Here is a 55,471-nt window from a genome sequence, read left to right as displayed (position 1 = left end):
TTGTTTGCCTTTTGCGCAGACCGGCGGAGAAGGGTGCGTATTATGCACACCGACCTTCAATTTGGGTAGAGTACGGGGCAACATTCTAGCATCCGTAATAACCGCCGGTCGGCCACAGACTAGCAGGCCTCTGTGACCGTGCTGTGAGAACCTGTTGCATGCCGGTTCAGGCAGTGTCGCGTATCTCATGGCTGTGAGTGATGGCAACGCCCGCCTTTTCCAGCATGATGGACGCAGAGCAGTATTTCTCGGCCGACAGGCTGACGGCGCGCTTGACCAGATTTTCCTTGAGGTTGTTTCCGGTGACCACGAAATGCAGATGGATACGGGTGAAGACTGCGGGAACGGCGTCGGCCCGCTCCGCTTCGAGTTCGGCATGGCAGGCGGTCACGTCCTGACGGCTTTTCTGCAGAATGCTCATGACGTCAAAGGACGAGCATCCCCCCAGCCCCATCAGCATCATTTCCATGGGGCGTGGCCCCAGATCCTTGCCGCCATGGTCGGGTGGCCCGTCCATTTGAACCGAGTGGCCGCTGCCGCTGGTTGCCCGGAAGCTGGCGTCGCCGGTCCAGTCAATGGTTGCTTTCATCTGATTTCGCGCTCCGAGTGGTATATAACGTAAGATTGGCAGCGATGCTAGCATATTCCCGTTGGCACCAGCAGCCCGCTAAAAAGTGGCTCCTTTAATGTGGTCTATACTGTTTCAGGTTGCCGAAACCGGGCCATCTTGTTATAAGTTGCGCTCATAATGAATAAACCCGCAGGGAAAGCAGGGTGAATAAAAACATTGGGATCCCGCCAGTACAAAGGAGGCATGACTCGCACTATGGCCACTATCGTCAAGCCGGTTGAGCAGAAAACCAAGCATCTGGATTATTTTCTTTCGCAATGCCATCGCCGGCGTTACCCTGCCAAAAGCACCATTATTTATGCAGGGGACAAAAGTGATTCCCTGTTTTACATCGTCAAGGGCTCCGTGACCGTCATTATTGAGGACGACGATGGCCGCGAGATGATCATGGCTTACCTGAACGCTGGGGACTTCTTCGGTGAGATGGGGCTGTTCGACAACATGGATTCGCGCAGCGCCTGGGTAAAAGCCAAGACTGAGTGCGAAGTTGCCGAGATCAGCTATACCAAGTTTCGTGAAATCGCCCAGCAAGACCCAAGGGTTCTGTACTTTATCGGCGAGCAGATGGCTTCGCGCCTGCGCCAGACCACCCGTAAGGTGGGCGATCTGGCCTTCCTTGATGTGACTGGACGGGTTGCCCGCACACTGCTGGATCTGTGCAAGGAACCGGACGCCATGACGCATCCTGATGGCATGCAGATCAAGATCACCCGTCAGGAGATCGGTCGGATCGTTGGTTGCTCCCGGGAGATGGTCGGGCGGGTTCTGAAAACCCTCGAAGATCAGGGCCTGGTGCGAGTCAAGGGCAAGACCATGGTGGTGTACGGTACCCGCTGAGCGCGGTTGCCATCATCCCTTGAAAGGCCGCTGGAACCAGCGGCCTTTTTCGTTATAGGGGACAGCTTAGGGATGTGCGGCCACGAACGTGTGAACGGCACGAGATACAGCTTCGGGTTCCGTCAGTGGCGCCCAATGGGTTGTGTCCAGTTCTTTCAGGGTTAGTTTCCCGGTCCAACGAATCAGGTGCTCGTGCAGTTGAGGGCGTACATAGGCGTCTCTGGTCGGGATGATTACCTGGATCGGGCAACGCGCCATACGGGACTGCGGTCGCAGCAATCTGGTCAGGAAATTAGCCCTGTAGAGCTTGACCCCGTATAGACCGTCGGATTTCTGAGATGCACTGAACCTAGCATCGGCAATGTGCTCATGATGCTTCAGGTACCCTGGCCAGAGCCTGTCAAGACCGGCTTTCCAGACCATTTCCGGGATCACAGGCACCTGGAACAGAAATACGTACCAGGAACTTGTGAGTTGCTGGAGTACTTTCGCCGCTCCTGCCAACCCGGGTGTTTCCAGTTGTTTCCGGAGCCAGAAGCCGACGTGATCCAGGCAGGGGCCGGAAATGGAGGTGTAGGAGCGAATACGATCCCGCAAGGGCTCACCGGTGACGGATTCCCAACTCTGGATCGACCCCCAGTCATGTGCGATCAGGTGGAACTCGCGTCCAGGGATCAGGGTGTCGACCACCGCTTGGAGGTCGTCGGCCAGCAAGGCGAGGCGGTAATCCCGGGTTTTTCGGGGCTTGTCGGACTCGCCGGCACCGCGGACATCGTAACGGATCACCAGATACTCCTGGCTCAAGGCGGCGCTGACCTTGTCCCAGACCCGAAGATTGTCCGGGTAACCATGGACCAACACCAGCGGCGTGGAGTCGGGATGGCCTTCGGTAACGGCATGGATAGCGAGCCCGCCGCTTCTGACCCAGTGTGTTCGATGGTTGCCCACGATGAATACCTGCCCGGTGGTTGAGAATCAGGTAAGGGTAACCATCCTGGCCCCGCCGCCGGATGGCAAGGCGGGCCAAATACCGGGCCAGAAGTGTCAGTCCACAAGCGCCACGGATTTTATTTGCATCCAAACGTTCTTGCCGGGTGCAAGGGCGAGCTGGTCTACGGCCCGGGTGGTCAGTCTCGATAACAGCGGTGTTGGGCCTGCCAGCAACCTTACAAGGCTGACGCCCGGCGCCACATCCGGATCGACCTGATCGATGATGGCCGGAACCAGATTCTGGATGCTCTGGTCGGAATGCTCGGCGAGTGCGAGACTGATATCCCGCGCCAGGACCTGCACTCGAACCCTGTCTCCGGGGGTCAGCCGGTCATCCTGACGTAACCACAGTTGGCCGCCGTCGAACTGGAACAGCGCCAGATGCCAGCGCGGGTCCAGATGGTCGATCCGCCCTTCCAGCAGAACCCCGGCGTCGTCTTCCAGTCGAAAGGGGTTGTTGGTGCGAGCGAGCGTTTCCTGCAGCGGCCCCTGCGCTATCACCCGGCCATCCTCCATCATCACGATGTGGTCAGCCAGGCGGGCGACCTCTGGCGTGGAGTGGGATACGTAGATGATGGGAATCGCGAGGGTGTCCCGCAGCCGTTCCAGGTAGGGCAGGATGTCCTGTTTGCTGGCGCGGTCCAGAGCGGACAGCGGCTCATCCATGAGCAACAGCCGTGGGCTGGTCAGCAGCGCCCGCGCAATCGCGACCCGCTGGCGCTCCCCGCCGGACAATCCGGCAGGCATACGGGCCAGGTGAGATTCCAGGCCAAGCCAGCGAACGGCATCGTCGAATTCGACCTGACGTTCGCTGGCGGGAATGCGACGGTAGCCGAATTCCAGGTTCTTGCGTACGTTCAGGTGGGGGAAAAGCTGGGTTTCCTGGAAAACGTAGGCCAGGGGGCGCTTGTGTACCGGCCGGACGAACTCTTCAGTCTGCCAGGGTTCGCCCAGAACGGTCATGGTTCCGGGAGCGTTCTGAAGGCCTGCCATGCAGCGAAGCAGCGTGGTCTTGCCGCAACCGGAATGCCCGAACAGGGCGGTAATGCCAGTACTCGGGAGGGTCAGGTCTACGTCCAGATCGAACCCCGGAAATGCACAGCGGAAGCGGGCATGGATGGTGGTGGTCATCTGAGAGCTCCCGCGCGGGCTTTGCCATTAAGCGCGTAGAGGGTCACCAGAACCACAAAGGAGAACACCACCATGCCGGCGGACAGCCAGTGGGCCTGAGCGTACTCAAGGGATTCCACGTGGTCGTAGATGGCAACCGACAACACCTTGGTTTCACCCGGAATGTTGCCACCGATCATCAGGATCACGCCGAACTCACCGATGGTGTGGGCGAAGGTCAGTACGGACGCGGTCAGGAATCCGTTTCTTGCCAGGGGGACAGCGATAAACAGGAAACGCTCCCACGGAGCGGCACGAAGGGTTGAGGCGGCTTCCATGAACCCTTCGCCCACGGCCTCAAAGGCATTTTGCAAAGGTTGAACGGTGAATGGAAGGGAGTATATGACCGACGCCACCACCAGGCCCTCAAAGGTAAATGGCAACAGGCCAATGCCCAGGGACTGTGTCATCTGGCCAACCCAGCCATCGGGCCCCATCACCAACAACAGGTAGAAACCGAGAACGGTCGGTGGCAGCACCAGGGGCAAGGCGACGATCGCTGCAACCGGCTGACGCAGCCAGCGCCGGGAGCGGGCCAGCCACCAGGCGATGGGCGTGCCTATGAGCAGCAGCAACAATGTGGTCGTCGTAGCCAGCCTGAGCGTCAGCCAGACCGGGTCCCAGTAGGTTTCAAGCATCAGTCAGCCGTGTCGTAAGCGGGGTCATAACCATTGCCCCGGATGATGGTGATGGCCGTGTTCGATTTCAGGAAGTCCATCCAGGCCAGGGCTGCCTCATTGCTGATTCCCCGGTTCAAAAGGATAGCCTGTTGGTCAATGGGTTGGTAATAGTCCTGGGGCACGTTCCATAAGGTGCCTTCCTTGTCGTCCCAGGATGTTACCTGAGACAGGGCCATAAAGCCGGCCTGGGCGTTGCGGCTGACCACAAACTGAAAGGCCTGGGCGATGGAGTCTCCACGAACGAGCTTCGCCTGCAGTGCCTGCCAATGGCCCAATTGTTCCAGAACCTGCTGTGCTGCAAGGCCGTAGGGCGCGGTCTTCGGGTTTGCCATGGCCAGCCTTGAGAATGCCTGTTGGGCCAGGTAGCTCTCAGCGTCCCCGAAAGCGTCCGGGGTCGGGCTCCAGAGCACCAGCTTGCCTCGGGCATAGGTGAAGCGGGTATTGGGGGCGCCGGCCTGGGCCTTCTCAATAAGCGCCGGCCTGCGCGCATCTGCGGCCATGAACACGTCGAAGGGTGCACCGTTTCTGATTTGGGCGTACAGCTTGCCGGTGGACCCGAAGCTGGCTGAAACCGTGTGGCCGGTCTCGGCTTCGAACTGTTTGGCCAGTTCGTGGGTGGTATCGGTGAAATTAGCGGCAACGCCGAGGCTGACTTCACCGGCCAGGGCCGGGAGGCTGGCTATTGAGAAAAACAGCAGCGTGGCAATGTGTAAGAGACAGGCTCTTGGCTGATGATCCGCTGACGTGGGTTCGTACATAACCGTTTTCAGTGACTCCAGGTTCAGTTCTGCTTGCGCGCCAACTTAAACATCATCTCGGGAGCGACACGCTTGACCCAAAGCGCTGCCATTTCCTTGCCGAAGGCAGACCCATCGGCTGCCAGGGCCTCACCAATGCCTGACGAGGCGCCGGTGATCCACACGACTCTGTTGGTAAACATGGGCCTACTCCGATTAGTTGGATGGCATTGATCTTAGCGCCCCGGGCTGGTCGGCGTCATGTTTTTACACGCCGGAGTCTGTCTCGGTACGCAGGCAGTCGAGGATGTGATGCCAGACCTCGTCCGCATTGGTTTCATTGACCAGTTCGTGGCGGGCGCCGGGAAACAGGCGGTCGGAGGCAACGAGCAGACCGACGCCACGAAGGTCGGCAACATGCCGGTTGAAACCGCGTCCCATCTCGCCAACCGGGTCGCTGTCGCCGGCCATCAGGTGGATCGGGAGGTCTTTGCGCCATGATTTCGGGTTGATGGTCAGCATGCCGCTGATGAAGTCGGACCATAGGCCGGCTGTGCAGGGGAAGCCGCAGAGAGGGTCTCTCAGGTAGCGGTCCACCTGTTGCGTGTCGCGGCTAAGCCAGTCATGGCTGGTGCGATTGGGGGAGAACGCCTTGTTGAAGGCACCGAAGGTCATATTGTCGATCAGGCGGCTGTGGTGGCGTTTCCCGCGCAAGGCCCGGATAGAGCGGACCAGTGCCAGGGAGGTCCGCAACTTTGGCTTGTCGATACGATTGGTCGCGCAGAGGATCAGCCTGTCGATCTGGTCGCCATACTGCTGGGTGAAGGCCTGGGCGATGAACGAACCCATGCTGTGGCCGAACAGCGTTAGCGGGAGGTCGGGGTGTTGCTTTCTGGCGTGGACAACCACTTGCTGCAGGTCGTCCACCACTTTCTGCCAGCCCTTCTGGTTGGCGTAGTGGCCAAGATCGGTCTCGGTGCAATGTGGGCCATGGCCTCGATGCTGGATCGCAATCACCGATACCCCGTGCTGGTTTAGCCAGAGCGCCAGAGGCTGGTAGCGGGCTGCATGCTCCGCCATGCCGTGGGCAATCACCAACACGGCCGACGGGGTCTCCGCCGCCCACGACAGCAACGGGATTCGATGGTGATCGGGGCTGTTGATGAAACTTTCCTGCAGATCCATGTTGGTCGATTCCGGGCGGGTTGTTGGCGTAAACGGGAGTCTAGCCGGAAATCGAGCCTCAATGTGAGACAAAGCCGGAAAATCTGCTTGCTGTGGCGCTAGTCGGCATCCCGGTCCCATTCAGGTGGTTTCCACAGGTGCTTCAGGCGGGATAGCAGGCCGCCTGGTCGGGCCATGGCCCGGAACAGGTCCACGTATTCGTGGGTCCACAGTACCAGCAGGTTCCTGGAGTGTACCGGTCGGGTAATGCCGTACTCCGGTGGTGCCTGTTCGTCCTCGGCGACAAAGGTGCCGAACAATCGGTCCCAGACAATCAGGGTGCCACCGTAGTTGCGGTCGATATAGCCGGGATTGCGGCCATGGTGAACCCGGTGATGGCTGGGGGTGTTGAACACGGTTTCCACCCACCCTGGCAATTTGCCAACCAGCGTGGTGTGAATAAAAAACTGGTACACCAGTGACAGGGCATACGCCACGCCGATCCATACCGGATTGAAACCGATCAACGCCAGGGGCACATAGAACAGCCACATGCCGTTGAAGATATTGGTGGCGTTTTGGCGCATGGCGGTGGAGAAGTTCATGCGCTCGGAGGAATGGTGAACCACATGGGCGGCCCAGAACCAGCGTATGCGGTGGCTGGAACGGTGCATCCAGTAAAAACAGAAATCGACGCCGAGAAACGTCAAAAGGCCCGTTGCCCAGTTAAGTTCCAGGTCCAGCAGGCGATGGTGGTAGAGAAACGCGTATACGGGAAAGGCGATCAGGCCCGCGAACAGCAACTCCGTCAGTTGGTAGCCTGCACCCAGGGCAAAGTTCCGTAGGGCTTCCGGTACATTCATACGCGCAGGGTCGTGGCGAATCCGCAGGTATTCCCACACGGTGACGGCAATGAACACCGGCGTTGCCACGACGAATATCAACTGACGTTCGTCCAGTGCCAGCCAGGGGGCGAGGGCGTTCCAGAGGGGCAGCAACCCGCTCTCCTCGAGAACCGCCATCATCATGTCCATCAATGCCATGGTGTAACCGTATTGTGATGGTAGGTGTGACTGTATTTTGCGCCGATGGTGACGTCATAAATTGACAATATACGCCACAAAATTGATGATTAATGCCAAAAATGAATGACGCAGCGCTTGGAGGGCCGTGAACCATGGCCAAGGTAATGCGGGTAACCGGTGCCTGGACGGGACTGCTTTCAGACTGGCTTGACCAGGAGGGACTGGATCGAGACGGACTGGAGAACGCCCCGGTCAGGATCGCGCTGGCGCGCTGGGCGTCGGAGGACAACGTACCGGTGCCGGTGTGGCGTGATCTGCTGGCGCAAGGACTGGCTCTGGCGCCTCAGCATGCCGCCCCCGAGCTGAAGGTGGGGGCCTGTGTACGACCGGCCCATGTGGGAGTGCTCGGCTATCTGGTGCTGGCATCCGACACTCTTGGCGAGGCCATGCTGGCCTACCAGCGCTACGAAACGCTGTTTTATGGCGCCAGCCTGGCGGAAGTCGAGGTCGTCGGCGATCAGGCGGAAATGCGCTGGCCGCCCTCGGAGAATGAGCTCGGCCAGCAGGCGGACGGCGCTGCAATTGCCGCATTGGTGACCTTTATGCGTCGCCAGATTGATCAGCCACCTCCGCCCTCGTTAGTGAGTTTTCTGGGTGATGTCAGTGCCGAGACGGCCAGGGAATACGAACGGTTTTTTGGCTGCCCGGTTACCTGGAACGACAGCCATGTGCGGGTTCGTTTTTCGCTGCATTACCTCAGCCTGCCCATGCCCAGGCGAGACCCGACACTTCGGGAGTTGCTGGACCGGCAGGCCCGTGCCCTGCTGCGGGCGTTGCCGGAGGCGTCACAGTCGGGCTCAGGCATAGACCGCCAGCTACAGCAGGTACTGCTGAAACTGCTGTCCGATGGCGAGCCCACCCTGGTGCGTGCTGCCCATGCCATGCATATGTCACCGCGTACGCTGCAGCGGCGCCTGGCCCGGCATCAGTTAAGCTGGCAGCAGTGGCTCGATCAGAACCGGGAACAGCTGGCGCGACAGTACCTGGATGATACCTCCCTGACGCTGACCGACATTGCTCTGCTATTGGGCTTCTCCGAGCAAAGTGCCTTTACCCGGGCCTACCGCCGCTGGACCGGCAATTCGCCCGGCCGAGAACGCCGTCAGTGGCTCAGCGATTAGCAGCGTAGATCTTTTCCAGCGTGTGGATCTGTGGCTGCCATTGATCCAGCCAGGCCTGGATGTCTTTGGGGATTTTGGCCGGTTTGGGCCAGGGCACTGGGTATTGGCCGGGCTGAAACATGGGTGCGAACAAGGCTGCCGCGGAGAGGTCGGCGCGGGAGAAACTGTCGCCAGCCAGGTAGGGCTTCTCCTGGTACGCGTCGGCCAGCTCGGTCAGGTAGCGCTCCATGGTTTCCCGCGACTGCGCGGCGGTTTTCTCATTGATCTTCATCCATTTGCGCATAACCTCGTCCACCCGGCTGAAGGCCAGCCTCAGTAGAATCCGATTGTAGAAGGGGGTGCCGGCAGCCAGCATGGGAACGACCACTTTGGGACGCTGCAGGAAGTGGTGGTAGGAGTAACAGCGCACGCTGGGGCCGGCTTCGTCGTCCAGCCGCTGCTCCCAGGACAGGGCGGCTTCGCGGGCCTGCGGGTCTGCCGGCGTCAGCGGGTTTTCGGGAAACGTGTCGTCCAGATAGTCGATGATGGCCTTCGATCCCTGAACCCGGTGACCGTCATGGTCCAGTACCGGTACCGATGAATCAGCGCCCGTCAGTTTGCGGATGGTGTTGATGTGCTGGCCAGGCAGAAGGCTGATGGCTTCGTAGCTCAGCCCTTTGTGATCCAGGGCCCAGCGAACCTTTTCGCAGTAGTGTGAAATAGCAAACTGGTAGAGTTTTATCGCCATGACGTGGAATGCTCCCGGGTGCTTTGATGGCCTAAGCGTAATGCTTTAAGGCAGGAAATGGTAACGGCTCTGCTTTAAAATCGGCAGCCATCATGGATAATTTGCAACCGTTACAAACACATGGAATGAGGAATAACCAATGAAAGGAATCGCCGTATCTTTGCCGGCTTTGGTCAGCATCCTGCTGGTCGCGGGCTGTGCATCCAGCGAGAATCAACGCCGTGGTGAAGGCCTTGCCGTTAATGCCATGACTTGCGGCCAGGCCGATATAGGGCTCGACTACCACGAAGACCACAGTGGTCTGACGATAACGTTCGGCAGCGACAAAATGGTGCTGAAGCAGAAGGAAAGTGCCTCCGGTGCGCGCTTTGTGGACCCCGACAACGATGACACCCAGTTCTGGAATAAGGGTGACACTGCCACATTGACAATAGACGGGCAGGCGTTGCCGCTATGCCTGGTTCCGGGCGCTGTCGAGAAGCCGTTTGTCGCCCGGGGGAACGAGCCGTTCTGGCGGGCGGTTCTGGAGCCAGGGCAACTGGTGGTGGAGAAAATGGGCAAGGAGCCACTTGCACTGCGATACGAGGTTGTTGAAAGTGGTGCCACGGGGCGTACTTTCGAGGCCGAAGGTGATGGCGTTCGGGTATCGCTGAAGACTGCAAACCAGCTGTGTCGAGACTCCATGACCGGCATGCCCTATCCCCAACAGGTGCGGCTGGCCATAAACGGAGAGGAACGCGATGGCTGCGGAGGGGATCCTGAGCGGCTGCTTCGGGGAACCGAATGGGTCGTTGAAGACATTGGTGGCCGTGGCATTATTGACAGTTCCCGGGTGACCCTGAACTTCCTGGCGGAGCAGCGTGTGGCGGGGCGTGCGTCCTGCAACCAATTCAGTGGAGGATGGAAGCTGACTGGTGAGGAGCTCGGTTTTACCCGGATGGCGTCAACCAGGAAAGCCTGTGCGCCCGCATTGATGAACCAGGAGGACCGGTTCCTGTCGCTGTTGAACGAGGTGCGACGCTTCGATATCGGCCGCCACGGTGAGTTGCTGTTGGTGACCGGAGATGGGCGTCTGATCAGGGCGTTTCAGTCCACAGACTGAGCCCATATTGGTCCAGGATCTGCTGTATTCGGCCGCTGGCCAGCAGTCGCCGGGTGCCGTTTGCAAGCAGTTCCGCCAGTTCCCTCGCATCTTCCCGCGCGGGGGAAAACGCGACGAAGGCTTCGATTTCGGCGATCACTCCGGCCTGCCGGGGCGCGGGGATGGTTTCCTTGTTGTTCCTTTCCCACCAGGCCATCACGTAGATATCCTCCGCAAAAATGTCGGTACGGTGTTGGTCCAGCAGGTAGATGGCCCGCTCAAGAGGGGACGGCCCCGCGATCACCCAGATTCTGTCCGGATTGGCGTGATGCTCCTCAATGTACCGGTCCAGCTCATTGGAGTATGAGTACCCATTGATGACCAACAGTTTCTGGTTATGGAGCGACGCCGGCCCGTCGTATATCCAGCGGTTGTCAGGGTGGGTAAACAGCGCAATGGCTGAGCGTCCCTGGGGGGTGTCTGGAAACACGAAATCCGGGGCATCGGTCATGAAGGCGCCGACCACCGCGTCCAGTTGACCTTCCCGCGTCAACTGCAGCGCCCTTGCCCAGCTGACGTTGACGTACTCTACGGTATAGCCGGCTTCGCCAAGGACCTCGCGGGCAATGTCCACCATATAGCCCTCGCGATCGCTGCCCGCTTCGCAGTTGTGGGGGCACCAGGGATCGGATGCAATAACGATCGTCCGGGGCCGGGGTGTTGTATTGGAAAGGGCAGCGGACAGGGCCTCATTGGTTGACGTCTGCGTGTCGACGTCTGAAGAAAGGCTCTCTTCGTCAGGAGGGGGTGAGCAGCCGTACAACAGGAATACGGCTAGTAGAGCCACTGCCAGTCTGTGCATGGTCGTTGTCTGGGGCACCGCGAAGCTACGGCGACCTATTTATCATAGCCCGTCTGTCACGATGCTGTCATCCGGGTGCCCACCTCCACCGGGATGACTTCCGATCAGTAACGGCTGCGATTGTCTCCTTCCGAAGCATCGACCGGCACCAGTGCCTTGACCAGTTCTTTCATCTCGAGAATGCCTACCTGATTGCCTTTTTTGACCACCCGATAGACAAGGTCGGTATCGCCCTCGGACCTGGCGATTACTGACTCCAGGTTGTCCCGATCGGAAATGTCGCCGGCACAGTCAGCGGGTGGCTCCGTGGTTTTTGCCATCACGGAACGCACTCTCAGAACCCGTGCGCGATTGATGTCGCTGATGAAATCCGTGATGTACGGATCGTTGGGGTGCATGAGAATTTCTTGGGGTTCGCCCTGCTGGACGATGTGTCCGTCCTTGAGGATCACCAGGTGGTCCGCCAGCTTTAGCGCTTCGTCCAGGTCGTGGGTGATGAACACCACGGTTTTCTTCAGTTCCTCCTGCAACTCCAGCAGCAGGTCCTGCATGTCGGAGCGAATCAGCGGGTCCAGGGCAGAGAAGGCCTCGTCCATCAGCATCACGGGCGAGTTGGATGCCAGTGCCCGGGCAATGCCCACGCGCTGCTGCATACCGCCGGATAGCTGGTGAGGGTACTGGTTCTCGTTCCCTTCCAGTCCCACGCGGGCGAGCCATTTCTTGGCTTCGTCCTCGAAGTCCCGCACCGTATGGCCCCTTACCAGAAGCGCCATGCCAGCATTTTCCAACACGGTTTTGTGTGGAAGCAGGGCGAATTTCTGGAAAACCATCGACATCTGTTCACGTCGAAGTTTCCGCAATCCGTCCTCGTCGAAGTTGAGTACGTTCTTGCCATCCACCTCGATTTCGCCGGCAGTGGGTTCAATCAGCCGGTTGAGATGGCGTATCAGCGTGGACTTGCCTGACCCCGACAGACCCATGATGACGGTGATCTCGCCTTCACGCATATCCACGTTGATATCCTGCAGGCCCAGTACGTGGTTGTGCTTTTCCAGCAGTTCGGCCTTTCCCATACCCCGGCGCACATACGCCAGGGCCACATCAGGAATGGGGCCGAAAATCTTGTAGAGGTTCCGGATGGAAATCTTGATATCCCGGTCCACGATTCGCTCCCTTACTGTTTCTGTGAGGCGTTGATGCGCGCCAGTGAGGCTTTGGTTACCCGGTCAAGGATCACCGCCAGAATAACGATGCCAAGACCGGCAACCAGCCCGACACCCAGCTCCAGGTTGCGAATGCCCTGAAGCACCAACACCCCGAGCCCCGGTGCCGACACCAGGGAAGCGATAACCACCATGGCCAGGCTCATCATAATGGTCTGGTTTACACCCGCCATGATGTTGGGCAGCGCCAGTGGAATCTGGACCTTGAAGAGTTTTTGCTGGCTGGTCATGCCGAAAGCGTCCGCGGCTTCGATCACGTCCTTGTCCACCAGGCGGATACCCAGGTTGGTGAGACGGATGACCGGCACAATGGCGTACAGGATGATGGCAATGCCGTAGAGCTTGGATTCGGTCACGCTGAACAGGAAAATCAGCGGAATCAGGTACACAAAGGGCGGCAGTGTCTGCAGCATGTCGAGCACGGGAATGGTCAGGCGCTGCATCATGTCGCTTCGGGACATGGCAATGCCGATGGGCACGCCCAGCAGCACACACAGAAACGCGCAGACAAAGATGATCGACAGCGTCTCCATTGCGTACTGGTAGTAGTCAATAAAGGCCAGCAGAACCAGGCTGCCCGCCACGAACCCCACCAGCTTCCAGGATTTGGTAACGACAAACACCACGGCCAGCAGCGCTGGTATCACGATCCACCAGGGCGTGTTCAGCATGCCGTAGAGTGTCCCGTCCAGAAACCAGCTCAGTGGTTGGGTCAAAGGGTCCAGAACAACACTCAGACTGTCCTTGATGGACAGGAAGCCCTCTTCAAGACCTTTTGTCAGTTCCCTGGATTTGGGAAAGGCCGCGCAGGACTCGTTAAGCGCGTCCATGGATGGAAAAGGCAGGTCCCATAGTGACTCTGCTTCGGCGTCCGTTCCTTTGGTTTTTTGCAGCAACGCCGCCATTGACATGGGGGCATCACTTTGGCCGTCTGAGCACCAGTCTTCCAGTCCCAGTGATGAAAACACGAAATCGTAGGTCGCCATTTGCGGTCAGTTCCCAGAAGCATTCAGGTATAAATGGGTAATGTAAGTTCGCCTGTTCGGTTTGACAGGGCCGGGGGACGGCCCTGTCAGGGTAGGTGGAGAGATTATTCTCCCAGAACCGAAGCCAGGCGTTTCTTGGCCGAATCGTTCAGCCAGCTTGACCACTCGTCGCTGTTGTTGCTCAGGAAATACACGGCTGCCTCTTCCGCAGACGCGTTGTTGGAATCCATCCACGCTAACAGTGCGCTCATGGTGTCGGTCTTGAACGTCAGGTTGGTGAGCATTTCCGCGACCTCCGGCTCACGATCCTTGAAGTCTGTGGTCACGGAGGTCAGCACTGTTGCAGCCGGGAACTCAGACACGCCAGGGTTGTCGGCATCCTGGGTCTGGTTGCGAGTGTGAACCTCTGGCTTGTAGTCACCCAATTCGACGCGGGTCATGTCGAACTTTCCGAGCGGTACAGTGGGGCCCCAATAGTAGCCAAACCACGGCTCTTCAGACTGCACGGCGGAGGCCATGGACGAGGCCAGGGTTTCACCGGAACCATGGTTGAAGACCTCAACGCCTGAGCTTTCCAGGTCGAGCGCCCTGATCAGGTTGTCACTGACGACACGACAACCCCAGCCACTTGGGCAGTTGTTAAAACGGTTGTCCACCAATTCCGGGTTTGCCATGACACCTTCGATAGTGGTCAGCTCGGGGTGTTTCTCGGCCAGGTAGGTTGGAATCCACCAGCCCTCAACGCCACCGGGCTCCAGTACTTTGGTCAGGCGCTCGATCTTGCCCTGTTCTTCCAGTTCCAGGTAGGCCTCGCCCGCGGAATTCAGCCACAGCTCGGTCACAATGTCGGGCTCGCCATTTTCGGCGACCGAGGTAACAGCGGGAACCGTGTCAGAGGGAACCACTGTTACATCACAGCCGTACCCCTGCTCCATAATGAACTTGGCGACGCTGGTGACAACGGTGTTGGATGCCCAGCCCATTTCGGTGATGGAAACCTCACCGCAATCGGCCTGAGCAAGTGCAGGCACGGACATCGCGCAAAGCAGCGCGACTGGCGTTAGCTTTCGCATGATTGGTTCTCCTTATAGGTTTTGAAAATACGCGGAAACTGATCCGCTGGAGCGGTTCTGGAAACCGCTCTAGAGGTGAAGACGCCGTATTGAGATTGCGTTTTCAGAAGGCGAGACAAATGTTGTGACCTCGGTTACTACGTATCCCTTAGAGTAACGCCCTGAGCGTGAGTTACAAGCCATTCATGTAAAATGTCGCCATAAAATGAACGTGCGTTCCGGTATTTTGAGCGCCAGTGTCAACGAATTGAAGCAATTCAGCGGTAGTTTGAAGGGTTGTCTGAAACGGGAGAGCCCCATGACTGAATTGCGCAAACTAACCCCCCATTCTGCTATTCCGGCCGAACAGGCCCGCCGGGATAGCCGACAACGTCACCTGCTGAGAACCTTTCTGCCGGAAATGATTCGTCTTGAGCGTGTACTGGCGGAAGCGCCGGAACAGGTTGCTGTGAACACGCTCTCTCGGGTTGCGCTGAAGGACATTGACTTGCCGATATACCGGGTTGACCTTGGCAGTGAGGCACCCGACGCGCCAGTAGTGATGCTGGTGGGTGGCGTTCACGGTCTTGAGCGCATCGGCAGCGAAGTCGTCATGGCCTGGTTGCGCAATCTGCTGGCACGGATGTCCTGGGACGGACATCTCCAGGCCTTGCTGAAAAAAGTGAGGGTTACCCTGTTGCCCATCCTCAACCCCGGTGGCATGTACCTGAATCAGCGCAGCAATCCCAACGGGGTCGACCTGATGCGCAACGCACCGATCACCGCCCAGGACCGCAGTGCGTTCCTGCTGGGTGGTCAGCGTTTCTCTCCACGACTGCCGTGGTTCATTGGTGATCCCGAGCAGGGTATGGAAGCGGAGAACCAGGCCCTTGAGTCAGTGATTTCGGAGCTACTGCCAGGCCGTCCTTTCAGTGTCGCGCTGGACTGTCATTCCGGTTTCGGCTGGCAGGATCAGATCTGGTTCCCCTATGCCTACCGTCGTCGCCCCATGCGACGGATTGAATCGGTGATGGCGCTGAAGTTGATCTGGGAGCAGGCGTGGCCGGAACACAACTATCGCTTCGAGCCCCAGTCCCGCCATTACCTGACCCACGGCGATCTGTGGGACTATTTCTACAAAAAGATCAATCGCAGCGGTGAGGGCGCCTTCATTCCCCTTACCCTGGAGTTGGGTTCCTGGCGATGGATCAAGAAACGCCCGCGGCAGTTGCTGCGCCTGGACGGCTTTTTCAATCCGCTGGTACCCCATCGCCATCGACGGGTACTGCGAAGTCACCTGACCTTTATCGATTTCCTCGTCAGCGCCGCCGCCCATCATGAAAACTGGTTGCCGCACTCGGATGAGGCGTCCATGCTAAGGGAGGCCGCCATCGCCCACTGGTACAGGGATCATCACTGATAATGCACTGGATTCTGTTGCGCGGACTTACCCGGGAACACGCCCACTGGGGCTCGTTTCCCCACAGGCTTGAGGATGCCTTTCCCGGCCACCAGTTTCATCGGGTCGACCTTCCGGGCACGGGCGTGCACTTCAAGGACCCCAGCCCTGACCGTATCGCGGACATTCGGGAAAAGGTTCGCCACGGTGTTGATCACATTCCAGCGCCATACAATCTCATCGCTCTGTCCATGGGCGGAATGGTGGCCCTGGACTGGGCTCAGCATGTCACCGAGGGTGAAGTTCAGAACCTGGTGCTGATCAACACGAGCTCTGGATTCAGCCTGCCCTGGCGCCGGATGCGTCCGGGGGCCTGGCCCCGTATCGTTCGCCTCCTGGCGCGCCGGGAACTGTTCGATCGTGAGGCGGATATTCTGCGGTTGACGAGCAACCAACCGGTCGACCTCGATGTCATGAAACACTGGTACAGCATCCAGCGCCAGAGGCCCGTCGGCTTTGCCAACGCCTATGCTCAGATGAAAGCGGCGGTCGCCTACAAACCCCTGCCTCAACGTCCTCTGCCGAACGCACTTGTGCTTGCCAGCAAGGGCGATCGTATCGTGCATTGGAGCTGCAGCCAGGCGTTCGAACGGCGTTGGCAATGGACACTGAAAGTCCATCCATCCGCTGGCCATGATCTGCCAATGGACGACCCTGAATGGGTCATCCAACAGATCGCATACTGGCTGCCCCAGTGATTACGGTTGCTTGACGCAACCGGTGTTCCGCGTCAGTCTTCTACACAATTCCCGAGATTCATCCCAAGACACTGTTTGGAGTCAACAACAATGAAGATTTTTGAGACCAAGACCGCGCCCAACCCACGCCGGGTAAGGATGTTTATGTCTGAAAAGGGGCTGCTGGACAAGGCCGAGTTTGTCGAGATCGACCTGCAGAAGGGTGAGAACCTGACGCCGGAATACGCGGCCAGGAACCCCATGAAGAAAGTACCGGTGATGGAACTGGACGACGGTACCTGCATTGCCGAAACCATGGCGATTTGTCGCTATTTCGAAGAAAGCTATCCGGACGCGCCAACCCTGCTGGGGGACACCGCATTGGAGAAAGCGCAGGTGGAGCAGTGGCTGCGGTGGATCGAGTTCTCCTTCTTCCTGCCCACCGGTATGTGTTTTCAGCACACCAGCGGCTATTTCAAGGACCGCATGAACCCGATCAAGGAATGGGGTGAGGAGTGCCGCACCTCGGTGGAAAAATTCATGCACTTCCTGAACAAGCACCTGGATGGCCGGGAATACATCTGTTGCGACCGATTCACGGCGGCGGACATCAATGCCTTTACCACCGTGGCCTTTGCCCGTGTGGTGGGTATTCGCATCAAGCCTGAGCAGGCCAATCTCCAGGCCTGGTATGATGGTATCAAGCAACGTTCCTCCGCCCAGGTATGACCCGATGACACAACAGACCCTCCTGGCCTGTACCCTGGATAAAATCGATACCGCCAACCGTGCAGACCCCAACATCGAGCAGGTCGGCGGCGAAACCCTGCCCAAGGAATACGCCTACAGCCAGCACATGACCCGCTGGCTGTTCGAGCTTGAGCAGCAACCCTCCGAGCGCCTGCAGATTGCCTGCCGCGCCCAGCATATCGAGCGCTGGACCATCCCCCGTAGCGATTTCCCGGAGGGGCGCAAGGCCTATTACGAATGGCGCCAGGCCTGTGGCCGCATGCATGGCCGCCGGGCTGCCGGAATCATGGCGGAGTGTGGCTTCCCGCAGGAAGAATGCCAGAAGGTGGAAACCATCCTGACCAAGCGGGAGTTGCGCAAGGACGCAGACACACAGCTGCTGGAAGACGTTGCCTGCATGGTGTTTCTGGAACGCTATTTCGCGGATTTCTATGAGGAAAAAGCCGATTACGATCGGGAGAAATGGTTGCGCATTGTCCGCCGTACCTGGGGCAAGATGTCTCCGCGTGGGCATGAGGCTGCCTTGAAGCTGGCTGAGGGCATGCCGGCGCATTTGCTGGCGTTGTTGCAGGAGGCCTTGGAGAAGCCTGAAGATTAGGTTGGTGCCGACAAAGTGCTCAGACTTCTGAGGTAGTCTTCCAAAGCTTCATCGAAAATTCAGCAGTCAGGGAAGAAGAATTCGGCCAGTCTTTTTCCTGGCTCTTCAGCCCTCATAAACGACTCGCCCACCAGGAAGCCGTAGATGCCGCGATCGGTCATGGCTGTCACATCGTCACGGGTCATGATGCCACTTTCGGTGATCGTCAGGCGGTCGGCCGAAATCCGTTCATGCAGGTCGAAGGTGGTATCCAGCGAGACGTCAAAGGTGTGCAGGTTGCGGTTGTTGATGCCCACCAGCGGTGTTTTCAGGGTGAGGGCATCGTCCATTTCCTCGCCGTCGTGAACCTCGACCAGCACGTCCAGGCCAATTTCATGGGCAATGCCTTCCAACTCCTGCATCTGGTCCCTGGTCAGGCAGGCGGCGATCAGCAGGATGCAGTCCGCCCCAATGGCCCGGCTTTCGTACACTTGGTACGGCGCTACCATAAAGTCCTTGCGGATCACCGGCAGGCTGCAGGCGGCGCGGGCGGCTTGGAGGTAGTCTTCATGGCCCTGGAAGAAGTCTTTGTCAGTGAGTACTGACAGGCAAGCGGCTCCGCCTTTTTCGTAGCTTTCGGCAATAGCTTCGGGCACAAACGGATCGCGGAGAACGCCTTTGCTGGGGGAGGCTTTTTTGATCTCGGCAATGACTGCAGGCGTTCGCTGTTCGATGCGTCGGCGAAGGGCGTCCGCAAAACCCCGCGCTGGCGGTTGATCGCCAGCCATGGCCTTCAGGTCGCCAATAGAAACCCTGCGCGTGCGCTCGTCAATTTCCTCCCACTTCCGATCAACGATCTTTCGCAGGATGGTAGGCGTCTTGTCCAGATGTCTGTCAGTCATTATCAGGCCCGTCTTAGAAACACTGCGAAAAGTCAGCCAATTCAGACATCTTGCCCGCCGCCAGGCCGGAACCCATAGCGTCCAGAGCCATCTCTACGCCTTCCGACGCCGTCTTTGCCAGGCCAGCCACATAAATTGCTGCGCCGGCGTTCAGGGCGATCAGGTCGCGAGCCTTCTCAGCCATTTCATCATGGCCACGACCGAAGGCGGCACGGATCAGCTTAAGGGAGTCCTCGGCGGTATCCACCGTGAGACCAACCAACGCCTGGCTCTTGATGCCCAGGTCTTCCGGGGTTATGTCGTACTCAGTGACTTCGCCGTTTTTCAGCTCCGCCACATGGGTGGCGCTGGCCAGGCTGATTTCGTCCAGGCCATCTTTCGAGTGCACCACCATGATGTGCTCGGCGCCCAGGCGGTGCAGAACCTCCGCCATGGGGCGGCAAAGCTCTTTCGTGAACACACCGATCAACTGTCGCTTGACGTTGGCCGGGTTGGTCATGGGACCGAGGATATTGAAGATGGTGCGGCAACCCAGTTCCTTGCGCGGCCCGATGGCGTGTTTCATGGCGCCATGATGGGCGGGGGCGAACATGAAGCCGACACCGATCTCCTCCACGCAGCGGGCGACTTCCTCGGGCGCCATCTGCAGGTTGATGCCCAGCTTTTCCAGCAGGTCCGCGCTGCCGCTCTTGGAGGACACGGCACGGTTGCCATGCTTGGCCACAAAGCCACCGGCTGCGGCGACCACAAAAGACGCCGCGGTGGATACGTTGAACAAGTTGGCACCGTCACCGCCGGTGCCCACGATATCCACCAGCGGGTCGGCGTTGACCGTTACGCGGGTGGCCAGCTCCCGCATGACTTCGGTGGCGCCGGTGATTTCGTCGATGGTTTCGCTCTTGATGCGCAACCCCATGAGAAAGGCCCCAATCTGCGCATCGGTGGCTTCACCCTTCATGACGACGCGCATAACGTCCTTCATTTCCTCCGTGGACAGGTCCAGATTGGAGGCGATGCGGTTCAGTGCTTCTTTCATGTCCATGTGGTGGCCTCTTATTGTGTCTTCAGAAAGTTGCGCAGCAGCTCATGACCCTGTTCCGTCATAATAGACTCTGGATGGAACTGGACGCCTTCGATGGGCAGTGTTTTGTGCCGAACGCCCATGATTTCTTCCACCGAACCATCGTCATTGCGAGTCCATGCGGTGACTTCCAGACAATCCGGAAGGGTGTCTTTGTCGATCACCAGGCTGTGATAGCGGGTCGCCTTCAACGGGTTACTCAGGCCACGGAAAATGCCTTGGTCCTTATGGTAGACCGCAGATACCTTGCCGTGCATCACCTGCCCGGCGCGAATAACCTTTCCGCCGTACACCTGCCCGATGGCCTGGTGGCCGAGACACACACCCAGAATCGGCAACTTGCCGGCAAAGTGGCGGATGGTGGCCATGGAAATGCCCGCTTCATTGGGCGTGCAGGGGCCGGGAGAGACAACGAGGCGTTCCGGTTTCAGGGCTTCAATGCCCTCCACGGTAATCTCATCGTTGCGGTAGACATGAACATCTTCGCCCAACTCGGCCAGGTACTGCACCACGTTGTAGGTGAAGGAGTCGTAGTTATCGATCATCAGCAACATAATCTTATCCTCCGCCTCAGTGGTCGAAATCGTTGTAGGTCATGGCGACAGCGCGGAAGATCGCGCGGCCCTTGTTCATGGTTTCCTTCCACTCAAGGCGGGGTACCGAATCGGCCACCACGCCGGCGCCTGCCTGAATATGCAGGGTGTTGTCTTTGATCACGGCCGTGCGGATGGCAATGGCGGTGTCCATGTTGCCATTGAACGACAGATAACCCACGGCACCGCCATAGACGCCGCGCTTCACCGGCTCCAGTTCGTCGATGATTTCCATGGCGCGAATCTTGGGGGCACCGCTCAGGGTGCCGGCTGGCAAGGTGGCGCGCAACACGTCCAGGCAACTGGTGTTGTCTTTCAGGCGACCGGTGACGTTGGAGACGATGTGCATCACATGGGAGTAACGCTCCACAATCATCTTGTCCGTCAGCTTCACCGTGCCGGTCTCAGACACCCGGCCAGCGTCGTTGCGGCCCAGATCGATCAGCATCAGGTGCTCGGCGATTTCCTTGGGGTCGGCCAGCAGTTCCGCTTCCATGGCCCGGTCCTCGGCGTCGGTAGCGCCACGCTTTCGGGTGCCGGCAATCGGGCGCACAGTGACTTCGTCATCTTCCACCCGCGCCAGGATTTCCGGTGACGAGCCTACGATCTGGAAGTCCCCCAGATCCAGAAAATACATGTAAGGGGACGGGTTCAGCACCCTCAGCGAGCGATACAGGTTCAGCGGTGGCGCCTCGAACGGAATCGACATGCGTTGCGAGATCACCGTCTGCATCACATCGCCGTCCAGAACGTATTCCTTGATCCTGCCAACGGCGGCTTCGAACTTTTCCTGGTTAAACCCGGAAATGAAGTCGCTCTCGTCCACGGTTTTACCGCGCAGATGCTCGGGTGTCCGGGGCGCGTTGGTCGTCTGCCGGTGCAGGCGGGACTCCAGGTCGTCGATTCGCTGCAGTGCCTGTTCGTAAGCGCCTTCCTGGTTTGGGTCGGCATGGACAATCAGGTGCAGTTTGCCACGAAGGTTGTCGAACACTACAACGTCATCGGACACCATCAGCAGGATGTCGGGCGTGCCGATCCTGTCCGGCGGGCAGGTGTTGCGCAGGCGCTTTTCGATGTAGCGCACGGTGTCATAACCGAAATAGCCAACCAGACCGCCATTGAAGCGGGGCAATTCCTCAAGGTCCGGCGCGTTGAAGCGGGCCTGGTAGTCTTCCACGAAGGCTAGCGGGTCGTCGACGGTGATTTCTTCGATCACCTTGTCGTCGCGGGTAATCGTGACGGTGTGATCGTAGACCTTGAGAACTTCACGGCTGGGCAGGCCGATGATGGAATAGCGACCCCACTTTTCGCCGCCCTGGACGGATTCGAACAGGTAGGAGTAGGGGCCACTGGCCAGCTTGAAATAGGTGCTCAGGGGCGTATCCAGATCGGCGAGGACTTCGCGGTATACGGGGATACGATTAAAGCCGGCCTTGGCGAGCTCGGCGAATTGCTCGGGTGTCATGATAACGGTTCCTGAAATCTGATTTGTATGGTGGACTTTCGGGCGGCATTCAGCCGGTGCGCCATCGCCACCATCGTGTCGCGCGGGTTGTCAGTACGCCACGCGCTGTCATCAGACTCAGTCCCTGCACGGCAGGAATCTCCCGAATTGAAGGTTTCAAATCAATATCCTGTGAGATTACAAAAGCTGGGCCAGGGAATCAACAACGGCATCCGCTCCGAGCGTATCCACGGGCGCCCCATAATTGTAGCCGTATCGCACCGCCACCGAAGGAATGCCGGCTGCCAGGGCCGCGCTGATGTCGGTGACTGAGTCCCCAACCATCACCGTGGTGCCCCGGGTGCCGCCCAATTCGGTCATGGCATGGATCAACGGTTGCGGTTCTGGTTTGCGCACCGGCAGGGTGTCGCCGCCGATGCAGATGTCGAACCAGTGTTCGATGCCCATTTGCTCAAGTAACGGTGCCACAAACTGTTCTGGTTTGTTGGTGACGATGCCCATCCGACAGCCGTGGTCTGCAAGACGGGTCAGACACTCCTCCACGCCGTCGTAGAGCACGGCATGCTGACCATTAAGGTTTTCGTAGGCGTGGTAGAACATCGCCAATGCATCGTTGAACAGGGCGTCGTCCCTAGGGCTTGCCGGTTCCCAGTTCGCCTGGCCGGCAAGGGCGCGCCGTACCAGTATATTGGCGCCATTGCCCACCCATTGGCGCACATTGTCAGCGCCGGCCTTGCGGCGCCCCAGTTGTTCCAGCATGGCGTCAATGGCCGCCGCCAGATCGGGGGCACTGTCTACCAGTGTTCCGTCCAGGTCAAACAGGGCAACCCCCGGCCAGCGCTGATTGAACAGCCCCGCCAGGCTCATTGGTTCAGGCCTTTTTGAGCCAGTTCCAGTTCCGCCCGCATCCTGTCGATGGTGGCCTTGTAGTCGTCGGTGTTGAAGATGGCGGAGCCGGCGACAAATGTGTCGGCGCCGGCCTCGGCGATCTCGCGGATGTTGTCGGTTTTCACGCCGCCGTCGATTTCCAGGCGAATGTTGCGGCCGCTGGCATCAATGCGCTTGCGGGCTTCGCGCAGTTTGTCGAGGGTGCCGGGAATGAATTTCTGGCCGCCAAAGCCGGGGTTTACCGACATCAGCAGGATCATATCCAGTTTATCCATCACGTGATCAATGTAGTGCAGTGGCGTGGCCGGGTTGAACACCAGACCCGCCTTGCACCCACCTTCGCGAATCAACTGCAGCGAACGGTCGATGTGATTGGAGGCTTCCGGATGGAAGGTGATGTAGCTGGCGCCGGCATCGATGAACATCCGGATCAGATCGTCTACCGGAGATACCATCAGGTGCACGTCAATTGGAGCGGTAACCCCGTGCTTACGCAATGCTTCGCAGACCATGGGGCCGATGGTCAGGTTGGGTACGTAGTGGTTGTCCATGACATCGAAGTGGACAATGTCGGCGCCGGCGGCCAGTACGTTATCGACTTCCTCGCCCAGTCGGGCAAAATCAGCTGACAGAATGGACGGGGCAATCTGGAAAGGGTTCATGACGGCTCTCTTGAACGGTTTGATAATGGTCTCGATGATGGTGCATACGGCGGTTGCCGTTGCAAGAGTCTGCAAAAGGCTGCTGGGCCGCAAAGCTGCTAGTCTACCAGTTTGATGGTGATTTTTCGCACGGAATGAGTGACAGCCTGTGAACAGATGGATTGAAAAACCGGTTATACAGGGGTTGGTTATCCTGGTCTGCCTTGTTGCTTTCTGGGCCCCGCCAGCTCTGGCGCAGGCGCAGAAAGGCGCGCAAGACCAGAGTGCCAACATGACAGACCAGGAAGCTGAGAAATCCGCCGGGTCGGTTGTTGAAAGGGTGCTGATATCAACGGGGCTCGATTCGGACGCAATCGCCAGAATCTGGCCGGACTCGTCAGTATGGCTGGAACCGCCGGAAGAAGAGCGTGTGCTGGCCCTGTTTGAGCCGGAATCCGAGACCCCCGCGAAGGGCGCACTGGTGATTCTTGCCGATGAGGGGCAATCACCCGCCTCCGGGTTGGCTGCCGCCCTTCGGCAACCGATGGCACGTGCCGGCTGGGCCGTAATGGTGCTTGGACTTGAGACACTGCCGTATGAGTTACAGGAAGCGCGTCGACAACGGGGCTTCGGGTCACCCGAAGACGCTGGCATGCAGGAAACGGACGCCGCCGATGAAACGGGCGAAAAACCTATGGACGACGGCGAGTCGGTGATGATTGATGTGATGGCCAATGAGGATGTCGAGGCATTGGCAAACCAATACCGCGCCCGCATCCAGAAGTCCCTGGCTGCGGCGGTTGGTAACCTGGTTGGTCGTGGTTACAGCCGGGTGGCCATGGCTGGCGTCGGCCGGGCGGCTGGTCATGTCACCCGCGCGGCTACTGCCAGCGAGGGCCGTGATGTGTCGGCATTGGTCTGGATTGCGCCAGAGTTTAATGAGGGCGATTCGAAAGCTCTGGCGGAGTCGTTTGGTGAGTCTGGAGGGCTGAAAGTGCTGGAGCTATACAGTGCCCGCAGCTCATTGGGCGCCGGGGACGCGACTCAAAGGTCGCCAAAGCAACGCGAGGCTGCATTCCGGAGGGCAGGGGTTGCAGGTTACTCACGACAACCTGTCGCAATGGCGGAACAGCCACAACCCAGGGAGGCGCAAGCACTTACCAATCGCGTCTCAGCCTGGCTTGATTCCGAACGCTAGGAAATGATCACCCACCCACGGCGGTGGATGAGCCGATGACAACGCCGCCACAGCTCACGGCATCGCCGGTCAGAGCGGCCGGTTTGCCCTCAATCAGCACGGTTGGGCTTCCAGCTGCGATGGCGCGGGGGTGTGGTGGATGCTTGGGCTTGGAGTGCATGGAGAGCTGGTCGCCGAGTCGAGCAACGGGCTTGCCGTCGATCAGCACGGTAGCGCTGCCGGTAATGACAGGGGTTGGAGGGAAGCCTTGGTGATCGGTTCCAATGTCGCCGAGCAGGACGAGTTTCTTACCCATGGGAATGTTCCTTTTCAGTGGGTCTAGCAGGCCGCTGGTCCGTGGGCATGCCTTCAGTGAAGTGATTCTGATACCGAATACTAGCAAGCTTGGCGTCGAACTCAAAATGTCGGATTCAAACCGAAAGGCGCTGGCTGATCAGTTCCCAGGCCTGCTGGTAGCGCAGAAGGCGGTCTTTCGCCCTGGTCAGTTCCGCCGGGCTCAGCTTCTGCTGTGCCAGTTTGTCCGGGTGGCATTCCGACACCTTCTTCCGGTAGGCCCGTTTGATAACCTCGCGGCTGTCACGGCGGGTAACGCCGAGGACCTGGCAGGCCTGCTCGAAGCTGGAGGGCCGTGGCTGGCTTTCCGGTTCGGTGATCCAGACCTTGCTGGCGTAACTTTCGAGAATGTCATCGCTGACTCTGATCGGCAGTCCCATCTGGTCAATGGCGTCTTCGCAGCGATAGCGGCGGGGCTTCTCGGGGCGTCCCTGCAGTTGCGCCGCGTGGCAAAGGCAGATGGCAACGCGTAGCGAGGGCGAGGGCCAGATTCTGTGGGTCAGGCGCAGGCCCAGGGCTTTCAGGGTAGGGATGCGCTCAGCGGTCTTGCCCTTGCGGAAATTGCCAATGGCTTTGCGCCGCTGGCGACCGGAGAGTTTCAGGGCCTTCATCAGGGTTTCGGCGAAACTGATGTCTTTCTCCGTTACCCGTCCTTCCGATTTGGCGATGTAGCCCAGGAAAAAGAACAGGCTCCGGCGGCACCAACGCGGCAGTCGGGTTCTGACCAGCAATTCGTTGGCCTGGTGGCCGCAGGCGGTCAACTCTCCAAGCAGCTCACTGAACTCCGCTTCCATGCGTGCGGGCAGGTTGTTCGCCCTGGTCTCAGAGGTCATGGCTCAGCCCCCGCCTTCCTTCAGCATCCGGTCCAACTCCCGGAGTCTTTCGGGCGTACCGATATCCATCCAGTGACCGGTATGGCGAATGCCTTGCACCCGTCCCCGGTTCATGGCACCCCGCAGGATTGGTGCCAGTTTTCGGGCGCCCGGTGGCAGTTCTGAAAACAGACGACGGTTCAGTAGGCTGATGCCGGTAAATGTCAGCGTTTCCGGGCCGCTCTCAATCACCGAGCCATCCGCGCGCAGGCAGAAGTCTCCCGCCGGGTTGTGGTCAGGATTGCCCGTCATGACCAGTAATGCGTCTGCATGCTTGGGTGGCGTCAATTGGGCCAGATCAAAATCGCACCAGATGTCACCGTTGATCACAACGAACCACTCGTCGTCGCTGCTGGTTAACAGCGGCAGTGCCTGGAGAATTCCGCCGGCGGTCTCGAGGGGGGAGCTTTCCCGCGAGTATTCAATGGCCAGCCCGATACTACTGCCGTTACCCAGTTCCGTTTCGATCTGCGTGCCCAGCCAGGCGTGGTTGATCACAACTTCCCGGAAACCAGCGGCTTTCAGCCGTTCCAGGTGGTGCACGATCAGCGGCTTGCCGCCGGCAGGCAGAAGCGGCTTCGGGGTAGTCAGGGTCAGCGGCCGCATGCGCTCGCCTTTGCCGGCCGCGAGAATCATCGCTTTCACTGGCCGAATGTCTCCACTGGGCCGATCTGTTGCTCGATGGGCGGCACCACGGTTTCCGTGATCCATTCGTGGAAGTGGCGCAGGGCGGCCTGACGGCTGCTGGCCTCTACCAGATAGCCCACGGTGCGGGGAACATCCTTCAGGAAGCCGGTCTTACCGTCACGAATGGCCAGTCGGGCAAAGATACCCGCGGCTTTCAGGTGGCGCTGCATGCCCATGAGCTCCAGCCATTGGCGGAAGGTGTCCCGATCGGCCTTGTGAAGGCCCGCCTCGGCACTGAGTACGCGGAAACGCTCTGTCCACCGAACGATGCGTTCTTCCGGCCAGCGGATATAGCAGTCCTTCAGCAGCGATACCAGATCGTAAGTGATCGGGCCGCGTACGGCGTCCTGAAAGTCGATCACGCCGGGCCTTGTGGTGCCGGGTCGGACCAGCAGGTTGCGGGAATGGTAGTCACGGTGCACCGCCACATCCGGCTGGGCCAGAGCGCTCTCTCGGAGGAAGGCGAAGGTGGTGTCCAGCAGCGCGCGTTCGCCGTTGGAGAGGGTCAGTCCCAATTGTTGTGTCAGCAACCAGTCCGGAAACAAAGCCATTTCCCGATCCAGCAGGGCGATGTCATAAGCTGGAAGTGGGTAGTCAGGTGCATCGTCAGCCTGCTGTATCCGGACCAGTTCATCCATTGCGGCGCCGTAAAGCCGGTCAGCGTTGGTGTGATCAACGGCACCCAGCATCAGTGCGTCACCGAAGTCTTCCAGCAGCAGGAAACCTCGGGTCAGGTCTTCATGGACGATGTCCGGCACGGCGATATCGAGGCTGCGCCAGTGATGGGCAACAGCCACGAAGGGGTGGCAGTCTTCATGCTCGGGCGGCGCATCCATCACAATATAGGGTTGTGGCCCGGTGCCATGAGGGTCGCCGCTGACGCGGAAGTAGCGGCGGAAGCTCGCGTCCCCGGATACTGGCTCGGGCATCGCCTGGTCAAAACCGGGAAGGTCTCTGACCCACTGGGTGAGCATTGTCAGGCGGGTATCCATGAAATTGGCTGTTTTCCTGGCTCAGAAGTTATCGGTGACCTGGCCGCAACGAACAGCGGGCCCATGGCCGAAAGTTAGCAGATCAGTATAGAGGCGGTAAAACGGTTTTGCAGCAATGGCTGGTTTCCGTTAACAAAGACCGGTTTCCGTTAACAAGGCAAAGGGCGCCGTGTAAACTAGGCCGCTGTTAAGTGTCTCCGACAGCTGCGAATCCATTCTGGACAGGAACCCGCTCACCGTGCCAGCCCCAACAAGGAAGCTGCGAATGCCAACGCCCCGCATGCGGCACCGTCCCGGGTTGCCGTTCGCGTCCGCAGTGAGCTGCGCGATGTTGGCGCCAATACCGGTGGTTTATGCCCAGGAAGCCGCTCCTTCAGCTGCCGAGATTGACTGGCGGCCGAGGTCTGAATTGCCGGAGGATGTCCGCCGTTCCCTGCCCGACTTTTGTGAGGGTGGTTATCTGCCTTCCGCGGTCCCGGGAATGGTAAAGGGAGGTGCAGGTGAGCCGGCAGCGAAAAATGGTCAGGCGCCCCTGCAGGCCAGTGGGCTCAATGCACGGTATGAACTCGACAACGAACTGTTTCTGCGGGGAGATGTTCGCCTGCAGCAGCCGGGGTTCCGGGTGACGGGCTCCGAGGCCCGTTATATTCAGGCAACCGGTGCTGTAGCCATAGAAGGGCCGTTGACCAGCCGCGGTGACGGCTTCCTGCTGACCGGCGAGCGTGCGGACTACGACGTCAACAGCGGCCGGGTTGACATCAATACGGCGACGTTTCTCCTGCACGGCCCGGAAATGCGGGGTTCCGCCACTCAGCTTTCCCGCACGGCGGAAGACCAGGTGCGGATTCGTGGCGGCTCACTGACCACCTGCGCCCCAGACAACAACGACTGGTCCATCGTGGCATCTGACATTCTCCTGGACCAGGGCGAAGGTGTGGGCACGGCAAAGCATGTGCGCCTTGAGATCAGTGATATCCCGGTGTTCTACTGGCCCTATGCCAGCTTCCCGATTGACGACCGCCGCAAGACAGGCTTTCTTTATCCGTCTTTCGGCACCTCCAATGCGGGCAGCGGCGCTTTCCTGTCGGTACCCTATTACCTCAATCTGGCACCGCACTACGACGCTACGCTGACGCCCCAGTACATACATGGGCGTGGATTGTTTACCGAGGCGGAGGGGCGTTACCTTAGCAGTGTTGGTGAATCGGTACTTCAGTTGGGGTACGCAGGCAATGACTCCGAGTACGAGGAGGAGTTTCCCGCGGAGGAAGCGGAACGCTGGGGGCTTGATTTCAGTACCCGCGCGACATTCGGATACGGATGGACCGGCTACGGGGATTATTCCGTGGTTAGCGACGACGACTACCTCAGTGACCTCAACCGCAATCTCGAGATCAATAGCGCGACGCACCTACGGCGCCGTGGTGGCGTGCGCTACCGGGATTCCTCCCAGTATTTCGAGACCTATCTCAACGGCTACCAGACGATCACTGATACTATCGCCGACGAGGACGTTCCCTACTCGCAGTTGCCGGAAGTATTGTACGGCGCCACATTCGATGCAGGGCCGACGGAAGTGTCCCTGGAAAGCCAATACACGTATTTTTATCGCGACAATGTCAACCTGACAGGGCTCGATCAGGCGAACGGCCATCGCTTACGGGCCATCCCCGAAGTGGCGTTGCCTATGCGGGCTCTTTGGGGCTATGCCAGACCCTCCGTCAGTGTCGATTACACACGCTATGAGCTGGAGGACTACACCGCGAGTGACCCTGGCTTTGATCGCACCGTTCCCGTCGCGGAGTGGGATTCCGGCCTGTATTTTGATCGCCAGTCCAGCCTGTTCGATATTCCCTATAACCAGAGCCTGGAACCCCGGCTCTATTACGCCTGGGCTGACGCCGATGCGGACCAGTCGTTCATTCCGGATTTCGATACCGCCATTCGCTCGTTCAGTTTCGACCAGTTGTTCCAACGCAACCGCTTCAGCGGCGGTGATCGGGTGGGTGACAGCAATCAACTGACGGTGGCACTGACCAGCCGTTTCAATGATCTGCTCACCGGCGCTGAACGTGCCCGCTTCAGCATTGGCCAGGTTCACTATTACGATGACAGGGAGGTGTCGCTTGAAGGGGAGGGTGCCTCTGATACCAGTGACTCCCCGCTGGCCGGTGAAATGGTTTTGCGACCGGTGGGCGGTCTGGAAATTCGAACCTTCGGCTTGTGGGAACCAGACACCAGTAAGACGCAGGAGGGTCGCAGTCAGCTGATTTTTCACTCTGATGATTACCGTTATCTGGCCAGCCTGGGGCACAGTTATCGGCGAGACGAATTCGAACAGTCGGATATCGGGGGCGTTATTCCTGTCACAGACCGTGTTAGTCTGATCGGCCGCTGGGTCTACGATTCCGAGCTTGATCGTACGGTCGGTTCACTGGCCGGGCTGGAATACAATAATTGTTGCTGGAGTGTGCAGCTGGTGCACCAGAACTACCTGACGGACGACGAACAGCTTGAGAGTCGCATGCTGTTCCAGATCCAGCTCAAAGGACTGGGCGGGAGCGGCGGATCGTCCAGCCAGATTTCCGAAGCCATCTACGGCTTTGACGAAAGGGAACGTCGCCGTTTCGGTGATCGCTGATGCCTGGCAGACAGGCTGGGGATGCCGGGGTGACAGGCAGTATTCTTCCATACTAGAGGTGACTATGAAGGCGAACCTTCGCCATTGCGCACAAATGATGCTGGCACTGATGGTTGTGATGGTATCCGCAACCGTGCAGGCGGACCGTAAACTGCTTGATCAGGTGGTGGCGGTCGTTAACGACGACGTTATTCTTCAGTCCGAGCTTGAGGCACGGATCAACACCATCACCGGGCGGCTGCGCGCTCAGGGAACCGGGTTGCCCCCCAGGGACATTCTGGAAGAACGGGTTCTGGAGCAGTTGATCAGCGAGTCTATCCAGTTACAGATGGCGGACAGGGCCGGGATGCGCATCAGCGACAACGAGCTCAATGAAACCCTGGCATCCATCGCCCAGCGCAACAATATGACGCTGGCCCAGTTCGAGCAACAACTGGTCCAGGAAGGCGTCACCTATCGCGAGGCCCGTGAGCAGATTCGCAACGAGATGATTACCAGCCGGGTACAGCAGCGCCAGGTCGGCAATCGCGTGCGGGTTACGGATCGGGAAGTTGAGAACTATCTTGCGGCAATGGAGGGTCAGGGCCGTAGCAATGCAGAGTATGAGCTTGCCCATATCCTCATTGAGGTGAACGATTTTAATGACGAGGAAGAGGCCAGCGCTGCCCGTGAAAAGGTGGAGCAACTGCGTGAAGAAATTGCCGAGGGGCGGGACTTTCGCTCTGTTGCCGTTGCCGAATCCGATGCCAGCAATGCCCTCGACGGTGGCAACATGGGATGGCGTGCCGAGAACCAACTGCCGTCATTGGTGGCCGATGTGGTCCCGGATCTTGAAACCGGAACCGTCTCCCCCGTACTAAGGAACAGCAGCGGCTTCCACCTGGTGATGGTAATGGATCGCCGCGGCGGTGATAAAGCACAGTTCATCGAGCAGTCGAAAGTCCGTCACATCCTGGTACGCACATCGGAAACCGTGTCGGAAGCTCAGGCGGAAGCAACCATTCGCGATTTCTACCAGCAAATCGACAACGGCGCCGATTTCGCCGTCATCGCCAGGGAGCACTCTGATGACCCGGTTTCCGGCTCTGACGGTGGCAACCTCGGCTGGGTCAGTCCCGGACAGATGGTGCCGGAATTCGAACAGGCGATGATGGAGGCGGATGTAGGTGAGCTCAAAGGTCCGTTCCGCTCCCAGTTTGGCTGGCACATCCTGCAGGTTCAGGACCGTCGCCAGCAGGACATCAGTGGTGATGTACGGGAATCCGAGGCGCGGCAGGCCATCTATCGACGCAAGTTTGATACCGAACTGCAGAACTGGCTGCGTGAGATCCGCGACGAGGCGTTCATTGAGTTCAAGAGCGGCTACGGAGCTGACAGCCAATCATGACACAGCCGGTCATCCTCGCACTGACAGCGGGCGAACCTGCGGGCATTGGCCCGGAGCTTTGCCTGCAACTGGCCCTGGTAAAGCGTGGGCCCGGCATTGTGGTGGTGGCCAGTAAACCTCTGCTGGAGGCGAGGGCCCGGCTGCTTGGGTTGGAGGTGGCGCTGGAGGACTGGGCTCCGGGGGCGCCAGCCACCGTTGAACCGGGCCGGCTCTCCGTGCTTTCCGTTGATGGACTGGCGTCCACCACGGCCGGCCATCTGGATCCGGCGAATAGCGCCTATGTTCTGGAAACCCTGCGAATAGCCGCCCAGGGCTGCCTTGATGGCACCTTCGACGGCATGGTGACGGCTCCGGTCCACAAGGGCATCATCAACAATGCCGGCATTGCCTTTAGTGGCCACACGGAGTTCCTGCAGGAACTCTGCGGCGTTGAGCGTGTGGTGATGATGCTGGCCACCGATGAACTTCGGGTCGCGCTGGTCACTACGCATTTGCCCCTGAAGGACGTCTCTGCCGCGATTACGGCTGAGCGCCTGACCCAGGTCACCCGTATTCTGGACCATGACCTGCGCAAGTTCTTCGGCCTGCAGCACCCCAGGATACTGGTTGCCGGCCTGAATCCCCACGCCGGCGAAGGCGGACATCTGGGCCGGGAGGAAATCGACGTCATCGAGCCGAGCCTGGACAACCTGCGTCGGGAAGGCATCGACCTGACCGGCCCATTGCCGGCGGACACCTTGTTCACCCCCCATTGGCTCGACAACGCTGATGCGGTTTTGGCCATGTACCATGACCAGGGTCTGCCGGTTCTCAAGTTCCAGGGCTTCGGCCGGGCGGTCAATATCACCCTGGGCCTGCCCATTGTGCGAACCTCCGTCGACCACGGCACCGCCCTCGATCTGGCCGGCACCGGCAGAGCAGATGCCGGCAGCCTGGAAACGGCAATCCGGGTGGGCGAACGAATGGCAACCTCAGCGAAAAGAGATACTATCGAGTGAGTAGCAAACACGGCCATCAGGCCCGGAAACGCTTCGGTCAGAACTTTCTTCACGACCCCGGCGTCATTGAACGCATCATTCGCGCTATCCATCCCAGGCCGGACGATGCCCTTGTGGAAATCGGTCCCGGCCTGGGCGCTCTCACCGAGGAAATGCTTGCCGTTAACTCAAACCTCCAGGTGGTGGAGCTGGATCGGGACCTGATTCCCGTGCTCCGGACCAAATTTTTCAATTACCCCAACTTCCGCATCCATGAAGCGGATGCGTTGAAGTTTGATTTCGGCGAACTGGTTGACGATAAGCCCCTGAGGATCATCGGCAACCTGCCGTACAATATTTCCACGCCATTGATTTTTCACCTGCTGGGGCATTCTGGCGTGGTGCAAGACATGCATTTCATGCTGCAGAAGGAAGTGGTTCAGCGGATGGCGGCGGTGCCCGGAGACAACAATTACGGCCGGTTGGGGATCATGACCCAGTATTTCTGCCGGGTGCAGCCGCTGTTTGAAGTCGGGCCAGGCGCTTTCCGGCCGGCGCCGAAAGTGGATTCCGCCATCGTTCGGCTGGTACCCCACAAGACGCTGCCGCATCCGGCAAAGGATTATAAGCTGTTGCAGGCAGTGGTACGCACCGCCTTCAGCGCCCGGCGAAAAACCCTCCGAAAGGCGCTGGCCGGCATGGTTTCCGTGGAACAACTCAACAGTGTCGGCATCAACGATGGCCTGCGTCCGGAAAACCTTGGCCTGGCAGAGTATGTTGCGATTGCCGATTTGTTGGCAGACAGTAGATCTGAAAATTTCGGTGCTGATGAGGTAAGTCATGACTGATTACGCCATTGGCGATATCCAGGGCTGCTACGAGCGTCTCCTGGATGTGCTCGCCAAGGTGGGTTTCTCGCCGTCGCGGGACCGGCTCTGGGTGGCCGGTGACCTGATCAACCGCGGCCCGTCTTCGCTGGAAACCCTGCGTTACGTTGAAAGCCTGGGTAGTTCTGCTGTGGTGGTGTTGGGCAATCACGATCTGCACCTGCTGGCGGTGGCCTTGGGTGGTCACGCCCTGAAGAACAAAGACACGCTTGCCGATATACTCGAGGCGCCGGATCACCAACGGCTTTTTGATTGGCTCCGGCAGCAGAACCTCTGTGTTCACGATGAAGACCGCAATCTGGTGATGGTCCACGCCGGGCTGCCCCATATCTGGTCAGTGGAAGACGCGGTCGGCTACAGCCGGGAAGTGGAGGCGGTGATTCGCGGTCCCGAGGCCGAAAGCTACTTTGCGGATATGTACGGGAACCGGCCTGAACGTTGGCACCCGGACCTCAGTGGGATGGATCGATGGCGCGTTATTACCAACTATTTCACCCGTATGCGGTTTATTGCCGAGGATGGCACGCTGGAGCTTGCCGCTAAAGAGTCGGCCGAGTCGGCGCCGGATGGCTTTGCGCCCTGGTTTCGCTTCCCTCGCCAGGATGATGTGCGTGTGGTGTTCGGCCACTGGGCGGCCCTGGAGGGCCAGACCGAAAGCACGCGCTATTTCGGGCTCGATACCGGTTGTGTCTGGGGCGGTAAGCTCACCTTGATGAATCTGGATACCGGGGAAAAGATCCACTGTGACTGCTAGGCACCTAGCACCCCTTCGCCCGGCGCTGGTGTTGGGCGCGCTGTTTGCCCTGTTAGCGGTGATGGCAGGAGCCTTTGGTGCACACGGGTTGCGTGGTGTAATTGACGAGCGGGGGCTTGAAGTTTTCCAGACTGCCGTCACATATCAGGTATACCACTCATTGGCGTTAATTCTTGTCGCGATACTCCCGGTTGCGGGGCTGTCGCGGCGTTTGCTCGGCATTGCGGCCGGCTTTTTTGTTGCCGGAATCCTGTTGTTCAGTGGCAGCCTGTACCTTCTGGTACTAACCGACCTTCGCTGGGTGGGGCCGGTTACACCGGTCGGAGGAATGGGGTTTATGGTGGGCTGGATATTGGTTGTGATCGCGGGATTCAGGCGTTAGAAACAGATGTTCAAGGCAGGTAACGTTATGCAGGTACAGGTCAACGGCGACGCCATGGAGCTTCCCGAGGAAGTCACTGTCGCGGTATTGATAGAGCGGATGGCATTGGTCGGCAAGCGATTCGCTGTGGAAGTCAACGAAGATATTGTTCCCCGCAGCCAGCACGCCACCTTCAGCCTCAACGAAGGTGACAAGGTAGAAGTGGTTCACGCCATCGGCGGTGGTTAGCTGCAGCACTGCCATTCTTTTTCACGATTTTATCAACAAGTTCAGGTGTTCAGCATGAGTGACCGTTCCGAAAGACCGCTTCCCGAAGACAAACCGCTTGAAATCGCCGGCCGGGGATACCAGTCCCGGTTGTTGGTAGGCACCGGTAAGTACCGGGACATGGCTGAAACCGGCCATGCGATTGAAGCCAGCGGGGCGGAGATTGTCACCTTTGCCGTGCGCCGTACCAACTTGGGCCAGAACCCGGATGAACCAAGTTTGTTGGACGTGGTATCGCCTGAGCGCTACACCATGCTGCCGAACACCGCTGGCTGTTACACCGCAAAAGATGCCGTGCGCACCTGCAAGCTCGCACGGGAGTTGCTGGATGGTCATGATCTGGTCAAGCTGGAAGTGCTGGGTGAGGAAAAGACCCTGTACCCGAACATGACCGAAACCCTGGTGGCCGCAGAAGAGCTGATCCGCGATGGGTTCAAGGTGATGGTGTATTGCTCGGACGACCCGTTGCTGGCCAAGCGCCTTGAGGAAATGGGCTGTATCGCCATCATGCCGCTGGGGGCGCCAATTGGCTCCGGCCTGGGTATCCAGAACCGCTATAACATCCGCCTGATCGTCGAGAACGCCAACGTACCGGTGCTGGTGGATGCCGGTGTAGGTACCGCTTCTGATGCAACCCTGGCAATGGAGTTGGGTTGCGATGGCGTGCTGATGAACACCGCCATCGCCCAGGCCCAGGACCCGATCCGCATGGCCAAGGCGATGCGCCTGGCCATTGAGTCGGGTCGCGATGCCTATCTGGCGGGGCGTATGCCGAAGAAGCTCTATGCCAGTGCGTCGTCCCCCATTGATGGTACTTTCTTCTGATCTGGTCCAGAATTTCAGCTGATGATGCCAGTACAGACGGGCGCGTCCATTCGGGACACGCCGTGAATACGTCCCTGTAGGCTCGTAAAAACATCCCTGTTTTTTACGGTCCCGAATGGACGCGCCCGCCTGTACCCAAATTCCGCAGATAAACAGAGCGCTGCAGTCCTGTTATGACAGAACAAAAAATCAGTCGCCGTGAAGCGATTCTTCATGCCCTCGTGGAGCTTCTGGAGAAAGATCCGGGAGCACGAATTACCACCGCTGGCCTTGCCAAATCCGTCGGGGTTACCGAGGCGGCGTTGTATCGCCATTTCCCCAGTAAACGAAAAATGTTTGAGGCGCTGATCGAGTTTGCCGAGGAGGCAGTGTTTTCGCGTTGCCAGGTCATCCTGCAGGAGCAGGAGGATGTTCGGGTTCGGTTGCAGCAACTCGTGCATTTGGTGCTGGTGTTTGCCGAGCGCAATCCGGGGCTGTGCACGGTGCTGACCGGAGATGCGTTGATGGGGGAGAATGAAGCCCTGCGCAAGCGAGCGTCGCAGTTCTTCGAACGTCTGGAAACCCAGGTACGTCAGGCCTTAAAAGAAGGCGAGATTCGTCAGGGATTGCGCCCCAGAACCAGTTCAGCTCGAGGCGCAGATTTCGTACTGGTGTTTATGGAAGGCCGGGTTCAGCGCTATGTCCGCTCGTCATTCTCCCGATTACCCTCCAACGACTTTGACGAGGCCTGGGGCCTGGTTTCAGAAGCGGTCTGGGGCGCTCAATCGTAGCCCGACGCTTTACGCAGGATGTTACGTACCGTCTCCCAGACCGCCGGGGCTGATATCAGGATATCCCGCCCCCACAAGTCCGCCGGATAGCCCTCCGGTACCTCACTGAAATGTCCCGCTGTCGCGCCCGCCTCCAGCGCAATCAGCCTTGCTGCCGCGAAGTCCCAGGGGCTGACATTTTCGTAGTAGATGTCCAGCCGCCCGCAGGCCACCCAGCAGATGTCCAATGCCGCGGAGCCGATACGGCGCAGATCCCGGCATTGATGGATCATGGCTTCCAGCCGGCTTATCAGGGGTTCAAGGCTGTCCTTGGTGTAGGGGAAGCCGGTTGCGAATAGCGAATCCCTCGGCAGTGTCGCCCCACTGTGTTTGATGGGGTTGCCATTCAGGGCGGCGCCGTTACCCCGTGTGGCACGGAAGGTTTCACCCGAAAACGGAGCATGTACAACGCCAGCCTGCACCCGCCCCTTTTCCGCATAGGCGATGGAGATCGCGACCTGGGGGTGGCCGTAGGCGTAATTCACAGTGCCGTCGATGGGGTCGATGATCCACAGTGGAGTGTCCAGGTGTTCGGCCTGGCTCAAGTCCGGCATGGTTTCTTCTGAGAGGATGCGATGGTTCGGGAAGCGCTCGCGAATGGCGCCGGTGATCATCTCGTCGGCCATCACGTCAGCGTGGGTGACCAACTCCGTCTGCTGTTTGTAGTCGGTGCGAAGGGTGTTCTGTTCTCGTTCGTGCTTGATCAACTCACCGGCCCTCAGGGCCAGCTCTTCGGCGAAATCCGCAATGGCGGTAATGGCTTCCGGGTTAGACATGATGACGCCCTCCGATCTGGAATGAGGGCGCCAGTCTATCACGACCCTGTTACAGGCCGGTGAGCCACTGCTCCATCTTGTCCATGGCGGTCACCAGTCGCGGACAGGCCTGTTTGACGAAATCGTCGCTCAGTTCCTGTTCACCGTACTCCGTTCCGGCCAGCGCCAGAGCCTCAGCACCGTCAAAATCCACAAACGCGAGACGTGCGGCAAGATGGTCCGGGACAAAGCCGAAATCACTGGCCGGCAGGATGGCCACGCCGGTATTTTCCAGCAGCGACTGACACAGTGCCTGGCTGGTTTTGATGTCTCGACGCGCCAAAGCCTCGCGGAAGTTGGAAAAGTCCGGGAACAGGTAGAACGCACCCTCGGGCTTTTGCACCACGGCCCCCATATCCGTCAGGCGGCGATGGAGGTATTCGCCCACCACCTTGAGCACCCGGCGTGACTGCTTCAGGTACTCATCCAGGTCTTCGCCACCATTAAATGCGGCAATGGCCGCATGTTGGATCGGAGCACTGGTTGCGGTGTAGGTTTCGCTGGCGATGATTGCCATGGCGTCCTGTAATGGCCGCAACTCCGGCGGGAAAATAAACGTACCGAGGCGCCAGCCACCCGCGCCAGCCCACTTGCTCAGGCCGGTGCTGATGATCGTGCCTTCGGGGTAATAGCGGGCAATGGACTTGTGCCGGCCCTCGAAGTGGACTTCGCCATAGATCTCGTCCGACAGCAGGATGAGCTTGTACTTGCGGGCGACGTTGGCAATGGCCAGCAACTGGTCGTCTGTGTAGGTGCAGCCCGTTGGGTTGGATGGATAGTTCATGATCAGTATGCGCGGCCGTGACGGGTCGTCGCGGCAGATGATGTCCAGTTCTTCTGCCGTCAGCTGCCAGTTGTTTTCCGCGTGCGTTGGCAGCCAGTGTACCGAACGGCCGATAATGCGGGCCTGAGGCGCGTAGGATACCCAGCTTGGGCGCGGAATCAGCAAGTCGCCATAGTAGGCCAGCTGCAGCATGAACAGCAGTTCCTTGGATCCGGGGCCGATCAGCACATCTTCCCAGGTGCAGCGCATACGTTCACTGCGATTGATGTAACCCGAGATCGATTCCCGCAGGGCCTTAAGGCCTTTCACTGGAAGGTAATCCTTCTCATGGGCATGCTCGCGCAGGGCATCGACCACGCGTTCGGGCACCGGGAACGGCGACTGGCCTAGGCCCAGTTTGATAATGTCCCGGCCTTCGGCGCGCAGTTGGTTACTGAGTTCGTTAATGCGGAGGGTGGCGGAGGGCTGTATGCCCCTGACGTTCAGGTTGATGGCGTAGCGGTGATCAGTCTGGATGTCCATGGTTCCGGTCTGTTGGTTGAGGGGGTACAGACCGCAGTATAGGAAACCTTTAAGCGCCTGTGTGGTTTCAGGGATAGGTGATTGCCGCAGGCGCTAGTCGGAATCGCTGGGTTTCAGCTCGGCCAATACCTTGTTGAATTCGTTACGGAGCGCCTCGCCTTTCGGGTGCTGGCGGGAGAATGCCGCCCGAAAACTTCGTACTTCGCCAACGGTTCGCGGCATTGCGGACACATTTGCCAGCTCTGGGTGGTCGGCGATGTGTTTGTCGATCAGATATCGACAGACAGTTTCTTCGCAGATAAACAGATCGATACGGCCATAGGCAATCATTTTCAGTCCCGTGAGTTCCGGAGACTCCTGGCTGATCTGGATCACCCGGGCATTGCCGGCGGCCAGCCAGTCCATGAACTCTGGGGCATAACTGTAGAAGGCGGATAACCCAACCCTCAGGCCTGCCAGGTCATCCAGCTCCTGCCACTGAAGGCCCCGGTCGGAGAGACTGAAAAACACATCGCGTGCCTCGCTGATGGGGTTGGTGAAGTGGTAGTGGCGGGCGCGGTTTGGCGAGTGAGTCAGGGAGTAGATCAGGTCTGAGGTTCCGGCACGAGCGCTGGCTTCCGCCCGGGCCCAGGGTACAAGCCGGAAAACAGGGTCATAGCCCATCCTCACAAGAATCTGGCGGATGGTTTCTGTATGGGTGCCCTTCACTTCACCGTCTTCCAGGTATTGGTAAGGTGGGTAGTTCGACGTGACAACCGCCATTTTGGGGCGGTCGGCATTGGCAATAACGGGCATGAGCACTGAGAGTAGAAGTGCCAGAAAACGTCCAGACATCAATGCTTTGATCCAAACAGGTGAGAAAGTGTCATGGCGCCAGTATAGCGATTACACCCTGCACCTGCACAGGTGGTGGAAGGGGTATGCATCAAAACTGTTAAACAGCGAACGGTCGATTCCTGTTTTCATCCGTATAGTATTCCGCACCGCAGTAACAATAACAGCCATTTTGCGGAGAAACCCATGGACACCAGAACGGCTGATAACGCCGACTGTGCGCTACTGTCATCCGGAGACTGCCTTCCCTTGGCCCGCGTGCTGATCGTGGATGATCATCCATTTTTCCTGTTTGGAATTACGGCGATTCTTGAGCAGGAGCAGATCGCCCGGGAGGTTGCAACGGTAGCCTCGGTCGCGGACGCGGTGGACGATCTCCGTTCGCGGCCGGAAACCTCTCTTGTCCTGCTGGACCTGACGTTGCAAGGGGAGGCGGGCCTGTCGTTGTTTTCCGAGCTTGAACAGATCGGGCTGCCGATTTCCGTGGTGGTCATCTCCAGCCGCGAGGACGAGGCCTCAGTACGAGCGGCACGCTCTGCGGGCGCCGTGGGGTTTCTGCCCAAGTCTGCTGGCCGCCGCTCGCTGCTTCGAATGGTCCAGCGGGTCAGCAACGGCCAGTTGTTCTATCCGTCGTTGCCGTTTCCTTCCCTGAGCCCGGAGCACCTGACCCCACGCCAACTGGAGGTTCTTACACTCTTGGCGGATGGGCTTCCCAACAAGCGGATTTGCCAGGCCCTCGATCTCACCGAGCACACGGTGAAGACTCACCTGAAAGCGATTTTCACCCATTTAGGTGTTCACAACCGGACCGAATGTGTCGCCGAGGCAAGAGCACTGGGACTGCTCTGACGCGATCAGTCAGCAAGACGATCCAGTTGGGTAATCGCGGCTCGCAGCCTCATGGGTATCAGCGGTTTGTGCAGTACCCAGAGTCTGCGTTCAGAGTCGTAGCCCTGGGGAATCGTTGTATCAGCCGTCATCAGGATGCCACCGCGGACCGACTTGCGAGCGAAAAGCCGATCGTAGAGGGCATCGCCAGACATTTCCGGGAGGTGGACGTCACTGACCAGAATAGCGTTGGACGATGCGCCCCAACGGGTGATTGCCTGTTCCGCGCTGGCAACGCCTCTCACGCTGTAGCCCCAGGACGCCAGGGTTTCGCAGGTCCAGTGACGAGCCTCATCGTGATCCTCCACAACCACCAGTGAGGGTGAGTGAGCGGAAGGTGGAACAGCCGCTCCGGAAACGGACTCCGTTGTCTGTGGTGCGGGCGTTGCCGGCAGGAAAACCCGGAAACAGGCGCCTTGCCCTGGCGATGAACGGACGTTGCAATGTCCCTCCATCATGCCCGTGAGCTCATGGACAATGGCCAGCCCGAGCCCCAGGCCGGGGCAACTACGCTGGCGCTGACTGTTGCGAAAAAAGGGAGTGAAGATCTGCTTGAGGCTGCCGTCATCGATGCCCCGGCCATCATCCTGTACCTCGAAGCACAGCTTTCCGTTGTCCTGACGGGCTCGAAGATCAATGCGAGTGGCGTCGCTATGTTCCAGGGCATTCGTTACCAGGTTCTGGAGCACGCGGTGCAGCAATTGCGGGTCGGCAAACACCCCACTGCCGGTGGCGGGTTTATGGATGACTAGCTGCGCGCCCGGGCGTTGTACCTGCTCGCTAAACGTTTCAGATACCTGCCGTATGACCTGCCACGTACAAAGCCTGGTGGGCTCAGGGGATATCATGCCCTCCTGGATGCGGGAGATATCCAGAACCGAGGCCAGCAGGTTGTTGAAATGGGTGACCGAGGATTTCAGTCGCGACACCAGAGACTGCTGTTCGACTGGCAGACCGTCAGCGGTGAGGTTTTCCAGAATCAGGCTGATCACGTTCAGGGGCTGACGAAGATCGTGGCTGGCGACAGTAATAAGTCGGGTCTTGCGGTGATTCTCCTGTTCGGCCTGTTGTTTGGAGGCGTTGAGCATCTGGCGATCCAAAAAGTGGGCTCTCTGACGGTGTTCACTGAGCCAGGACCCTACCATCCCGATGATGTTGGCAGTGCCTATGAAAAACCCGTTAATCATGAGTTGGTGAGCCCCCGAACCGGTGGCGTACTCCACCCAAAGATAGGCAATGATGACCAGCAGGGAGGCGCCGGAAACCGTGCGAAACGGGATGCCCATTACGAAGTAGCCAAACATCAGCATCAGCAGGATGCCTTCATAGGGCAGTGGGTGGTTCTCCAGGCGTGCAAGCCCAATAATGCCCACCACACTGAGGCCGCCAACCAGATAGGCGAGCGCATAGATCTTAACGAAATGATCGTCGCGAATGTCTCGATAGGACAGCCACCACACGCCGATGATGACCGGGCAGGTGACCATAAGCCGAACTGCGATGGTATCCCGTGCGATGGCCGGGGGCAGCATCAGGGAATCCAACAGGGTATATACCAGGAACAGCGTCAGCGCACTGGCGGAGACCAGCCGTGCGCGTGACCGTATGCCTTCGTCCCTGACTCTGCGATAGTGGGCTTCCAGCGCAGGCTCAAACCGCAGCCGTCGAAACCCGTTGGCCCGTTGATCCCGAAGCTGGGAAAAAATCATCGAGGACTGTCCGGTTGTCGTTGTCGTTACCTCCAGTTTACGCCGGCCAGATAGTCAGGAATGGCATTGGAGCACACTATGGTGATTGTGGCTCCAATGCCCGCAGTCTAGCCCAGGTGCGGGTCTGTTCGGTCTCAAAATGCTGCTTCAGTAACCGGTTCTCCTGGGTGGCCCTGTCCTCTTCCGCCAACCCGGAGTTGTCCAGACTCGCCAGTGCCTGCTGGAACTGCTGGTATTGGCTGTCGAACTGCTCCCGTTCCTCCATGTAGGCGACCACTTCTCTGGCTTGGGCATCATCAACGCCCAGTTCCCGGAGTCTGCGTCCGGCCTCGGAGGGTGAGTCGGCTTCGGATAACGCCTGTTGTCTTACCCGGTGGTCCCCGCTTTCCTCAATCATGCGGGTTTCGGTGCGGCGGATGACCTCAGGAAGCTGCTGTCGATGCCATTCAGCCAGTGTGTTTTTTGCTTCGGCGGAAAGGTCGGTGCGCTGCTGGATCTCAAGACTGGCGAGGGTATAGTCGCCGTAGGCTTCCTCCAGCCTGAAAAAGGCCTCGTGAGTGTCGGCGGAGAACATGCGCCGGCGCAATTGTTTCATGTCGGCCAATGCACCTTTGAGCATGTCCAACTGGTATGCGGGATCGTGCTGCCGTGCGGGGTCGAGTCCCTGGTTGCCAAGTGCAAGAGAGGCATCCTTGTACGCCAGGTACTGGTTGAGCAGGGTCATGGCCTCGCGGGCAGCGCGTTCCGGCAGACTCTGTTGGACCAGGGTTTCGATCTGGTCGAGTGCCTGCTCGGCCGATACCTCGCCAATGGTGTTCAGGAAGTAGTCGAAGAAGTCACGGGTTTCCAGATCAATGATCAATTCGCCGTTGGCGTCGGCCCGTAAGGTGCCGTCAATGTTTGTACCCGCGAGGGAACTGGCAAACGGTTGGTCTCCCAGACTATCGGGTGTCTGGTAGGGCACAGGGGCATCCTCGCCAATGGCACGTGGCACCTCCGCAATACCGGGTTTGGGTTGTTCTGAGGCGGTGGCGGGAGTACTCGTTTTCTGTGTCGTTGCTTCACCGTGTGGTTCCTCTGCCAGCAGGAGCCACACACAGGCAACCACCACCGGAACGGTCATCATCAGGGGAAGGAAAGCCTTCTTGTTCAGTCTGTCGCTATTGTTCATACCCATTGTCCTGCCTCGGCAAGTGTCGTCGCCGGGCGCGCATCAGCGGGGCGCCCGGTGACGGTTCAGACTCGAAAACGCGAGGGTTAAAGCCCGCGGTTTTTCAGGCGGTTGGCATGGCTGCGATAGAGCGAGATCGGATTGGTCCGCCACGAACGAGCGCCGAACAGGTGATTGATGGCATCTACGTGGTTCATGTCGTAGTGGGTGCCGATGACGTTGCCCATCTTGGTGGAACATTCGCCGACCAGGCCATCATTGGGTTCGTTGCCGAAAGCCAGCGAGGTAACGCCCAGGAACGGGTCGGTGATGTCGGTCCAGTTGGTCCAGACGGATGTGCCGGTCCAGGAGAAGAACTTGATCCGGTTGCCGTTGATCCACACGTCTTCATTGGTGCCCGCGCAGGACCATCGGTTCACCCCTTTCCAGCCGAGGGCATTGTTCAACTGCGTGGTGCCTCGCGTGGTCAGGGTTTCCAGCGCTGCAACACCATCCTGGGGGTTGTTGGAGCCGGACAATGCGTTGACCAGATCGCCAAGCGCGTTGGCAATGGCGCCAGCGCCACCTTCCACATAGCTGCCGGGAGGAATGATTCCCCGCGCGACGTCCGCGACTTTTGAGCCTTTGTTGACGCCATTGATGGATGTTACCGAGGCAACTTTGTGGGGAATAAGCGAGGCGGTCACGCGGGAGGTGGGCGCGCCCTGACTGTGGGCCATGATGTTGACCTTCGAATGCCCAAGCCCGTTGATGTAGTTGGCGAGTTGCTGGCCACGCTGTTCGCTGCCGTTCACAAAGGACACGCTGGCGGAATATACCCGGGCACCGCTGCGCTCAAGGTTCCAGGGCACATTGTGGAAGTAGTTGATTAGACCACCGATGGTATTGAAACCGGTCACACCGTGGACCAGTACGATGGGATGCTTTGTTTTGGTATAGCTGGCATGGCTGAGCGTGGGTGCTGCAAGCACGGCACAGCTCATGATCACCGCGAAAGTGATGAGTTTACGCATGGTTGACTCCTGTTGTTTTTGTGAGGAAGCACACCCTGTGCGGGCGGCTTTTTGTCGCCAATGCGTGGAGGATTATTTGCGATTGGGGCGGGCGTAAGAATCGCCCATTTGGGGGAGGTGATCTGTCGCGTCTACGGGGGGATGTGCCCGGAGGTTAGAGGTCCGGGCCGAAACGATGGGGGTCCAGTTCCATATGGATGATGCGAGGGCCGAGCATGATGATTCGGCCAAGGTACCGCTCCTCCCCGGTTGAAGTGAATTCAAACAGGAAGCGGCGCCACACCCGGGTACGGCCGTTTTCATCACGTTTGAACCATACGCCACGTAGGTACACGGCGTCGTCCAGCAGCATCACATCCATTTTCTTGCAGTAGTTCCTGGCTGCCTGAAGCACAAAGTCCTTGATGGCCTTGGCCCGCCACCAGTACCAGGTGGCGAAGCCGGCTACAAACAGCCAGAAGAGCGTTCCGAGGGTCACTGGGCGTGAGCCGTGTTCCCGGTGCTGCCATTTGCGTCGTCATCCGCCGTGGAGCCGTGGTGGTCACGGCCCAGCAGGATGTAGAACGCGGGCAACACGAAAATGGTGAACAGCGTGCCGATGCCCAGGCCTGCACTGATGGTCAGGCCGATGGCGAACCGGCTTTCCGCGCCCGGGCCTACTGCAATCAACAATGGAACCATGGCAAAGATCAGCGCCAGGGAGGTCATGACGATCGGGCGCAGACGGATAGCTGCAGCTTCCACGACTGCCTCGCGCTTGTTCAGGCCTTTGTCCACCTGCAACTGGTTGGCGAATTCCACGATCAGTATCCCGTTCTTGGAGACAACACCGATGAGGGTTATCAGCCCCACCTGAGTGTAGATGTTCATGGTGGCAAAGCCGAGCACAATGAAGGCCATGGCTCCAGCCACCGACATCGGTACTGAAACAAGGATGATGAAGGGGTCGCGCCAGCTTTCGAACTGGGCTGCCAGCACCAGATAGATCACCAGCAATGACAGGAAGAAGGTAACCACCAATGCGCTACCCTGGTTCGCAAACTGACGCGATTCCCCGGTGTAGTCGAATGAGAAGCCCTGGGGGAAGCTGTCTGCGGCGGCATTCTCCATGAAGGCCATGGCATCGCCCACCGTCACGCCCGGTGTCACAACGCCCTGCAGTGTCAATGAGTTCAACTGGTTGAACTGAGTACGTTGTGACGGTTCCACGTCTTTCTGGAAGCTGATGACGCTGGACAGGGGTACCAGGCTGCCGCTGTCGGCACGAATGTAGTAGTCATTGAGCGCCTGCTCGTCCAGGCGGAACTCCTGATCGACCTGGGGAATGACCTGATATGACCGGCCCTGCATGTTAAAGCGGTTGATGTAGCCGCCGCCCAGCATGCTGGACATGGCGCGACCAACGTCCTGCATCGATAGCCCCAGATCTGCTACCCGGTCACGGTCGACCTTAATGCGGGTAACCGGGCGGTCAAAGTCGATGGATTTCTGCAGGAACATGAAGTTGCCGCTTTGCATGGCCTGCCCGAGCAGGTCATTGGCAACGTCATTCAGGCGCTCGTAATCCTCGCCCGTGGTAATCACGAACTGGAAGGGCAGACCACCGCCGGAGCCCGGCAGGGAAGGCCGGGGGAAAACGGCGGTCTGCAGGCCGGTGACGTTCTTCAATTCCTGGTCGAACTGTGGCTGAACCTCGAACTGGCTGATGTCGCGCTCGGACCAGGGCTTCATCTTGAAGCCGCCGAACACGGCGTTGGGCCCGGTGATGCCGAGAATCATGAAATCCTCATGGTAGCCAGGTACCGTCGACATACGCTCCTGAACTTCATCTCCGTGTTCCTGGAGATAGTCGAGGGTGGACGTTTGGGGTCCAAGCCCCTGATAGAACAGGATACCCTGGTCTTCGGTGGGCGCCAGCTCGTTCTGGCTCATGGCCACCATGAAATAGATGGATCCCAACACCACGATGGCGAAGAAGATCACCACGGACTTGGTGTCCATCAATGACGCAAGAGCACGTTTGTACCCATTGGCCAGGCCGCCGAAGGAGCGCTCCACGACCTGCTCGAACCGACCCGGATTGCCGTGGGGCTTGAGGATCTTGCCGGACAGCATCGGCGAAAGAGTCAGTGCCACGATGCCGGAAATCACGACGGTGCCGGCCAGGGTAAACGCGAACTCGGTGAACAGTGAGCCAACCAGTCCCCCCATGAACCCGATAGGAGCGTAGACCGCCACCAGGGTGGTGGTCATGGCGATGATCGGCGTTGCCATTTCGCGGGCCCCATTCAGGGCCGCGTTGAAGCGGGACTCGCCCTCTTCAATGTGGCGGTGAACGTTTTCCACCATGATGATCGCATCGTCCACGACAAGACCGATGGCGAGTACCATCGATAGCAGTGTCAGCAGGTTCAGTGAAAAGCCCATCATCAGCATGAAAAAGGCGCCGCCAACCAGAGACAGAGGCACCGCCACGGACGGAACCACCGCCGCCCTGACCGAGCCCAGGCAGATGAAGACCACCACCAGAACGATAACCAGCGCCTCCAGCAGTGTCTGGATAACCTCTTTGATCGAACTGTCGATAAAGTCGGATGCATCGTAGGCCAGACGGACGTTCATGCCGGACGGCAACTGGCTTTCAATACCCGGCAATTCATCTTTGACCAGCTTTGCGACCGTCAACGGGTTAGCGCCAGGTGACAGCTCAATGGCCACGTAGGTTGCTGGCTGCCCCTTGTACAGGGCGAGCTGGTCGTAGGTTTCGGAACCCAGTTCAACGCGGGCAATGTCCCGCAGGCGGATCAGTGAGCCGTCGGATTCTTTGACCACCAGATCCTTGAACTGCTCCGGGTCACCGACGTCGGTGTCGCTGGTCATACTGATCTTGGTGTATTTGCCCTTGGTATTGCCTACGGCCGCCTGATAGTTGTTGCGCAGCAGTACATCCACCACTTCCTGCGGCGTCATATCGACAGCAGACAAGCGCTCGGGGTCAAGCCAGACCCGCAGGGCGAACTGCCGCCCCAGCAGATCGGCCTTGCCGACGCCGGACAATGCCTGCAGCTTGGGCTGTACCACCCGCGTCAGGTAGTCCGTGATCTGGGGCACCTCCAGCTCATCGCTGTAAAAGGCGATATACATCAACGCGGTGGAATCGCCGGTTGTGGAGGTTATGACCGGGTCCTGCGCATCGGCGGGCAGTACATTGCGCTGACTGGCCACTTTCGCCTGAATCTCGGCCAGCGCCGCGTTGGCGTCGTAGTTCAGCACCATCTTGGCTTCAATGGTGGACTGTCCCTGGGAACTTGTGGACGTGAGGTAGTCGATGCCACTGGCTTCGGCGATGGCCTGCTGCAAAGGCGTGGTGATGAACCCTTTTACCAGCTCAGAGCCCGCACCGGGGTAGGCGGTTGTCACCGTGACGGTGGTGCTCTCAAGTTCCGGGTACTGACGGATTTCCATCTCCATCGCTGCCCGGGCCCCGAGCAGCAGGATCAGCAGGCTGACCACCGTCGCCAGGACGGGGCGCTGTATGAATATGTCGGTGAAACGCATTACTTGGACGCCTCCGCCGGCTGTTCATCTTCCTGGACTTCAACGCGCTGGCCCGCCCTCAATCTCAGCAGACCCTTAGAGACGACCTGCTCGCCTTCTTTCAGGCCATCAAGCACCGCAACGCGACTATCCCGGGTATTGCCGGTCTGGATGGTGCGACGATTGACGACCAATTCACCGTCATCATTCTCTTCGACAACGAACACGAAATCGCCGTAGGTGTTGTAGGAAACGGCGGTTCGCGGCACGGTGACAACTTCCCGGTCCTGGGGTTGCCTGGTTGCTACCGTGGCGAACATGCCCGGGCGAAGCTGATTGTCTTCGTTGCCAAGCGTGGCACGAATCCGGACGGTACGGGTTTGCGGGTTAACCGACGTGTTGATGGCACTGACCTGGCCGGCAAAATGACTGTCGGGGATGGCAGCGACAGTGGCCACTACGTCGTAGCCCTGTTGCACCATGGGCAGGTCTTTTTCCGAGAGGGTGTAATCCACGTAGATCGGATCGAGCATATTGATTTCGACAATCGGCGTACCGGTACCGATGTATTCGCCCTGATCCACCAGCCGAAGGCCAAGCTTGCCGTCGAAAGGCGCACGGATGATTTTCTTGCTCAACTGGGCTTCGGCTTCATTGACCCTTGCCCGTGCTGCGTCAAAATTGGCCTTGGCTTCATCGTACTGGGATTGCGACACGGCGCGCTTGGGAAGCAGGTCGGACACTCGCTTGAACTCCTGCTCCGCGAGCTGTGCCTCGGCGCGGCGAGTGCGCAATGCAGCTTCATCAATGGCTGCGTCCAGACGGATCAGGATGTCGCCTTTTTTCACCGTATCACCTGACTCGAACGCGATGGTCTCAACCACACCGGAAACTTCGTTCGCCACTTCAATACCGTTGATGGCTTCCACGCTGCCAACGGCTTTGATCTCAGGTGTCCACATCTCAGTGCTGGCCATGGTCGCGGAAATTTTCGCCGGCGGCTGCGGCTGGGAAAACTGTTCCTTCATCTGGCCAAACTGGTAGAACTTGTAACCAAAAATGCCGCCGAGCACGACACCGAGAAAGATGAGTACAATCAGGAAGCGGGAGGCAGTGCGCATAATTCAGGTCCTGGGTCGTATGTCCGTTACAGGTAATCGTGTTAGCTTTGCAGGCTCCTGATCCCGTAGGGATGGAGTTGCCCGGCTCGCCGGGGGCTGTGTTGGCAAGGAGTCGTCAACAAACCGTAAAGAATAGCATCCTATACAAGCGAGAGGGTTGCTGTCACTGATTTGTCAGTGAAAATGCGTACAATTACTGTGCTCCAGGCGCCTTCACCTGCCTTGCCCAGGCGGGGCCGAGGGCTCATCCCGTTCACTAGGTTGCCAAACAAGAATGACAGATTTACGACCCGGTCATCGATAAGGATTGGCGAATGCAATGGATTCTTGGTATTGCACTGGCGGCAGCCGTATTTATTGTCCTGAAACAGTGGGGCGCGTTATCGCCGGAGAAGAAAAAGGCCGCCACCTGGAAAATCGTGTTGGTGGCAGGCGCTGCAGTGCTTCTATTCATGGTGCTGACGGGGCGGGTGCATGTACTGACCGCCGCAGTGGCCGCCCTTTTACCGCTGCTGAGAAAGCTGCCAGCGTTGCTGAAGTTTGCCCCGATGGCCAGCCGCCTGTTCGGTCAAAACCGGCACCGTGAACCTGATTATGAAAACACCGACCACTATCAAGGCGGGCAACGCGGGCAGGCAGCCGCCAGTTCCGGCAATATGTCGGTTAGCGAAGCCTGTGAGGTTCTGGGGGTTGCGCCAGACTGCACAGACGACGAGATTGTGCAGTCGCATCGACGTTTGATCCAGAAACTCCATCCCGATCGAGGCGGCAACGATTACCTGGCGGCAAAAATCAACGAAGCCAAGAGTGTCTTGCTGAAACGCCGTGCCTGACAGGCCTTAAAGAACATCAACCTTTACCTCGAAGGTCTGGTTCTGGCGGCGGCTGTTCCCGGTTTGGTAGGTGATGCCGGACTGCTCGCCTACTCGCTGTTGGCGCGTGCTGCCAAGTTCCACCCATTCACCGGGTTCTACCCGACGTATCGTCATCACTGCCTCGGTGTCGTAGCCGGGCGGGTTGCCCTTCGGGTCTTCCTCAAAAGAGACAATGTTCAATTCGACCGCCTGATCTGAAATCACCTGCGGACTGACCAGGAAGCCGCTTCGGGTTTCGATCTGTCCCAGAAACGCTGCTGGATTACGGCCCCCGCGGATGGCGACAGGAACGGTGCGGACCTGGCCAGAGGAAATATGAGCGGATTGCCCATCCTGAACGATCAGCGTGCGTTCCTGATTCCGCCGTGTTGTGGTGACCTTGCGCTCTGCCTGGACTCTGACCTGGTTGTTGTTGACGGAAAACCCGCCGCCACCAGTTTTGGCATCCACGTTGTGACGGGACCGAACCGTTATGCGCATCTGTGAGGGGGCGACGTCCATGGTATGCACCAGCCTACCGATTTCATCCAGCAGCTCTGGTTCACCACGAACCACCATTTGCTGTCCGCGAGCGGTGATGGACACCTGGCCATCCGGGTAAAGTTCGCGAATCTGTTGCGCCACACCCTCTGCGGAGCGCTGTGCCAACTGGTAGGTGCGGGCCTCAGGCGCCGCTGCTAGAGCGCCTGAAAAAAGCAGCAGGATCAGCAACAAAGAAAGCGAAGGCCGACGATTCATCGCTGTGTTCATGAGTGACTCCGGGACTGGTAGGGCCGCAATACCGGCAAAAAACCGAATTTACGGGTTGCAAAGCCGGAAACCGGGGATATATATTGGAAAGCATGAAGACGACACACGCGACCTGTCAATTGAATGTTCTGCAAGCTTTCGGTGAAAAATCGATCGCTGCGGTCGCTGCTGTGTTTTTCTGGTGGTTTGGTTATGGCTATTTTAGCCAGAGCCCGGGCCGCCCATAAGATCTTCATCGACCGAATAACGAGGAAGGCAGCCCGGCAGAAACCCAGGCTGCCACCGGACTCAAAAAGCCCCGACTGGTAGCCACCAGCCGGGGCTTTTTTGATTCTGACACAGGGAAACGGGAACACTGACCATGAACATGTCGCTGAACATTGAGACACTGAACGAGACCCAGCAGCCATCAAAGGCTGAGCCGGGAACCCGGGAAGTGCCGCTGCCGACACCAGCCGAACTGCGAACCAGCCTGCCGGTTCCTGCTCACCTGCAGGCGCGGATTCGCCAGCACCGGGATGCTATTCGCCGGATACTCAACGGCGAGGACCCGAGAACGCTGGTGGTCGTCGGCCCCTGCTCCATCCACGACGAAGTGGCGGCATTGGAGTATGGCGAGAAGCTCAAAGCCCTGGCGGATGATGTCAGCGACCGTTTCCTGATCGTGATGCGTACCTACCTCGAAAAACCCCGAACCACCGTTGGCTGGAAAGGCCTGCTCTATGACCCCGAGCGCACTGGCAGCGGAAATCTCAACGAAGGCCTGTTGCGTTCCCGGCGCCTGCTGTTGAACCTGTCAGACATGGGCCTGCCGTTGGCCACGGAAGCCCTGAGCCCGTTCGCCATGGATTACCTCGGCGACCTCGTTAGTTGGACCGCCATCGGTGCCCGCACCACCGAGTCCCAGGTTCACCGTGAAATGGTCAGCGGTCTGCCGATGCCGACCGGTTTCAAGAATGGCACCGACGGCAGTATTGGCGTTGCCATCAATGCCATGAAGTCTGCGGCCCGTCCCCATCACTGCTTCGGCGTTGGCAGTAATGGCGCACCCGCGATGATTACCACTGAGGGCAACCCCGATACACACGTGGTATTACGGGGCGGGCGAGGTATTACAAACTACGACGCCGAGAGTATTCGCGAGGCCATGGGTGCCTTGTCCGGCGCAGGTGTTTCTGTTTCGGTGATGGTCGATTGCAGTCATGACAACGCACAGAAACAATCTGAGCGGCAACTTGTTATCGCTCGCGAAGTGATGGCCCAGAAACGCGCAGGTAATTCACGCATCGTTGGTTTGATGCTGGAAAGTTTTCTTGAAGAGGGGCGTCAGAATGATAGCGACGATTTGATTTACGGATGCTCCCTGACAGATCCCTGCATTGGCTGGAAGCAAACGGAAGAGCTGTTGCGTAGCTTGTGAGTTATGGCTTGGCGCATGCGCCGGTCTGTAGGCCTCTCCCAGAACACGCCCGTAAATACGTCCCTGTAGGGCTCGGTCGCGCCATCCCTGGCGCTCCACGGTTCTGGGAGAGGCCTACAGACCGGCGCCCCGGCTTGCCTGGTTTGCCTGAAAACGGGCCAGGACCGCTCTGATCATTCTTTTCCCGGAAGGTTTCCATCTCCGGAAACCGTTGAAAACAGCAACTGCCCCGCCAGCAACAACAGAACGCCTCCCATCAGCCGGTCCAGCCAATAGCCGAAACGGTTAAACCCCTTGCGGATCTGCGGCAGGGTGAAGAACACTGCCACGGCCATGAACCACAGGCCCGTGGCCACCGCCATATAGGCGCCATAACCCGTTTGAATCGCAATCGGCGTACCCGGGCTGATGATCACGGAAAAGAGTGACACAAAGAACAGTGTTGCCTTCGGATTCAGGGTATTGGTCAGGAAACCAAGCCTAAAGGCCGCCAGTCCGGATTGCAGCTCACCGTTTTCCGTTTCTACATGAATACCACCGGCTTTCGAGCGCAGACACTGTATCGCGATCCAGGTGAGATACAGGGCGCCAATAATCTTGAGAATGCTGAACAGCACCAGCGACTGCTGGATAATCAGGCCAATGCCCAAAAGGGAATACCCCACGTGAATCAGAATGCCGGTGCCAATACCGACGGCCGTCAGCAGGGCGTTGCGGCGGCTTTGGCACAGCGCCTGGCGAAGCATCACGGCAAAATCTGGCCCCGGGCTGGCGACGGCCAGGAAATGGACGAGGGCGACGGTGATGAATTCCGGCCAGTAGTTGTGCATGCGTTTTTTCTCCTGGGAAGCTCCGGTGCAGGGCGTCAGTTTAGAAGGCGCGGCCAAAAAAGTCCTGTGCCGACTACGGTAATTTCTTTGATTTGGTACTAAACCGTTTTCTGTATTCACTCCTATACTCAGGCTACACCATGAATTTCGCATTCGGGTCAGGGGAGAGGTAGACGTGGAAAAACGTAAGGTCGATGTGGCTGTTATTGGCGCGGGTACTGCCGGCATGAGCGCCTATCGCGCTGCCCGCAAGCATACGGACAATATCGTTATGATTGAAGGCGGTGCCTACGGTACCACCTGTGCCAGTGTGGGCTGCATGCCCAGCAAGCTCTTGATTGCGGCAGCAGACAGCGCCCATCAGTTGCAAAAGGCGCCGATATTCGGTGTTCACCCCGGTGATGTCCGAATTGATGGCAAAGAGGTGATGGCGCGTGTTCGCAGGGAGCGGGACCGGTTCGTCAGCTTTGTGGTGGAGGCGGTAGAGGGGTTCCCCGACGCTCATCGACTTCGTGGTCAGGCCCGGTTCCTGTCGCCCCACCGGATTGTTGTCGGCGAGAAAGTGGAAGTGGAGGCCGCGCGTGTGGTCATTGCCACCGGTTCCCGGCCGAACATCCCCGGCTTTCTCAAGGACGCCAAGGACCGACTGGTGGTGAACGATGACGTTTTCGAGTGGGACGACCTGCCTGATTCCGTTGCCGTATTCGGTCCCGGCATAATCGGCCTGGAGCTGGGGCAGGCGCTCAGTCGGCTGGGGGTTCGGGTGCGGATGTTCGGTGTCAGCGGAAGCCTCGGGCCGCTTCAGGAGGACGCAATCCGCAACTACGCACTGAAAACATTCAATGAAGAATTTCCGTTGGATACCAGCGCCAAGGTCCGGTCGGTTGAGCGAACGGACGATGGTGTTCGCATTCGTTTTTCGGACGCGGACCGTGGTGAGATCACGGAAACGTTCGACTATGTGCTGGCGGCCACCGGCCGTCGCCCCAATGTCGACAGTCTGGACATGCAGAATGCGGATATTGCCCAGGATGATCATGGCTCGCCACTGTTCGATCACTACACACTTCAGTGCGGTGACAGTCATATCTTCATCGGGGGAGATGCCAACAATGAAGTGCCACTGCTCCATGAGGCGGCTGATGAGGGGCGAATAGCCGGCGATAATGCGGCTCGATACCCGGATGTGCGGGCCGGACTGCGCAGGGTGCCATTGGGCATCGTGTTCACCGATCCACAGATTGCCACGGTGGGGATGACCCTCAAAGAAGCCAATGAGCGTTGTAAGGAGGGCTATGCCGTTGGTGAGGTCTCATTTGAAGGGCAGGGGCGCAGCCGTGTTATTGGCGCCAACAAGGGCTTGCTGCATGTATATGGGGAGCGAGGCAGTGGGTTATTTCTGGGCGCGGAGATGTTTGGTCCCGCAGCCGAACACATCGGCCACTTGCTGGCCTGGTCGCTGCAAAAGCGCATGACCGTGAGCGAGATGCTGACTATGCCGTTTTACCACCCGGTGATCGAGGAGGGGGTCCGAACAGCGTTACGTGACCTCAACCGTAAGCTGGATATCGGCCCACAACCGATTGAGCGTTGCCTGGATTGCGGTCCGGGTGGCTAGAGTCAAGGGGACCGCCCCGCTCAGAAACTTTGTGCAACCGGGGTTGTCTCCGCACCAGGGGCGCCCCTTGTAATCTGTTGCCTGCGCGCCCATATCTTCTCATGAAAGAAATAGGCAACCGTGTTGATCGCTGGTTCCACCATGGCAATCAGGCTGCCAATCAGGAGGTCGCCGGTCAGCAGGTAAGCAACGGTAAAGGCCACGGTGAAGTGAGTAATGGCAAATGTGATGGTTTTCAGCAACGAGTTGTCACCCTTTGAACCATGGTCATGGAAAAACATCTTCAGGGCACTCATAGACAGCTCCGCAGGTGCGATGGATATGGGTCCATTCAATAGCAATTGAGAATTGTTGTTAAATAAATAATATTCAGATTTTTGATAGTCCCTGGCTATCATTTGTTGCTGCCATGGATTGTCAATAGCTATCGATAATATTGGAAAACTAAACTTTATCTATTCATTGTTTCTGGTTAGTTTAATGGCCAGTACATTCCGATAACTGTCAAGGAGACACGTTATGAGCAAGAACTTTATTGGGCTGGACACTGAAAAGACCCAGAGCCTGGCGAACGCACTGAACGATCTGCTATCCAATTACCAGATCTTCTACATGAACGTTCGTGGCTATCACTGGAACATCAAAGGCGACAACTTTTTCGAACTGCACGCCAAGTTTGAGGAGCTTTATGACGATCTGTTGCTGAAGATTGATGAAATTGCTGAGCGGGTGCTTACACTCGGGCATCGGCCCGCACACGCCTACAGCACCTACATCGAAAAATCCGAAGTGCCAGAGCGAAAGGATGTGGCCGATGGTAAGGATGCTGTTGAAAACATCGTAGACAGTTTCGCCAAACTGATTGGCAAGCAGCGGGAGTTGCTACACCTGGCTGGCGATGCTGACGATGAGGGCACCGTTGCGTTGATGAGTGACTACATCTCTCAGCAGGAAAAGACGGTATGGATGTACCGCAGCTACCTCGGCCAATAAAGCCCTTGATGCTCTTAATAACTTGAGCAAACGTTGAAAATGGCGACCGCAGGGTCGCCATTTTTTTTGGTGCGCCAGGCATGGCGCGTAGCGCCTTGACGGGCGCTGTTCCGGTCTAGGTGGTGCTGGCCGGATGACTTGGGGGTGCAAGTCCCCTGTGGGCCCGGCAAGGGGAACCACTAGCCGGACGGCAAGGGTGTC

57 protein-coding genes are annotated in these 55,471 nt (G+C 58.6%); 22 read left to right on the top strand and 35 right to left on the bottom strand.

The genetic code is table 11. The features are described from left to right. Nucleotides 1-166: 166 nt before the first annotated feature. Nucleotides 167-589 carry an OsmC family protein gene (locus AC13D2_RS04875; protein WP_036210899.1) on the bottom strand — a complete coding sequence of 141 codons (423 nt, stop codon included), beginning with the start codon at nt 587-589 and terminating at the stop codon, nt 167-169. Nucleotides 590-826: 237 nt separating this feature from the next. On the opposite strand from AC13D2_RS04875, the gene crp reads away from it, so the two are divergent. Next, nucleotides 827-1,468, top strand: coding sequence for a cAMP-activated global transcriptional regulator CRP (gene crp / locus AC13D2_RS04870; RefSeq protein WP_007153756.1), 642 nt, complete (start codon nt 827-829; stop codon nt 1,466-1,468). A 66-nt stretch (nt 1,469-1,534) separates the two neighbouring features. Here crp and AC13D2_RS04865 read toward each other — a convergent pair whose 3' ends face one another. From AC13D2_RS04865 to AC13D2_RS04835, 7 genes are all read right to left on the bottom strand, one after another. After that, nucleotides 1,535-2,416 carry an alpha/beta fold hydrolase gene (locus tag AC13D2_RS04865; RefSeq protein ID WP_482938281.1) on the bottom strand — a complete coding sequence of 294 codons (882 nt, stop codon included), beginning with the start codon at nt 2,414-2,416 and terminating at the stop codon, nt 1,535-1,537. 96 nt (nt 2,417-2,512) lie between these two features. Beyond that, the gene (gene modC, locus AC13D2_RS04860) at nt 2,513-3,589 is read right to left on the bottom strand and encodes a molybdenum ABC transporter ATP-binding protein (RefSeq protein WP_292047044.1); all 1,077 of its coding nucleotides are present in this window, start codon (nt 3,587-3,589) and stop codon (nt 2,513-2,515) included. Then, nucleotides 3,586-4,266: a molybdate ABC transporter permease subunit gene (modB, locus tag AC13D2_RS04855; protein ID WP_292047043.1), complete on the bottom strand. Its 681-nt coding sequence runs from the start codon at nt 4,264-4,266 to the stop codon at nt 3,586-3,588. The genes modC and modB overlap by 4 nt, the downstream gene beginning before the upstream one ends. Continuing rightward, the gene (gene modA, locus AC13D2_RS04850) at nt 4,266-5,066 is read right to left on the bottom strand and encodes a molybdate ABC transporter substrate-binding protein (protein ID WP_482938280.1); all 801 of its coding nucleotides are present in this window, start codon (nt 5,064-5,066) and stop codon (nt 4,266-4,268) included. Before modA ends, modB begins: the two co-directional genes overlap by 1 nt. Nucleotides 5,067-5,089: 23 nt before the next feature. Further along, on the bottom strand, nt 5,090-5,248 hold the full coding sequence (locus tag AC13D2_RS04845) for a hypothetical protein (RefSeq protein ID WP_300493493.1): 159 nt from the start codon (nt 5,246-5,248) through the stop codon (nt 5,090-5,092). A gap of 64 nt (nt 5,249-5,312) precedes the next feature. Next, nucleotides 5,313-6,230, bottom strand: a complete 918-nt coding sequence (locus tag AC13D2_RS04840) for an alpha/beta fold hydrolase (RefSeq protein ID WP_300493496.1) — start codon at nt 6,228-6,230, stop codon at nt 5,313-5,315. A 98-nt stretch (nt 6,231-6,328) separates the two neighbouring features. After that, entirely contained in the window at nt 6,329-7,252 is a 924-nt protein-coding gene (locus tag AC13D2_RS04835; RefSeq protein ID WP_300493499.1) for a sterol desaturase family protein, read from the bottom strand. Nucleotides 7,253-7,386: 134 nt separating this feature from the next. On the opposite strand from AC13D2_RS04835, the gene AC13D2_RS04830 reads away from it, so the two are divergent. Then, on the top strand, nt 7,387-8,415 hold the full coding sequence (locus AC13D2_RS04830) for a helix-turn-helix domain-containing protein (RefSeq protein WP_300493502.1): 1,029 nt from the start codon (nt 7,387-7,389) through the stop codon (nt 8,413-8,415). Here AC13D2_RS04830 and AC13D2_RS04825 read toward each other — a convergent pair. Next, the gene (locus tag AC13D2_RS04825) at nt 8,405-9,142 is read right to left on the bottom strand and encodes a glutathione S-transferase family protein (RefSeq protein WP_482938279.1); all 738 of its coding nucleotides are present in this window, start codon (nt 9,140-9,142) and stop codon (nt 8,405-8,407) included. The two genes, AC13D2_RS04830 and AC13D2_RS04825, sit on opposite strands and share 11 nt — an antisense overlap. Nucleotides 9,143-9,281: 139 nt before the next feature. Between AC13D2_RS04825 and AC13D2_RS04820 the strand changes: the two genes are divergently transcribed. Continuing rightward, complete coding sequence (locus AC13D2_RS04820; RefSeq protein WP_300493507.1) at nt 9,282-10,244, top strand: META domain-containing protein; 963 nt, start codon at nt 9,282-9,284, stop codon at nt 10,242-10,244. On the opposite strand, the gene AC13D2_RS04815 is transcribed toward AC13D2_RS04820, so the two are convergent. From AC13D2_RS04815 to AC13D2_RS04800, 4 genes are all read right to left on the bottom strand, one after another. After that, nucleotides 10,219-11,085, bottom strand: coding sequence for a transporter substrate-binding domain-containing protein (locus tag AC13D2_RS04815; protein ID WP_482938278.1), 867 nt, complete (start codon nt 11,083-11,085; stop codon nt 10,219-10,221). The two genes, AC13D2_RS04820 and AC13D2_RS04815, sit on opposite strands and share 26 nt — an antisense overlap. Before the next feature lie 104 nt (nt 11,086-11,189). Then, complete coding sequence (locus tag AC13D2_RS04810; protein ID WP_273063839.1) at nt 11,190-12,248, bottom strand: quaternary amine ABC transporter ATP-binding protein; 1,059 nt, start codon at nt 12,246-12,248, stop codon at nt 11,190-11,192. Between the two features lie 11 nt (nt 12,249-12,259). Then, nucleotides 12,260-13,294, bottom strand: coding sequence for an ABC transporter permease (locus AC13D2_RS04805; RefSeq protein WP_091642485.1), 1,035 nt, complete (start codon nt 13,292-13,294; stop codon nt 12,260-12,262). A gap of 104 nt (nt 13,295-13,398) precedes the next feature. Next, on the bottom strand, nt 13,399-14,367 hold the full coding sequence (locus tag AC13D2_RS04800) for an ABC transporter substrate-binding protein (RefSeq protein ID WP_292047028.1): 969 nt from the start codon (nt 14,365-14,367) through the stop codon (nt 13,399-13,401). A gap of 298 nt (nt 14,368-14,665) precedes the next feature. Between AC13D2_RS04800 and AC13D2_RS04795 the strand changes: the two genes are divergently transcribed. From AC13D2_RS04795 to AC13D2_RS04780, 4 genes are all read left to right on the top strand, one after another. Continuing rightward, nucleotides 14,666-15,766 carry a M14 family zinc carboxypeptidase gene (locus AC13D2_RS04795; RefSeq protein WP_292047025.1) on the top strand — a complete coding sequence of 367 codons (1,101 nt, stop codon included), beginning with the start codon at nt 14,666-14,668 and terminating at the stop codon, nt 15,764-15,766. Nucleotides 15,767-15,768: 2 nt separating this feature from the next. Then, entirely contained in the window at nt 15,769-16,503 is a 735-nt protein-coding gene (locus AC13D2_RS04790) for an alpha/beta fold hydrolase (RefSeq protein WP_292047023.1), read from the top strand. 90 nt (nt 16,504-16,593) lie between these two features. Further along, nucleotides 16,594-17,211, top strand: a complete 618-nt coding sequence (locus AC13D2_RS04785) for a glutathione S-transferase family protein (RefSeq protein ID WP_292047021.1) — start codon at nt 16,594-16,596, stop codon at nt 17,209-17,211. A 4-nt stretch (nt 17,212-17,215) separates the two neighbouring features. Continuing rightward, nucleotides 17,216-17,830, top strand: coding sequence for a DUF4202 domain-containing protein (locus tag AC13D2_RS04780; protein WP_300493524.1), 615 nt, complete (start codon nt 17,216-17,218; stop codon nt 17,828-17,830). Nucleotides 17,831-17,889: 59 nt separating this feature from the next. On the opposite strand, the gene trpC is transcribed toward AC13D2_RS04780, so the two are convergent. The 6 genes from trpC to rpe all read right to left on the bottom strand — a co-directional run bounded on the left by trpC (nt 17,890) and on the right by rpe (nt 23,400). Beyond that, nucleotides 17,890-18,711 carry an indole-3-glycerol phosphate synthase TrpC gene (gene trpC, locus AC13D2_RS04775; protein ID WP_300493527.1) on the bottom strand — a complete coding sequence of 274 codons (822 nt, stop codon included), beginning with the start codon at nt 18,709-18,711 and terminating at the stop codon, nt 17,890-17,892. A gap of 13 nt (nt 18,712-18,724) precedes the next feature. Beyond that, complete coding sequence (gene trpD / locus AC13D2_RS04770; RefSeq protein ID WP_300493530.1) at nt 18,725-19,753, bottom strand: anthranilate phosphoribosyltransferase; 1,029 nt, start codon at nt 19,751-19,753, stop codon at nt 18,725-18,727. A gap of 11 nt (nt 19,754-19,764) precedes the next feature. Then, on the bottom strand, nt 19,765-20,346 hold the full coding sequence (locus AC13D2_RS04765; RefSeq protein ID WP_300493533.1) for an aminodeoxychorismate/anthranilate synthase component II: 582 nt from the start codon (nt 20,344-20,346) through the stop codon (nt 19,765-19,767). A gap of 16 nt (nt 20,347-20,362) precedes the next feature. Beyond that, nucleotides 20,363-21,850 (bottom strand): anthranilate synthase component I, encoded by a 1,488-nt coding sequence (trpE, locus tag AC13D2_RS04760; RefSeq protein WP_300493536.1) that lies wholly within the window; start codon nt 21,848-21,850, stop codon nt 20,363-20,365. A 177-nt stretch (nt 21,851-22,027) separates the two neighbouring features. Continuing rightward, a complete protein-coding gene (locus AC13D2_RS04755) occupies nt 22,028-22,717 on the bottom strand; it encodes a phosphoglycolate phosphatase (protein WP_292047010.1) in 690 nt (229 codons plus the stop codon). Beyond that, nucleotides 22,714-23,400, bottom strand: coding sequence for a ribulose-phosphate 3-epimerase (gene rpe, locus AC13D2_RS04750; protein ID WP_292047009.1), 687 nt, complete (start codon nt 23,398-23,400; stop codon nt 22,714-22,716). The genes AC13D2_RS04755 and rpe overlap by 4 nt, the downstream gene beginning before the upstream one ends. Before the next feature lie 148 nt (nt 23,401-23,548). Here rpe and AC13D2_RS04745 point away from each other — a divergent pair, with 148 nt between their 5' ends. Further along, nucleotides 23,549-24,577, top strand: coding sequence for a DUF3530 family protein (locus tag AC13D2_RS04745; protein WP_292047007.1), 1,029 nt, complete (start codon nt 23,549-23,551; stop codon nt 24,575-24,577). A gap of 7 nt (nt 24,578-24,584) precedes the next feature. On the opposite strand, the gene AC13D2_RS04740 is transcribed toward AC13D2_RS04745, so the two are convergent. The 4 genes from AC13D2_RS04740 to AC13D2_RS04725 all read right to left on the bottom strand — a co-directional run bounded on the left by AC13D2_RS04740 (nt 24,585) and on the right by AC13D2_RS04725 (nt 27,461). After that, nucleotides 24,585-24,872, bottom strand: coding sequence for a type VI secretion system PAAR protein (locus AC13D2_RS04740; RefSeq protein WP_300493540.1), 288 nt, complete (start codon nt 24,870-24,872; stop codon nt 24,585-24,587). 115 nt (nt 24,873-24,987) lie between these two features. Next, nucleotides 24,988-25,743, bottom strand: coding sequence for a DnaJ domain-containing protein (locus tag AC13D2_RS04735; RefSeq protein ID WP_300493543.1), 756 nt, complete (start codon nt 25,741-25,743; stop codon nt 24,988-24,990). A gap of 3 nt (nt 25,744-25,746) precedes the next feature. Then, complete coding sequence (gene murU / locus AC13D2_RS04730; RefSeq protein WP_292047001.1) at nt 25,747-26,427, bottom strand: N-acetylmuramate alpha-1-phosphate uridylyltransferase MurU; 681 nt, start codon at nt 26,425-26,427, stop codon at nt 25,747-25,749. Then, nucleotides 26,424-27,461: an aminoglycoside phosphotransferase family protein gene (locus AC13D2_RS04725; RefSeq protein ID WP_300493547.1), complete on the bottom strand. Its 1,038-nt coding sequence runs from the start codon at nt 27,459-27,461 to the stop codon at nt 26,424-26,426. The genes murU and AC13D2_RS04725 overlap by 4 nt, the downstream gene beginning before the upstream one ends. A gap of 328 nt (nt 27,462-27,789) precedes the next feature. Between AC13D2_RS04725 and AC13D2_RS04720 the strand changes: the two genes are divergently transcribed. From AC13D2_RS04720 to slmA, 9 genes are all read left to right on the top strand, one after another. Further along, complete coding sequence (locus AC13D2_RS04720) at nt 27,790-30,102, top strand: LPS-assembly protein LptD (RefSeq protein ID WP_482938286.1); 2,313 nt, start codon at nt 27,790-27,792, stop codon at nt 30,100-30,102. Between the two features lie 64 nt (nt 30,103-30,166). Then, a complete protein-coding gene (locus AC13D2_RS04715; RefSeq protein WP_292046996.1) occupies nt 30,167-31,489 on the top strand; it encodes a peptidylprolyl isomerase in 1,323 nt (440 codons plus the stop codon). Then, a complete protein-coding gene (gene pdxA / locus AC13D2_RS04710) occupies nt 31,486-32,487 on the top strand; it encodes a 4-hydroxythreonine-4-phosphate dehydrogenase PdxA (RefSeq protein ID WP_292046995.1) in 1,002 nt (333 codons plus the stop codon). The genes AC13D2_RS04715 and pdxA overlap by 4 nt, the downstream gene beginning before the upstream one ends. Beyond that, on the top strand, nt 32,484-33,314 hold the full coding sequence (gene rsmA / locus AC13D2_RS04705; RefSeq protein WP_292046993.1) for a 16S rRNA (adenine(1518)-N(6)/adenine(1519)-N(6))-dimethyltransferase RsmA: 831 nt from the start codon (nt 32,484-32,486) through the stop codon (nt 33,312-33,314). The genes pdxA and rsmA overlap by 4 nt, the downstream gene beginning before the upstream one ends. Then, nucleotides 33,307-34,107, top strand: a complete 801-nt coding sequence (locus AC13D2_RS04700; RefSeq protein ID WP_300493553.1) for a symmetrical bis(5'-nucleosyl)-tetraphosphatase — start codon at nt 33,307-33,309, stop codon at nt 34,105-34,107. Before rsmA ends, AC13D2_RS04700 begins: the two co-directional genes overlap by 8 nt. Next, nucleotides 34,097-34,489 carry a DUF423 domain-containing protein gene (locus tag AC13D2_RS04695; protein WP_482938277.1) on the top strand — a complete coding sequence of 131 codons (393 nt, stop codon included), beginning with the start codon at nt 34,097-34,099 and terminating at the stop codon, nt 34,487-34,489. The genes AC13D2_RS04700 and AC13D2_RS04695 overlap by 11 nt, the downstream gene beginning before the upstream one ends. A gap of 27 nt (nt 34,490-34,516) precedes the next feature. Beyond that, on the top strand, nt 34,517-34,717 hold the full coding sequence (thiS, locus tag AC13D2_RS04690; protein ID WP_040474762.1) for a sulfur carrier protein ThiS: 201 nt from the start codon (nt 34,517-34,519) through the stop codon (nt 34,715-34,717). A gap of 54 nt (nt 34,718-34,771) precedes the next feature. Then, nucleotides 34,772-35,581, top strand: coding sequence for a thiazole synthase (locus AC13D2_RS04685; protein ID WP_292046988.1), 810 nt, complete (start codon nt 34,772-34,774; stop codon nt 35,579-35,581). 173 nt (nt 35,582-35,754) lie between these two features. After that, a complete protein-coding gene (gene slmA / locus AC13D2_RS04680) occupies nt 35,755-36,351 on the top strand; it encodes a nucleoid occlusion factor SlmA (RefSeq protein WP_482938276.1) in 597 nt (198 codons plus the stop codon). Here the strand turns inward: slmA and AC13D2_RS04675 are convergent. From AC13D2_RS04675 to AC13D2_RS04665, 3 genes are all read right to left on the bottom strand, one after another. Next, nucleotides 36,342-37,166, bottom strand: a complete 825-nt coding sequence (locus AC13D2_RS04675; RefSeq protein WP_482938275.1) for an inositol monophosphatase family protein — start codon at nt 37,164-37,166, stop codon at nt 36,342-36,344. The genes slmA and AC13D2_RS04675 overlap by 10 nt on opposite strands. Nucleotides 37,167-37,215: 49 nt before the next feature. Beyond that, complete coding sequence (locus tag AC13D2_RS04670; protein ID WP_482938274.1) at nt 37,216-38,511, bottom strand: pyridoxal phosphate-dependent aminotransferase; 1,296 nt, start codon at nt 38,509-38,511, stop codon at nt 37,216-37,218. A gap of 93 nt (nt 38,512-38,604) precedes the next feature. Next, nucleotides 38,605-39,345, bottom strand: coding sequence for a substrate-binding periplasmic protein (locus tag AC13D2_RS04665; RefSeq protein ID WP_482938273.1), 741 nt, complete (start codon nt 39,343-39,345; stop codon nt 38,605-38,607). Between the two features lie 186 nt (nt 39,346-39,531). On the opposite strand from AC13D2_RS04665, the gene AC13D2_RS04660 reads away from it, so the two are divergent. After that, complete coding sequence (locus AC13D2_RS04660; protein ID WP_482938272.1) at nt 39,532-40,194, top strand: response regulator; 663 nt, start codon at nt 39,532-39,534, stop codon at nt 40,192-40,194. 5 nt (nt 40,195-40,199) lie between these two features. Here AC13D2_RS04660 and AC13D2_RS04655 read toward each other — a convergent pair whose 3' ends face one another. From AC13D2_RS04655 to AC13D2_RS04630, 6 genes are all read right to left on the bottom strand, one after another. Beyond that, nucleotides 40,200-41,942 (bottom strand): hybrid sensor histidine kinase/response regulator, encoded by a 1,743-nt coding sequence (locus tag AC13D2_RS04655; RefSeq protein WP_482938271.1) that lies wholly within the window; start codon nt 41,940-41,942, stop codon nt 40,200-40,202. A gap of 76 nt (nt 41,943-42,018) precedes the next feature. Then, nucleotides 42,019-43,113 (bottom strand): lipase secretion chaperone, encoded by a 1,095-nt coding sequence (locus tag AC13D2_RS04650; protein ID WP_482938270.1) that lies wholly within the window; start codon nt 43,111-43,113, stop codon nt 42,019-42,021. Nucleotides 43,114-43,199: 86 nt separating this feature from the next. Next, a complete protein-coding gene (locus AC13D2_RS04645) occupies nt 43,200-44,126 on the bottom strand; it encodes an esterase/lipase family protein (RefSeq protein ID WP_290497965.1) in 927 nt (308 codons plus the stop codon). 154 nt (nt 44,127-44,280) lie between these two features. Further along, nucleotides 44,281-44,604, bottom strand: coding sequence for a DUF3301 domain-containing protein (locus AC13D2_RS04640; RefSeq protein WP_290497963.1), 324 nt, complete (start codon nt 44,602-44,604; stop codon nt 44,281-44,283). Further along, nucleotides 44,601-47,684: an efflux RND transporter permease subunit gene (locus AC13D2_RS04635; protein WP_292046975.1), complete on the bottom strand. Its 3,084-nt coding sequence runs from the start codon at nt 47,682-47,684 to the stop codon at nt 44,601-44,603. Before AC13D2_RS04635 ends, AC13D2_RS04640 begins: the two co-directional genes overlap by 4 nt. Then, nucleotides 47,684-48,784, bottom strand: a complete 1,101-nt coding sequence (locus tag AC13D2_RS04630; protein WP_286810001.1) for an efflux RND transporter periplasmic adaptor subunit — start codon at nt 48,782-48,784, stop codon at nt 47,684-47,686. Before AC13D2_RS04630 ends, AC13D2_RS04635 begins: the two co-directional genes overlap by 1 nt. Nucleotides 48,785-49,098: 314 nt before the next feature. Here AC13D2_RS04630 and AC13D2_RS04625 point away from each other — a divergent pair, with 314 nt between their 5' ends. Continuing rightward, nucleotides 49,099-49,617 (top strand): DnaJ domain-containing protein, encoded by a 519-nt coding sequence (locus AC13D2_RS04625; RefSeq protein WP_286810000.1) that lies wholly within the window; start codon nt 49,099-49,101, stop codon nt 49,615-49,617. 6 nt (nt 49,618-49,623) lie between these two features. On the opposite strand, the gene AC13D2_RS04620 is transcribed toward AC13D2_RS04625, so the two are convergent. Then, on the bottom strand, nt 49,624-50,409 hold the full coding sequence (locus tag AC13D2_RS04620) for a secretin N-terminal domain-containing protein (RefSeq protein WP_482938269.1): 786 nt from the start codon (nt 50,407-50,409) through the stop codon (nt 49,624-49,626). Between the two features lie 361 nt (nt 50,410-50,770). Between AC13D2_RS04620 and AC13D2_RS04615 the strand changes: the two genes are divergently transcribed. Continuing rightward, nucleotides 50,771-51,829, top strand: coding sequence for a 3-deoxy-7-phosphoheptulonate synthase (locus AC13D2_RS04615; protein ID WP_286809998.1), 1,059 nt, complete (start codon nt 50,771-50,773; stop codon nt 51,827-51,829). 173 nt (nt 51,830-52,002) lie between these two features. Here the strand turns inward: AC13D2_RS04615 and AC13D2_RS04610 are convergent, their stop codons facing one another. Continuing rightward, complete coding sequence (locus AC13D2_RS04610) at nt 52,003-52,659, bottom strand: LysE family translocator (RefSeq protein ID WP_286809997.1); 657 nt, start codon at nt 52,657-52,659, stop codon at nt 52,003-52,005. A 175-nt stretch (nt 52,660-52,834) separates the two neighbouring features. Here AC13D2_RS04610 and AC13D2_RS04605 point away from each other — a divergent pair, with 175 nt between their 5' ends. Beyond that, a complete protein-coding gene (locus AC13D2_RS04605) occupies nt 52,835-54,277 on the top strand; it encodes a dihydrolipoyl dehydrogenase (protein ID WP_286809996.1) in 1,443 nt (480 codons plus the stop codon). Between the two features lie 20 nt (nt 54,278-54,297). On the opposite strand, the gene AC13D2_RS04600 is transcribed toward AC13D2_RS04605, so the two are convergent. Then, nucleotides 54,298-54,573, bottom strand: a complete 276-nt coding sequence (locus AC13D2_RS04600) for a DUF2061 domain-containing protein (RefSeq protein WP_007154204.1) — start codon at nt 54,571-54,573, stop codon at nt 54,298-54,300. A gap of 223 nt (nt 54,574-54,796) precedes the next feature. On the opposite strand from AC13D2_RS04600, the gene AC13D2_RS04595 reads away from it, so the two are divergent. Then, nucleotides 54,797-55,270 (top strand): Dps family protein, encoded by a 474-nt coding sequence (locus tag AC13D2_RS04595; protein ID WP_007154203.1) that lies wholly within the window; start codon nt 54,797-54,799, stop codon nt 55,268-55,270. Nucleotides 55,271-55,471 lie beyond the last annotated feature (201 nt).

The sequence above is a fragment of the Marinobacter sp. B-12 genome, from assembly GCF_056857915.1.
Note: the sequence above shows the minus strand (reverse complement) of the source record. Positions and strands in the feature narration are given on the sequence as shown.

What these genes read in the sequence shown, in the direction of transcription:
- AC13D2_RS04645 (WP_290497965.1), bottom strand. Translation starts at nt 44,126, where the DNA reads ATGCGTAAACTCATCACTTTCGCGGTGATCATGAGCTGTGCCGTGCTT.
- AC13D2_RS04720 (WP_482938286.1), top strand. Translation starts at nt 27,790, where the DNA reads ATGTTGGCGCCAATACCGGTGGTTTATGCCCAGGAAGCCGCTCCTTCA.
- thiS (WP_040474762.1), top strand. Translation starts at nt 34,517, where the DNA reads ATGCAGGTACAGGTCAACGGCGACGCCATGGAGCTTCCCGAGGAAGTC.
- AC13D2_RS04755 (WP_292047010.1), bottom strand. Translation starts at nt 22,717, where the DNA reads ATGAGCCTGGCGGGGCTGTTCAATCAGCGCTGGCCGGGGGTTGCCCTG.
- AC13D2_RS04840 (WP_300493496.1), bottom strand. Translation starts at nt 6,230, where the DNA reads ATGGATCTGCAGGAAAGTTTCATCAACAGCCCCGATCACCATCGAATC.
- AC13D2_RS04665 (WP_482938273.1), bottom strand. Translation starts at nt 39,345, where the DNA reads ATGTCTGGACGTTTTCTGGCACTTCTACTCTCAGTGCTCATGCCCGTT.
- AC13D2_RS04795 (WP_292047025.1), top strand. Translation starts at nt 14,666, where the DNA reads ATGACTGAATTGCGCAAACTAACCCCCCATTCTGCTATTCCGGCCGAA.
- modB (WP_292047043.1), bottom strand. Translation starts at nt 4,266, where the DNA reads ATGCTTGAAACCTACTGGGACCCGGTCTGGCTGACGCTCAGGCTGGCT.
- AC13D2_RS04595 (WP_007154203.1), top strand. Translation starts at nt 54,797, where the DNA reads ATGAGCAAGAACTTTATTGGGCTGGACACTGAAAAGACCCAGAGCCTG.
- AC13D2_RS04740 (WP_300493540.1), bottom strand. Translation starts at nt 24,872, where the DNA reads ATGGGTAAGAAACTCGTCCTGCTCGGCGACATTGGAACCGATCACCAA.
- AC13D2_RS04635 (WP_292046975.1), bottom strand. Translation starts at nt 47,684, where the DNA reads ATGCGTTTCACCGACATATTCATACAGCGCCCCGTCCTGGCGACGGTG.
- slmA (WP_482938276.1), top strand. Translation starts at nt 35,755, where the DNA reads ATGACAGAACAAAAAATCAGTCGCCGTGAAGCGATTCTTCATGCCCTC.
- modC (WP_292047044.1), bottom strand. Translation starts at nt 3,589, where the DNA reads ATGACCACCACCATCCATGCCCGCTTCCGCTGTGCATTTCCGGGGTTC.
- AC13D2_RS04630 (WP_286810001.1), bottom strand. Translation starts at nt 48,784, where the DNA reads ATGCGCACTGCCTCCCGCTTCCTGATTGTACTCATCTTTCTCGGTGTC.
- trpC (WP_300493527.1), bottom strand. Translation starts at nt 18,711, where the DNA reads ATGACTGACAGACATCTGGACAAGACGCCTACCATCCTGCGAAAGATC.
- pdxA (WP_292046995.1), top strand. Translation starts at nt 31,486, where the DNA reads ATGACACAGCCGGTCATCCTCGCACTGACAGCGGGCGAACCTGCGGGC.
- AC13D2_RS04615 (WP_286809998.1), top strand. Translation starts at nt 50,771, where the DNA reads ATGAACATGTCGCTGAACATTGAGACACTGAACGAGACCCAGCAGCCA.
- trpE (WP_300493536.1), bottom strand. Translation starts at nt 21,850, where the DNA reads ATGACACCCGAGCAATTCGCCGAGCTCGCCAAGGCCGGCTTTAATCGT.
- AC13D2_RS04655 (WP_482938271.1), bottom strand. Translation starts at nt 41,942, where the DNA reads ATGATTTTTTCCCAGCTTCGGGATCAACGGGCCAACGGGTTTCGACGG.
- AC13D2_RS04715 (WP_292046996.1), top strand. Translation starts at nt 30,167, where the DNA reads ATGAAGGCGAACCTTCGCCATTGCGCACAAATGATGCTGGCACTGATG.
- crp (WP_007153756.1), top strand. Translation starts at nt 827, where the DNA reads ATGGCCACTATCGTCAAGCCGGTTGAGCAGAAAACCAAGCATCTGGAT.
- rpe (WP_292047009.1), bottom strand. Translation starts at nt 23,400, where the DNA reads ATGAACCCTTTCCAGATTGCCCCGTCCATTCTGTCAGCTGATTTTGCC.
- AC13D2_RS04725 (WP_300493547.1), bottom strand. Translation starts at nt 27,461, where the DNA reads ATGGATACCCGCCTGACAATGCTCACCCAGTGGGTCAGAGACCTTCCC.
- AC13D2_RS04875 (WP_036210899.1), bottom strand. Translation starts at nt 589, where the DNA reads ATGAAAGCAACCATTGACTGGACCGGCGACGCCAGCTTCCGGGCAACC.
- AC13D2_RS04600 (WP_007154204.1), bottom strand. Translation starts at nt 54,573, where the DNA reads ATGAGTGCCCTGAAGATGTTTTTCCATGACCATGGTTCAAAGGGTGAC.
- AC13D2_RS04790 (WP_292047023.1), top strand. Translation starts at nt 15,769, where the DNA reads ATGCACTGGATTCTGTTGCGCGGACTTACCCGGGAACACGCCCACTGG.
- AC13D2_RS04785 (WP_292047021.1), top strand. Translation starts at nt 16,594, where the DNA reads ATGAAGATTTTTGAGACCAAGACCGCGCCCAACCCACGCCGGGTAAGG.
- AC13D2_RS04735 (WP_300493543.1), bottom strand. Translation starts at nt 25,743, where the DNA reads ATGACCTCTGAGACCAGGGCGAACAACCTGCCCGCACGCATGGAAGCG.
- modA (WP_482938280.1), bottom strand. Translation starts at nt 5,066, where the DNA reads ATGTACGAACCCACGTCAGCGGATCATCAGCCAAGAGCCTGTCTCTTA.
- AC13D2_RS04685 (WP_292046988.1), top strand. Translation starts at nt 34,772, where the DNA reads ATGAGTGACCGTTCCGAAAGACCGCTTCCCGAAGACAAACCGCTTGAA.
- AC13D2_RS04650 (WP_482938270.1), bottom strand. Translation starts at nt 43,113, where the DNA reads ATGAACAATAGCGACAGACTGAACAAGAAGGCTTTCCTTCCCCTGATG.
- AC13D2_RS04845 (WP_300493493.1), bottom strand. Translation starts at nt 5,248, where the DNA reads ATGTTTACCAACAGAGTCGTGTGGATCACCGGCGCCTCGTCAGGCATT.
- AC13D2_RS04835 (WP_300493499.1), bottom strand. Translation starts at nt 7,252, where the DNA reads ATGGCATTGATGGACATGATGATGGCGGTTCTCGAGGAGAGCGGGTTG.
- AC13D2_RS04830 (WP_300493502.1), top strand. Translation starts at nt 7,387, where the DNA reads ATGGCCAAGGTAATGCGGGTAACCGGTGCCTGGACGGGACTGCTTTCA.
- AC13D2_RS04625 (WP_286810000.1), top strand. Translation starts at nt 49,099, where the DNA reads ATGCAATGGATTCTTGGTATTGCACTGGCGGCAGCCGTATTTATTGTC.
- AC13D2_RS04765 (WP_300493533.1), bottom strand. Translation starts at nt 20,346, where the DNA reads ATGTTGCTGATGATCGATAACTACGACTCCTTCACCTACAACGTGGTG.
- AC13D2_RS04610 (WP_286809997.1), bottom strand. Translation starts at nt 52,659, where the DNA reads ATGCACAACTACTGGCCGGAATTCATCACCGTCGCCCTCGTCCATTTC.
- AC13D2_RS04815 (WP_482938278.1), bottom strand. Translation starts at nt 11,085, where the DNA reads ATGCACAGACTGGCAGTGGCTCTACTAGCCGTATTCCTGTTGTACGGC.
- AC13D2_RS04670 (WP_482938274.1), bottom strand. Translation starts at nt 38,511, where the DNA reads ATGGACATCCAGACTGATCACCGCTACGCCATCAACCTGAACGTCAGG.
- AC13D2_RS04675 (WP_482938275.1), bottom strand. Translation starts at nt 37,166, where the DNA reads ATGTCTAACCCGGAAGCCATTACCGCCATTGCGGATTTCGCCGAAGAG.
- trpD (WP_300493530.1), bottom strand. Translation starts at nt 19,753, where the DNA reads ATGGACATGAAAGAAGCACTGAACCGCATCGCCTCCAATCTGGACCTG.
- AC13D2_RS04700 (WP_300493553.1), top strand. Translation starts at nt 33,307, where the DNA reads ATGACTGATTACGCCATTGGCGATATCCAGGGCTGCTACGAGCGTCTC.
- AC13D2_RS04800 (WP_292047028.1), bottom strand. Translation starts at nt 14,367, where the DNA reads ATGCGAAAGCTAACGCCAGTCGCGCTGCTTTGCGCGATGTCCGTGCCT.
- AC13D2_RS04660 (WP_482938272.1), top strand. Translation starts at nt 39,532, where the DNA reads ATGGACACCAGAACGGCTGATAACGCCGACTGTGCGCTACTGTCATCC.
- AC13D2_RS04780 (WP_300493524.1), top strand. Translation starts at nt 17,216, where the DNA reads ATGACACAACAGACCCTCCTGGCCTGTACCCTGGATAAAATCGATACC.
- AC13D2_RS04825 (WP_482938279.1), bottom strand. Translation starts at nt 9,142, where the DNA reads ATGGCGATAAAACTCTACCAGTTTGCTATTTCACACTACTGCGAAAAG.
- AC13D2_RS04620 (WP_482938269.1), bottom strand. Translation starts at nt 50,409, where the DNA reads ATGAACACAGCGATGAATCGTCGGCCTTCGCTTTCTTTGTTGCTGATC.
- AC13D2_RS04805 (WP_091642485.1), bottom strand. Translation starts at nt 13,294, where the DNA reads ATGGCGACCTACGATTTCGTGTTTTCATCACTGGGACTGGAAGACTGG.
- AC13D2_RS04820 (WP_300493507.1), top strand. Translation starts at nt 9,282, where the DNA reads ATGAAAGGAATCGCCGTATCTTTGCCGGCTTTGGTCAGCATCCTGCTG.